We start from the raw sequence: 57,671 nt of genomic DNA on the forward strand, positions 1-57,671 counted from the left end.
TACGAAAGGGGTTGCCATACCGGATGAACCCAAAGTTATTGCTTCGCTCACCATTGTGGACAATGGCCCCGGGAAGCGGAATCAGGTTGCCGGCCCGGCGACCTTCACGAGTGTGATCGGTATTGAACAGCGGGGGGCGACCTCCCGTACGTTATTCCCTAAAAAACCGTATGGCTTTGAACTGCGCGATCCGACGGGCGTTAATTCTGTTAATGCGTCGATTCTGGGCATGCCGGCCGAAAGCGATTGGGTGATGAATGCTGTTTACAATGATAAAACGCTGCTGCGTGACGTGTTGACGTACCAGATTTTCCGGGAAAGCAGCCGGTATTATGCCTCACGCTACCGCTTCTGTGAAGTAATACTCAATGACCAGTATCAGGGCATTTATGTAATTATGGAGAAAGTTAAACGCGATAAAAACCGCGTTGACATTGCCAACCTGAAACCCGAAGATGTAAGCGGCGATCAATTGACAGGTGGTTATATTCTGAAAATCGACAAAACGGAAGGCTCCGCCTCCAAAAGCTGGCTGTCGTCGTACCGTTCGAGCAGCAACAAGGCGATAACCGTGCAGATTGACCGGCCTAAACTGGAAGATATTCAGGAGGCTCAGTTTCAGTATATCCGGAAGTATGTGACGGCATTTGAGGATGCGCTCAAGGATGCCTCCTTCAGTGACTCGCTGAATGGTTTCCGGAAATACGTTGATGAGCAGTCTTTTGTTGATTATCTGCTGCTGACCGAGGTCTGTAAAAATGTAGACGGTTACCGGCTGAGTACCTTTTTTTACAAGGATCGTGACAGCAAGGGCGGTAAACTCACCATGGGCCCGATCTGGGATTATAACCTGACTTATGGTAACGCTGATTACTGCGATGGTAACAGCTACATTGGCTGGGCGTTTAACTTTAACCGCACCTGCCAGACAGATACATACAGCATTCCGTTCTGGTGGGACAGGCTGCTGCAGGACCGGAAGTTTGCCCTTAAGGTCAGAACGCGGTATCAGGAACTGCGGAAAACCGTACTGACGGTGAATCACCTCCATGCCTACGTTGATTCTATGGCGACAATGCTGACCGAGGCCCGGGCCCGTAACTTTCAGAAATGGCCCGTACTGGGTGTATATGTCTGGCCAAACGGGTATGTCGGCCGCACGTATGCCGATGAAATCACCTACCTGAAAGACTGGATCCGCTGGCGGCTGGATTGGCTTGATACGGCCATTAAGCCCTTTGGGGAGGATATTCTGGCCGTTGAACCGGCTACTGATGAATCGCTGGAATTAGTGGCCGGCCCTAATCCGATGGCGGAGTCTCTGCTGGTCCGGTATAAGCTCACACAGCGTACGGATGTCCAGCTACGGTTTACTAATTCGGAAGGGCGTATCGTACAGGCATTTACATGGCCTGCACAGGCAGCCGGAGCCTATGAGCAGCGATTTGAAAAGGATCAGTTACCGTCCCAATCCGGTATTTACTTTCTGACGTTAACTACTGGTCAGGGGCGGCAGACAACCCGGAAAATTATTCGGTATTAGTACGTGTAAGCAGACTGGCAGATGTCAATTGGCCGGCATGGCTGTAGAAATCTACAGACTGTATCTGAAACTGGTACCGTCAAGTAGGTAGTGAAATTGATGATGCAGCCATGAGTAGTTAGTCGAATGGCTGTGAGGGATAAATGACTAACTACTCATAGACGCATTCGTTACCATAGGGCAACAGGAGTCGCTGACGTTTGCAACTCAACGGTTGTTTCCTTCGATTGAGCGGCTACTTTATTGAGCGCAATATAGATCACTTTAACGGCCTCCTCAATGCGTTTCCAGCCTTCTTCGCTGCGCAGATCGATACCGATCATAGTACGATTGTTCTGAGCCAGTAAGGTCATGTGTGACATGGCGCTCAGCATAATTGCCGAGATGGCATGTACATCGGCTCCTTTTACGAAAGAAAGCTGATCTACCAGACGAACAAGTTCTTCGTCCTGGGCTTTGCTGATGATGTCGGCTGTTACATCGCCTTCAATCACAGTCGCTTTCAACATTTCGCGGCCAGCTTTAAATGTCCGGAACGTGCGGTATGTCTGAGTGACCTGACGATACCAGATGCGGGCCAGGTCAGATTGGTTCAGCGGACGGATTTGTTCCAGTACGGCAGGAGTAAATGTAGGATAAAGCTTACCCATTTTTACGTAATATTCCAGTAACCCATCAAGACCTCCAAAGTATCTGTAAATGAGTACTTTGCTTACGCCTGCTTTTTCTGCAACCCGATTAACGCCAACTCCTTCAAGACCTCTTTCTGTAATTACTTCTTCAAGAGCCTCGACAATACGCTGAATCGTTTTGGTTCGGTTTCTACGGATCTTTTCCATAGCTAAAATAATATAGTTTAGTGGGTGAGACTGCTGCTTTGCAGTAAATAGTACACTTATCGTATTGGCAATTAATAACTTATCGCATTGTTAGACAGGTTTTCCCTATTTTCAGACTAAGCAGATATTACATGAGACTAATGTTTTAGAAAAAGGTAACAAAAAAGTAAAAAAAAAGTGACGCTAAAGTAGTGATCAGTACTCGTTATCATAGATAAAGTGAAAAATGATAATAAGAATATAACTGGTATAAATAAAGGTATTTTTTTGTAATTAATTGAATTTTAGGGCTTTGTGTTTTTATTTTTATTCTGATAATAGGAATTTATGCATTTTGAAAAGAGACTAACAAAAAACAGCTATTTCCGGTAAAAATTCATATCGGAATCTTTATGTTCCGGTATCAATGCTTATGGTTAGTTACAGGCAGTACCTGAAATCAAGTAATTGATTATTTGCGTAATCGTCCGTCCGCAGTTATCTGTGTAGTTGACCTTTGCCTGATGCTCCCTGGATCGGTAATGTTCGGTCTGTTAATAGAGAAATTAGTCAGCCTGCGATAAACACCACTGTATACATAGTCATTGGGGCCTGTAACTGTATAACCATTGCCGTTGAGACTCACTGAACAATTATTCGGGCCTAAAACACCGGAAGGCGGCGGCTGTGGTAACTCCCTGGCATCCGTTGGCGTTCGCTGTCATAGTAACTGTGGTCGGCGCAGTCGGACTAAAGGTGATGGATGATGCGGTCGAGCCATTGCTCCAGCGGAGCGGCGATACCGGAAGCCGTTAAAGTGATGGGTGAGTCTGACAAGACTGTAAGCGAAGGACTTGCCAAGATGGTGACGGCAGTCGCTGTGCCGTTTTCCGCAATCCAGTTAGATGTGCTGCCGGTAAGTCCGAAATTGATTAACGTTCGATCTCTTTAGTGTCAATCAGTTTTTTGAAAGCGGAATTATTGCTATCCGCAGCCTCCTGGTTAAATTTATAGTAAGCCGTAAGTCCTTGTTTCCATTGTTCGAAAGCACTTTGCGGCACGAACAGCCAGCCTGGTACCAATGCAGATAACTGCCGGTACCAAGGCCCGGAAAAGGAACTTGTTAAATCACGATATTAATATGACATAGCGTATGGTTTTAGATTAAGTACATCATTCTGGGAGGTTATGGAGAAAATTGGAGAAGAATCATCCTGGAAAGATCTGAAAACGGGCATACGGCTTGCGTGCACACCTGTAAACGATCGCTGTAGTGCCCTCGTAATAGAATAATATAATCAGATGACCTATTTGTTTGCTTTCTTGAGAATAAAGTAAACACTTATTGGTAAAATCGGAAATTAAAGGCCCAAAAATGGACATACATTATTGTTTTGTATGCTGTTTTGTACTTAATGGCAACTATTGAGCGGAACTGGCAAGATGTAGGTAGTAGGAAAGGTATATGGGCCGTAATGTTTGTGGAGGCATTGCGTTACGGTGTAGCGTGATTTAATACCCCTGAAATGTAAGAAGCCTGCAAGCGTTAGCTTGCAGGCTTCTTAGCTGGGTTGGTTGCCCGAGAAGGATTCGAACCTCCACAAACAGAACCAAAATCTGTCGTCCTACCCTTAGACGATCGGGCAATCCTGAATTGCGAGTGCAAAGATAATGTACTTTTTTATGAATTGTCAAGAATCCGGCTGAAAAAAAAGTGTTTTCAACCGGATTGCTGAGCTTAACAAATTGATAACAAAAGCCTTATTGGCCGAAAAAAATTAAATTCCGGCGGTTTCAGCTGCCGGCGAAATTTTCTTTACCAGACCCTGCAACACTTTACCAGGACCGCATTCGATGAACTGTGTTGCGCCATCGGCTACCATGGCTTCTACAGATTGTGTCCAGCGTACAGGAGCTGTCAGCTGGGCAATCAGGTTGGCTTTGATCGTTTCTACATCTGTCGATGGCTGCGCGTTTACGTTCTGGTAAATCGGGCATTCAGGCCGGCTGAAGGTTGTTCCGGCAATAGCCTGGGCCAGTTCTTCGCGGGCTGGCTCCATCAGTGGTGAGTGAAAAGCACCGCCTACCTGTAACGGCAATACGCGTTTTGCGCCGGCCTCCTTCAGTTTCTCGCCCGCAATCCGGACACCTTCCAGATTACCCGAAATAACGACCTGTCCGGGGCAGTTGAAGTTTGCCGGAACCACTACCTCACCTGTGGCAGCAACCTCTGCACAGATCGCTTCAATTTTGTCGTCAGCCAGACCCAGCACGGCAGCCATAGTCGAGGGCTGAAGCTCACAGGCTTTCTGCATGGCCGCTGCCCGCTGCGCTACCAGTTTCAGGCCGTCTTCAAACGAGAGCGCACCCGCGGCTACCAGCGCCGAAAATTCGCCCAGTGAATGACCCGCAACCATCTGCGCATCGAAGGAATCTGTCGTCAGTGCCAGGGCAACTGAATGAAGAAAGATCGCCGGTTGGGTCACGTTCGTTTGTTTCAGTTCTTCGTCTGTGCCCTCAAACATGACTTTCGTGAGGCTGAAACCAAGGATCTCGTCAGCCTGATCGAACAGTTGACGGGCTTTTTCGGAATTCTGATATAAGTCCTGGCCCATTCCCTTAAACTGAGAACCCTGACCCGGAAAAACGTATGCTTTCATACTTGGATTGAGGTAAAATGCATGCATCCATGCCATGAATCAGCAGCATGTAATGCAAAGAGATAGTACAAAATAAGAGGGATTCAAAAACTAATCCAAAAGCAGTGGCGATTCACTATAAATAGTAACCAATCCTGTGTTTTGTGTAACTAGTTTTTGGTGTATAACGTTAAACAGTTAGCGCTGCCGGTGAAATTTGTTTAAGATTTTTGGTTGATTGTTAAACAAAAAAAATGAACGCACGGTTAGCCGTTTAGTTTCCGGCAACTGTTTGTACCAATTTCAAATAAGTGCTCATAATTGCTAAAATAAGCATAGAAAGTTGGATGCATCGGGTTTGTGCTTTAGTTTTGGCACGCCTGTATAGGTAGTCAACCTGAAGGAGTTGCCTGAAGGATTAATTACAAACTTTTTCCGTATAAACTGTGCTTTACGCCGTATGTCTTGGGTAACACAAACGCTTTCAAGCTCCCTTGGTCGCAAGGTTATTATGTCGCTGACGGGGTTATTTTTATGTTCGTTCCTGGTCGTTCACATGGCAGGTAACCTCCAGTTGTTTAAGGGTGATGGCGGTCGCGCGTTCAATGAATATACGTATTTCATGACGCACAATCCGCTGATCATTACCGTTTCGTATCTGTTGTACACCTCTATCATTGTTCATGCTTCGATGGCGCTGATTCTGACGCGCCATAACCAGGACTCCCGTCCGGTGAAGTATGCCTACGCGAAGCCGGAAGCGAACAGTCCGTGGTCGTCGCGTAACATGGGTGTACTGGGTACTGTGCTGCTGATTTTTATCGTGCTGCACATGCGTACGTTCTGGTTCGAAATGCACTTTGGCAGTGTACCGATGGCCGAGTATGATGGTAAGGAATACAAGGACCTGTACACGGTTGTCGTAGCCGCGTTTTCGCAGCTGTGGTACGTGGCGGTTTACGTTGTGTGCATGATTGCATTGGGTTATCACCTGGTGCATGGTTTCAAAAGCGGTTTCCAGACACTGGGTGTCCGCCACAAGAAATACACACCGCTGATTGAATTCCTGGGCACATTCGTGTTCGCTATTGTGATTCCGGCCTTGTTTGCCGTGATGCCAATTTACATGTATTTAAAAGTTAACGGGATTATTTAATGCAGGAATGATTGAGTGTATCACTCAATCGCTAATTCACTCATTAGCTTTATGAAACTGGAGTCAAAAATTCCTGAAGGGCCGCTCGCCGAAAAATGGGCACGGCACAAGTTCGGTCTGAAGCTGGTTAACCCGGCTAACAAACGTAAATATGAAATCATTGTAGTCGGTACGGGTCTGGCAGGTGCCTCTGCGGCAGCCTCTCTGGCCGAGCTTGGCTACAATGTAAAAGCATTCTGCTTCCAGGATAGTCCGCGCCGGGCGCACTCTATCGCCGCGCAGGGTGGTATCAATGCCGCTAAAAACTATCAGAATGATGGTGACAGCGTTTACCGGTTATTTTATGACACCGTTAAAGGTGGCGACTACCGGGCGCGTGAGGCCAACGTTCACCGGCTGGCTGAGGTCAGCGTAAATATTATTGACCAGTGTGTGGCGCAGGGTGTTCCGTTTGCACGGGAGTACGGCGGACTGCTGTCGAACCGTTCATTCGGTGGCGCGCAGGTATCGCGTACGTTCTATGCCCGTGGTCAGACCGGACAGCAGCTGCTGCTGGGTGCTTACTCGGCGCTGAGCCGTCAGGTGGCAACCGGTAAGGTGAAACTGTACACCCGTTCTGAAATGCTTGACCTGGTGGTTGAGGGCGGTAAGGCACGGGGTATCATTACACGGAACCTCGTAACGGGTAAAATTGAATCGCACTCGGGCCACGCCGTGTTGCTGTGTACAGGTGGCTACGGTAACGTATTCTATCTGTCGACCAACGCGATGGGTTCGAACGTAACGGCGGCATGGCGCGCACACAAAAAAGGTGCGTTGTTCGGCAATCCTTGCTTCACGCAGATTCACCCGACCTGTATTCCGGTGAAAGGGAATTACCAGTCGAAGCTGACGCTGATGTCGGAGTCGCTGCGTAATGACGGCCGCGTATGGGTGCCGAAAACGGTAGAAATGGCCGAGAAAGTACGTAAAGGCCAGTTGAAGCCAAGTGCGATTAAAGAAGAAGACCGTGACTACTTCCTGGAGCGCCGTTATCCGTCATTCGGTAACCTGGTGCCTCGCGATGTGGCTTCCCGGAATGCAAAATACGTATGTGACGAAAACCGCGGGGTTGCTTCAACCGGTCTGGCCGTATTCCTTGATTTCGCTGACGCGATCAAGCGTGACGGTAAAAAAACGATTGAAGCCAAATACGGTAACCTCTTCGAAATGTACGAAAAGATCACCGACGACAATCCGTATGAAACCCCGATGATGATTTATCCGGCGGTTCACTATACAATGGGTGGTCTGTGGGTTGATTATAACCTGATGACGACTGTACCGGGTTGCTACGCCCTGGGCGAAGCGAATTTCTCGGATCACGGTGCCAACCGCCTCGGTGCTTCGGCGCTGATGCAGGGGCTAGCCGACGGGTACTTCGTAATCCCTTACACAATCGGTGATTACCTGGCAACAATCGGCCCGTCTGATAAACTGCCGGCCGACCACCCTGCCTTTAAGCAGGCTGAAGCTGCGGTTAACGATCAGATTAAACACCTGATGTCGCTGAAAGGCAAGAAAACGGCTGAAGAAATTCACCGCGAACTGGGCCTGATCATGTGGGATTACTGCGGTATGTCGCGGAACGCCGAAGGGCTGAAAAAAGCGAAAGGGCTGATTCAGGAGCTGCGCAAAGAGTTCTGGTCAAATATCCGGATTACGGGTGATGCCGACGAACTGAACCAGGCGCTTGAGCTGGCCGGCCGCGTTGCCGACTTCATCGAACTGGGTGCACTGATGGTTGATGATGCCCTGAACCGGGAAGAATCATGCGGTGGCCACTTCCGTGAAGAATTCCAGACCGAAGATGGTGAAGCACAGCGCGACGACGCCAACTTTGCCTATGTTGCTGCCTGGGAATACAAAGGCGAGAACCAGCCGGAAGTATTGCACAAGGAAGAACTGGTGTTTGAAAACGTAAAACTGACTCAGCGTAGCTACAAATAAGTTATCGGCTGCCGGATCAGAAACGGCAGCCATCTGTTAATCGCAGAAGCCATGAAAATTAACTTACAAGTCTGGAGACAGAAAAATAGCAATACAGCGGGGAAAATGGTTGAGTACAAACTCGACAATATTTCACCGGATATGTCATTCCTCGAAATGTTTGACGTCCTGAACGTTGAACTGATGCACAAAGGCGAAGAGCCCGTTGCCTTCGACCACGACTGCCGCGAGGGTATTTGCGGGATGTGCTCGATGTACATTAATGGCCGTCCGCACGGTCCGCAGACCGGCGCTACGACCTGCCAGCTGCATATGCGTTCATTCAGCGATGGGGATACCATCGTGGTGGAACCGTGGCGCGCGCGGGCTTTCCCGGTCATCAAAGATCTGGTCGTTGACCGGACTGCGTTTGACCGCGTTGTACAGGCCGGTGGTTATGTATCGGTAAACACCGGTTCTGCACCGGATGCCAACGAAATCGCCATTTCACGCGAAATCGCGGAAGAGGCTATGGATGCGGCTCAGTGTATCGGTTGCGGAGCCTGCGTAGCGGCTTGTAAGAACGCATCAGCCATGCTGTTTGTAGCAGCTAAGGTTTCGCACCTGGCGGTACTGCCGCAGGGTAAACCGGAACATCTGGCGCGTGCGGAGAAGATGGTCGCTCAGATGGATGAAGAAGGCTTTGGCGCCTGCTCATTTACGGGTGCCTGCTCAGTAGAGTGTCCTAAGTCAATTTCACTGGATCACATCGCGCGTCTGAACCGCGAGTATCTGGGTGCAAAACTGACGTCGACGAACGTGTAAACGCTCAATATGCAGTCATAAAAAAGGCGGGGAAAGTCATTTCCCCGCCTTTTCTTTTTACTATTCAGACGCTATTCCTCTGCCAGTGTCCGTGAGATATTCATGCGGTATACACCGATGGCGGGCAAGGCTGCGGCTACCAGACCAATCAGGATGGCGGCTACCAGAATAAACCATTCTTCGCGTAATACGCCGAATGCGGCCAGATTATAATGATACTGGCCTGCTACCGACGCCGACAGGCCCCAAAGGCCCAGACGACTGAATAACAGCCCCAGCACAAAACCGATCAGGGCCAGCACTAAGCCTTCCAGTAGCAGCATACCGAACAACTGGGTACGGGTGGCGCCCATCGAGAGCATCAGCGCCATTTCGTATTTGCGTTCTTTCAGGGAGTTGTATAATGACACAAACACGCTGATGCCGGCAATGATGATGATGGCCAGCGCCAGGTATTGCAGGGTGTCTACCCCGACGCCCAGGAGCTCAAACAACCGGTTGATTTCAATATTGGGCAGAGCCGCCTGAAGCTTCGAATTACTGTTGATGCCCCGTGCCAGCATCATGCCCAGCGGGTTGCGGAACTGAATCAGCATGCTGGTGATTTCCCGGTGTTCTTCGTGCTCATGATCTTCTTCTGCGGTTGCCTCATGGTCATGATCGTGGTCTTCCCCTTCTGCGTGCGCTTCTTCGCCTTCATGTTCGTCATGGCCGTGGTCATGAATAGCCCAGATACTGGATACATTTGTCAGAATCAGCTGATCGGCCACGGTGTTGCTCGGGTTCAGAATGCCGGTGACCTTGTATTTTTTATCGGCATGTTCTTCGCCTTCGGCATCCAGGCCGTGCGACCCGGCAAAGGTATCGCCGATTTTAAGCCCTGTTGCTTCGGCAACGCGGATCCCGATCACGCACTCCATATCTTCACGGAAAAGCTGCCCCTGCCCGACCGTGGCCTCAAAATGGTCAAGGTACTTCTTGTTGGTGCCTACGATCCGGAACGAACGGTAATTATCACCCATCGATAACGGAATGGCCGTTTTGATCATCGGGTTGCGGGTGAGCCGTTCGGCCTCATCCAGCGGAATATTGCCTACCGGTGCGTCGATCTGGTAAATACTTGACAGAATCAGCTGAAGCGGGCTGCCTTTAGCCCCCAGCACCATGTCGATGCCTTTGATATTTTTCTTGAACTGATCGTCCAGCTGCTTATTCAGCAACAGCAGTAACGAAATAATGGTAATCCCCAGTGTCATCAGCAGGCCGCTTAGAAAGCTGCTGAGGGGTTTGTCTTTCAGGTTACTCCAACTGATTCGAAAAAGGTTCATACCGCCGTGTGTACGTAAAAGATAGATTGTTGAGAAAGATGGCTTACCGCTACAAATCTAACCGAAAATGATGGCTGACAATATTAAATCGCTTCTTAAGGTATAGCCGGTGCGCATCATAGCGTGCGGGTGCGTGGCCGGAATCGAGCGTCACACAGGTGCAGCCCAAGGCCTTTGCTTCGTCAATGACAAAATCAAGCAGGGCGTTGGCATAGCCTTTACCGCGGCCTTCGGGCAGCGTCGACAGGTCATCGATATAAAGCGTTTTCCCGCTGTAAAGCAGATGCATGATACGGTAGCCGATCGCGGCCGGTACTGTCCCAGCGTTATCAACAAACGCCAGATGAAAACCTTCCTGTTGCTGTAGCTGCACCTGTGGTACAATCTGGTCGGGGGACAGGTGAGGACGCAGGGCCAGAATAGCCGGTATACAGCGTTCGATGTCGGCAGGGGTAAGCGCTTTGCGGATCATAGCCGTTCGCGGATCGTTTTAAGCATGTCGTCACCTCCTTTGGTCAGCAGACTTTCGGCCAGCTGTTGCCCCAGTTGCTCCGCTTCGGTGGGTTGGGCGCTGAACGTTTCGCGCAATACCTGCTGACCGTCCAGGCTGATGATGCCACCAGTGAGTTCAATAAGGTCGCCGCTCCATTGCGCCAGCCCGAATACCGGAATGCTGCAGCCACCTTCCAGGCGGCGCAGAAAGGCGCGTTCGGCCTTCAGGCAGGCTTCGGTTGGCTCATGATTGGTCAGCTGCCGGATAAGCTGTTGTTTATCCGGAGAGAGTGTATCCGCAATTTCAATGGCTACGCTGCCCTGTCCGACCGCCGTAGTGAACTCATGCAGGGGCAAGTGCTCCGCAATCAGGTCATCGTATTCCATCCGGTGAACGCCCGCGTAGGCAAGCAGGAGGGCATCACACTGGCCTTCATCGAGTTTCCGGAGCCGCGTCTGCAGATTACCGCGCATGTCGACCACCTTAATGTGCGGACAGAAATGCTTCAGCATCGCGACCCGGCGCGTAGATGAGGTTCCGATTACGAAAGCCTGACCACTGGTCAGCGACAGGCTCTTATTGCGGCTTACCAGAACATCATTCACCTGTTCCCGTTCTGTAAAGGCCAGAATGTGTAAATCGGCCGGCAGTGATGACTGCAGGTCTTTGGCGCTGTGAACGGCAATATCGATGCTGCCGTCGCGCAGCTGGTCTTCGAGTTCCTGGGTAAAAACGCCTTTACTGCCGATTTTCGACAACGAACGGTCGAGAATCTGATCACCTTTGGTTTCGATCAGGACAAGTTCTGATGTCAGGCCGCCCTGTTGTAAAAGTGACTGAATATGTTCGGCTTGCCAGAGGGCCAGACGGCTGCCCCTTGTTCCAATTTTAATATGCATGGTTTGTTGTTTTTTCAGGTTATTAAGCTACCTTGTAGTTACAAAAGTTTGCCCCACCTGACTTTACGCTTAAACGCAGACAATGAGTCAGTTCCGCGAATATCAATTCGGTTAATGTCAAACGGATGACGGATTGGTAACGGGTTAATCCGGTTACCGATGCGAAAGCCGAGTTGTATGCCGGCCGCCCCCATGGCATCGTACATCTGCTGACGAACCACAGGCTTTTTGGGCCGGCCTCCATAGGGATAGGCGAATGCACTAACCATCGGTAATGCCATCTCCTGAGCCGTTTGCTTATTCTCTTTTAAATCATCACGGATCCCTGCCGGATCAGTATGTTTATAATTAATGTGCCGGTGGGAATGATAAGCCAGGGAAATTAACGAAGGGCTTAAACCTTTCAGTTGTTCTGCCGTCAAAAGGTTGTCGGCAATAAACGATGGCGTACCGCTGTCCCACGCATTAATATCGCCGATATAGGCGGTCGGGACAAAAATGGTTGCCGGCGTCTGGTGTTCTTTGAGGATTGGCAGTGCGTAGGTAAGGTTGTTTTCATACGCGTCATCAAACGTAACCAGTACAGGCCGTTTGGGAAGCGATGGGCGCTGACCCTGCACATAGGCCAGTAAATCGGGCATGGTAATGACTGAATAGCCGCCGGTACGCAGGTATTGTACCTGCTGTCGCAGCTGTTCTGGTGTTACGGTAAGCATGTCCGAACGCACGGGGTCCACTTTGTGGTACATCAGCACCCGTAGTCCTTTTTGTTGTCTGTGGAGGATTAGCCCCACTATCACCACAAAAAGCAACACGGCGAGCAACAGTATCCACATGGACATTTTGGACGTTTTTTTTCGGTAAATGGCAAAAATACGCCAAAACGTCGCATTTAGCCATTTTTTTGATGAATTTTCCTGACAGCCTGACTGTTAGGAAAGGTACGACGCCAATCGGCACGACATTTGAATAATCATAAACAGAACAGTAAACGACAGATACCATGAAAGCCATCGAAAATGTATTCAGCGGAACAGGTGGGCAGATCGATTTGCTTAATACGCTTTACGGCGGCTCAAGCATGACGACAATGGATGTTCAGCGCGAGGAAGATCGCCTGGTCATCACCCTGTCGGCTCCCAGCGTGAAAGCCACTGCTTTTAACGTCCTGGTTGAAGGAAATAAACTGGTTATATACACGCTGCTGGTCAGTAATTCTCATTTTCAGGAGGATGACAACGACGCAGAGGATGCTATCCCGCAGCGCCTGGCCGTTCCGATGTTTCTCCGGGTTCTGGATATTCCGGACTTCGTGAACGCCGACCAGATCGAAGCCTTGTACGAAGAAGGCAAGGTAATGGTGCACCTTCCGTTTAAGAACGAAGAACAGCTGCACCGTCGGATTAATATCAAGGATTTATTCTAAATGGAGTGCTCCGAAACGGTTGGCATCGGATTTTGATACTCAACTGAAAATCATGCGTGAACCTTCGGAATTTATCTTCCCGTATTCGGGGCACACAGCCCTGTAGATATATAAAAAAAGGCCGTTTCTCCGGAAACGGCCTTTTGTTTTATCAGGCGTCGTAGCTCAGCACGGGAGCCAGCCAGCGTTCCACATCGCCGATGCTCATCTGCTTGCGGTGAGCGTAGTCAATCACCTGATCCTTCGTGATTTTACCCACGGCAAAATACTTCGATTCAGGATGGCTGAAGTAGAACCCGCTTACCGATGAGGCCGGATACATGGCAAAGCTCTCGGTGAGTTCGATCCCGATCTGGTTGGCATCGAGGAGGTCAAACAGGGTTGCCTTTTCGGTGTGATCCGGACAGGCCGGATAGCCGGGCGCTGGCCGTATCCCCTGATAGTTTTCCTTAATCAGCTCGTCATTCGAGAATTGCTCTTGTGGTGTATAGCCCCAGAATTCTTTCCGTACCCGCTCGTGCATCAGTTCGGCAAAGGCTTCGGCCAGACGATCGGCCAGGGCCTTCACCATGATACTGTTGTAATCGTCGTGGTCGCGGTCATATTTTTCGAGCAGCGCTTCTATACCAATGCCCGCCGTTACGGCAAAACCGCCGATGTAGTCCTCGCGGCCGCTGTCGAGCGGTGCAATGTAGTCGGCCAGGCTGATGTTGGGCAGACCCAGTGCCTTCTGGTTTTGCTGACGCAGGAAATGGAGGACGGCTTTGGTATCGTAAACCAGCTCTCCGGCTTCTTTCGGCGTTACGGCCGGTTGTCCGCTCAGCTTATATTCGATATGCCGGTGTGAACCGTGGCGTTCGCAACGGGTTTCGTGTACAACTTCTTCAAACTCATGCAGCAGCACGTCGTCCTCGGTCGCATTGGCGGGGAAGAACCCAACCACCGCCTTAGCGGTCAGTAATTTCTTGCTGATGATTTCATTCAGCAGCGCGTTGGCATCATCGAACAGTTTCCGCGCTTCCGTTCCTACGGTTGCGTCATCGAAAATTTTCGGGTACTTGCCGTGTAGCTGCCAGGTCTGGAAAAACGGCGTCCAGTCGATGTATTTAGCGATTTCAGCCAGTGAATAATCGTGGAAGTACTGATTGCCCAGAAACGCAGGTTTTACCGGCTCAAAGGTTGACCAGTCGATTTGGGTACGGTTCGCACGGGCCTTGTCAATCGACAGCGAGTTCTTTTCTTTCTGGCGCTTGGCGTGATCCTCGCGGATACGGACGTACTCCGCCTTGATCTCTTTGAAAATGTCCTCGCGCGTGGCCATATCCTGACTTGTCAGGCGGCCGGCGACCGGTACACTCCGGCTGGCATCCAGTACATGGATAACCGGCCCTGAGTAGTGTGGGTCGATTTTTACGGCCGTGTGAATGCGCGAGGTCGTGGCCCCGCCGATCAGCAACGGAATCGTAAAGCCCTGCCGTTCCATTTCTTTGGCAACGCCCACCATCTCGTCCAGCGACGGCGTAATCAGTCCGCTCAGGCCAATGATATCGGCGTTCTGTTTACGGGCTTCGTCCAGAATTTTCTGGGTCGCCACCATCACGCCAAGGTCAATAATTTCGTAGTTATTACACCCTAATACAACACCAACAATGTTTTTGCCGATGTCGTGTACGTCACCTTTTACGGTGGCTAACAGGACTTTACCGGCTGCTGCTGCGCCGCCTTCTTTTTCTTCTTCGATAAACGGAGTCAGGTAGGCAACGGCTTTTTTCATCACCCGCGCCGACTTAACGACCTGTGGGAGGAACATTTTTCCTTCGCCGAAGAGATCACCGACTACGTTCATGCCGTCCATCAGCGGACCCTCGATCACATCCAGCGGGCGGCTTACCTGCTGCCGGATTTCTTCCACGTCTTCGTCGATGAAATCGGTAATGCCTTTTACCAGCGCATGCTTCAGCCGGTCGCGGACCGGTTCATTGCGCCATGCATTGTCCTGAACAATTTCCTTACCTTTAGCCTTAACCGTTTCCGCAAACGTAACCAGCCGCTCGGTTGCATCGTCGCGGCGGTTCAGGATCACATCTTCCACACGCTCCAGCAGATCGGCCGGAATCGTGTCGTAAACTGCCAGCTGCCCGGCGTTGACAATCCCCATGTCCATGCCTGCCTTGATGGCGTAGTACAGGAAAACCGAGTGCATGGCTTCGCGAACCACCTCATTGCCACGGAACGAGAACGAAATATTGGACACCCCGCCCGACACTTTGGCCAGCGGCAGGTTTTCCTTAATCCAGCGGGTCGCGTTGATAAAGTCGACGGCATAGTTATTATGCTCTTCAATGCCCGTGGCTACGGTCAGGATGTTGGGGTCGAAAATGATGTCCTGCGGCAGGAAATGCACCTTATCGACCAGAATGCGGTAGGCGCGTTCGCAGATTTCAATCCGGCGCTCGTAGTTATCGGCCTGACCGGCTTCGTCAAACGCCATCACAATCACGGCCGCTCCATAGCGTTTCACCAGATTGGCCCGCTCGATAAACATGTCTTCGCCTTCTTTCAGCGAGATCGAGTTTACGATGGCTTTACCCTGCACGCATTTCAGACCGGCTTCGATGACTTCCCACTTCGAGGAGTCGATCATGATCGGAACACGGGCAATATCCGGCTCGGCAGCAATCAGGTTCAGGAAGGTGGTCATCGCTTCGATGGAGTCGAGCATGCCCTCATCCATGTTTACATCGATCACCTGCGCCCCGTTTTCCACCTGCTGACGGGCTACGGACAAGGCTGCGTCGTAGTCACCCGATTTAATGAGGCGGGCAAAAGCCTTTGACCCGGTTACGTTCGTCCGTTCGCCGATATTGACGAAGTTGGTGTTTTCCGTAATCTTTAACGGTTCAAGACCGCTGAGTTTCTGGTAGGGCTCCGGCTGCGGGAACGGCCGTGGCTGGTAACGCGCCGCAACCTGTGCAATGGCCGCAATGTGGTCTGGCGTTGATCCGCAGCAACCACCGACAATGTTTATAAAGCCGGACTTGATAAAATCTTCGACCTGCGACGCCATACTGGCCGGTGTTTCGTCGTATTCGCCGAATTCGTTCGGCAGGCCGGCGTTCGGATAGGCCGAGACAAAAAACGGGGCTTCTTTGGCGAGTGTCTGAATATACGGGCGCATCAGTTCGGCACCGAGCGCACAGTTCAGCCCCACGCTTAGCAGCGGCAGGTGTGAGACCGAGTACAGGAATGCTTCGGTTGTCTGACCGGAAAGGGTTCGGCCCGAGGCATCCGTAATCGTTCCGGATACCATGATTGGCAACGGTTCCTGCCCTTTATCAGCAAAGTATTTGTCAATGGCGAACAGAGCCGCCTTGGCGTTCAGGGTGTCAAAAATAGTTTCGACCAGCAGAATATCCGATCCGCCTTCGACCAGCCCGGCTACCTGTTCGTAATAGGCATCGACCAGCTGATCGAACGTTACGGCGCGGTAACCCGGGTTATTAACGTCGGGCGACAGGCTGGCCGTGCGGTTGGTTGGCCCCATCGCACCGGCGACAAACCGTGGTCTGTCCGGATCCTGTTGGGTATAGGCAACTGTCACTTCTTTGGCAATGCGCGCCGATTCGTAGTTCAGCTCGTAGGCCAGTGACTCCATGTGGTAGTCGGCCATGGCGATGGTCGTACCACTGAAGGTATTGGTTTCGATAATGTCGGATCCGGCATCCAGATATTGCCGGTGGATTTCCTGAATAATCGCCGGTTGTGTCAGCGACAGGAGATCATTGTTGCCTTTCAGATCGTGAGCCCAATCTGAAAAACGTTCGCCCCGATAGTCGGCTTCTGTCAGGTTGTACCGTTGAATCATCGTACCCATGGCGCCATCGAGTACGAGAATACGGTTTTGCAGGAGTTCGTTAATCTTCTTCAAAACGGCATTTGTCATTAACCCGTCTGCTAAAGGCAGCGGGTTTGGTGAAGCTAGCATTTCAGGCTTAACAGAAAGGGCGAGAGCGTAACGCAACTTATCTGTCCCCATTCGTTGGGGTGGAACGTAGCACCGTTTTTTTTAGTAAAAAGACAACCGGACAATAATCAATTATCAGGGCTTATTGGTTATTGTTCAGGTATGTTATACTAAAAAAGGGTTGCTAAGACTTCGTTGGGTCCGGTCCCTCGGTCTTTCTTGATAAGCAATTCCGCAAAAGTACACAGTGTAAGCGTCATAGCCAAAAATAGACTACTTTTGGGGCTTCGTAAAAGGTTGATGCCTTTATCACTTCACGATTTATGAAAATTGCAGCCATTGATATAGGGTCTAACGCGGCCCGTCTCCAGATTTCAAACGTTCTGCACAACGGCGATGTCACTAGCTTTAAAAAAGTCGAGTACGTCCGGTTTCCGTTACGGTTAGGCCACGATGTGTTCTCGTTCGGCGCGTTGACAGAAGAGAGCGAAGCGCGTACGACCAAACTCATGCAGGTCTATAAGCTGTTGATGGAGCTGCATGAGGTAGAAGCTTACATGGCCTGTGCAACATCGGCCATGCGGGAGTCGGAAAACGGCCCTGAGGTGGCAGACCGGATTTTAGCATCGACCGGCATCAAAATTCATATTATTGACGGCAAGCGGGAAGCCGAGCTGATTAACAATGTGGTCGTACAGGCGCTGGATAACCGTCAGTTTCTGCACATCGACGTCGGGGGCGGCAGTACCGAGCTGAACCTCTATCAGGATCGGGAGAAAATAAATTCACGTTCGTTTAAAATTGGTTCGGTGCGGTTGCTGGAAGGCAAAGAATCAAAAGGGGCCTGGCGGTCGATGCATGAGTGGATTGAGGAGAACGTTGACCGGTCGCAGGAGGTCATTGCGGTAGGGACGGGCGGCAACATCAGCAAGCTGTTTAATCTGGCCTCGAAACAGTCTGAGCTATCGACAACCATCGCCGAAATTGAGCGGATCAAGGAATACATTGCCCAATACAGTCTGGAAGACCGGATTAATAAACTACGGCTGAATCCCGACCGGGCCGATGTCATTCTGCCGGCCGCCGAGATTTATCTGTCGGCGATGAGGTGGGCCGATGCTACCGAAATTATTGTTCCGGATCTGGGCTTAAAAGACGGACTTATTCAGCTGGCATACCAGCAGTTATGCAAAAAAAAGAAGTAGTATGCTTTGGCATGACACTTGCTTGATACAACAAAGAACCCCGGCGATAGCATCACCGGGGTTTCTTCCGACATATTCTCTCTATTTACACTTTCTTTAGGCTTACCAGAATAAGCGCCTGATCATTAGACGAGGGCTTACCGGCAGGGTAACAATATCAACCATATTATCTATTTTATACACAATTTGCGGTTTTTATTACTAATGTAAGTAAACCGGGTTGTTGTTGTTGTGTTTGCTGATCATGAGATAGTTACATGGTTAGTTCTTATGTTATCCAATATTACGAAAATGACTCTTCCCAAGTGTTAACTTCATTTGGGGCATCTGGTTTTTTGTATAATGACGATCGGCACCTGCGGACACAGGGAAACCAGGCATTTCATCATTTTTGTATCATAGACCAGCAGACCGGGCAACCGGTTGCACGTTGTACATTCTTTCAGCAATCGTCCCGCTGGTACAGCCCGTTTTCGGCTCCGTTCGGGTCGCTTGAAAGTACTATTTTATTGCCGGCTAGCATACTGGATAGTTTAATTGAGCGTATCGAATCGGTAATGCGTTCGCTGGCAATTGAATCGGTGTTGATTAAACAGCCTCCCAATTGTTATGCGCCGGAACAAACGGCATATTTTATGGAACGGTTGTTAAAAAAAGACTTCCGGATCATCGCAGATCCTGTAGCACACTATATACCGGTTACGGATGAAAATCTCAGCTGCCGCATGGCAGCCCAGGAAATGCAGCGGTTACGGAAAGCCGAACGGGCGGGGTTTACCTTCCGGCAACTGACCGAACCGCAACCCGGCCTGATAATTGCCTACTGGCAGCAGCGGCGGGCCGGGCAGCAATACCCGCTGACCATTGCGCCGGAACAATTGCGCCGGCTACTGACCGGAATGCCTGACCGTTTTCCGGTGTTTGTGGTTGAGGCGGGTGGTGAGTGGGCGGCTATGAGCGTCTGCGTACGGGTCAGTGATACGATTCTGTATCATTTTCTGCCGGTCGACAGCGCACAGTATCGCCGGTTCAGCCCGATGGTTATGCTGATTCACGGGCTATATCACTATTGCTGCGAACAGGGAATCCGGTTGCTGGATCTTGGCGTTTCGCTGGATGAGGAGCAACTGCCCAAACCCGGCCTGATGCGGTTTAAACGCAATATGGGTGGGATACCCTCACCTAAGCTGACTGTTGAAAAACGGCTATGAACCCTGAACTATGCCCGTTTCCTGAATTTTCGCTTATTTTGTCCTGTTAATCCAAACTGGCAGGGCAGCACGCTTGCATGATAGAGGTAATTTATAAGTCACTGAGTACCTGGTTAACCGATCTGGCTAACTCACTGATTTCGCTGTTAAAAATTCTGGTTCAATCATCGTTTCGGTTTCGTCTTCCTGCCCGGCAAAAAGCCGTATGCTCGGTTCTCGGTAATGGTCCTTCCCTGAATACATCCCTGGAAAAAGACCTCCATTTTATACTACAGACCGAAATTGTCTGTGTCAATAACTTTGCGCATTCGCCGTATTTTCTGCAGCTGAAGCCGCAGGACTATGTGATTGCCGATCCGAATTACTTTGTCTTTACCGAGCAGACAACCGACCGCGAGGATATCAGGCAGACGCTTGGTGTGTTTCTGGCCTCAGTCGACTGGCCGATGCACCTGTATGTACCCCGCTTTGCGAAGGGTTCCTACATCATGAACACGATTGAGGCGCGCAATCCAAACATTAAACCGGTGTATTTTAACTACAGCGTCATCAAGGGGTTCCGCTGGTTCAGATTCCGCTTATATAAGGCCGGGCTTGGTATCGGGCAGTCGCAGACGGTGATTGTATCCGCCCTGTTTCTGATGCTGAGCCGGCAATTCGATGCGGTTTATCTGTTCGGCGCCGACCAGTCGTGGCATGAGCAAATCCGAATCGATGAGCAGAATCAGCTGCTGATGCAGCAGATGCATTTTTACGATAAGCCGAAAGATGTGGCCTATGTGCCGGTTTACGCCGATAAACACCGGACGAAAACCCATTCGATGGCGGATCAGTTTTTATCGCTCCATAAAGCCTTCCGGGGCTATGAGGTCTTGCGGGAATACGCAGACTACCTCGGCGTTCGTTTGTTGAATGCCAGCAGCAAGAGTTATATCGACGCCCTGGAACGGGTGCAGTTAAAAAAGTCTAACGCAGCATCATAATCTATGCTTGATTTAAATAATAAGTCGATCCTGATTACCGGTGGCACCGGCTCATTCGGTAAGAAGTTCGTGGAAATGGTTTACAAGCGCTATCCGGACGTACGGCGGGTGGTTATTTATTCGCGGGATGAGCTGAAACAGTTCGAAATGTCGCAGCACTACCCGACATCGGTTTACAAGTCGATTCGCTTTTTCATCGGCGATGTGCGCGATGGTGAGCGGCTGAAACGGGCCTGCGAAGGCATCGACATCATTGTACATGCGGCGGCGCTCAAGCAGGTACCAGCGGCGGAATACAATCCGATGGAGTGCATTAAAACCAACGTATTCGGTGCTGAAAACGTGATCAATGCGGCGCTGGACAACGGTGTTAAGCGGGTAGTGGCCTTGTCGACCGATAAGGCGGCGGCACCAATCAACCTGTATGGCGCCACAAAACTGTGCTCGGATAAACTGTTCGTAGCCGCTAATAACATGAAAGGCAGCCGCGATCTGCGGTTCTCGGTGGTCCGGTATGGCAACGTAATCGGTTCGCGGGGGTCGGTGGTGCCGTTCTTCCTTGAAAAGCGGAAAGAAGGTGTTTTACCGATTACGCACAACGACATGACCCGCTTCAATATCTCGCTGGAAGAAGGCGTAGAAATGGTGCTTTATGCGCTGGAGCAGGCGTGGGGCGGCGAAATCTTTGTCCCGAAAATCCCTTCGTACCGCATCACAGATGTCGCCACGGCGATTGGCCCGGATTGCGAACAGAAGCTGGTCGGTGTGCGGCCGGGCGAAAAGCTGCACGAAGAGATGATCACCGAAACCGACTCGCTGAATACCATCGAAACGGACCGCTATTATGTGATCACGCCATCGACACCGATCTGGGAAGTAGAAGATTACCTGAAGGCGTTCAACGCGACGCGGGTGCCAATGGGCTTCAAGTACAATTCCGGTACCAATACCGAGTGGCTGACGGTCGGACAACTGCGCGATCAGGTTCGTCAGCACGTAGATCCTGACTTTGTTGTTTAAGCGGTATGCAACCTATTCCATACGGTCGGCAACATATTACCGACGACGATATTCTGGCGGTTAATGACGTCCTGCGGTCGCCTTTTCTGACGCAGGGGCCCAATATTGCGGCTTTTGAGACGGCTTTTGCAGCGTACATCGGCGCAAAGTATGCCGTCGCCATTGCCAACGGGACAGCAGCACTGCACCTGTGTGCAATGGCGCTGGGTGTCGGGCCAGGTACCAAAGTGATTACAACACCGATTACATTTTCGGCATCGGCCAACTGTGTGCGGTATTGCGGCGGCGAGGTATTTTTTGCGGACATTGACCCGGAAACAGCTTTGCTCGACCCGAAAGCGGTCCGGGCGCTGCTGGAAGCCCATCCCAAAGGCACGTTTTCGGGCATCATTCCCGTTGATTTTGCCGGCTACCCCGTTGACCTGCCCGCGTTCCGGGAACTGGCCGACGAGTTTGGGCTGTGGCTGATCGAAGATGCCTGCCATGCGCCGGGTGCCTCCCTGACGACCGCTGACGGGGAAACCTACCGTTGCGGCGATGGCTCACTGGCCGATCTGGCTATTTTCAGTTTTCACCCCGTAAAACACATTGCGAGCGGAGAAGGGGGAATGATCACGACCAACGACGAAAAACTGTATAAACACCTGCTCCGGTTACGGACGCATGGCATTACCAATAAGCCGGAGGAGTGGACGGAGTTGCAGCCGGGTGAACCGGAACGGGGTGGCTGGTACATGCAGATGCAGGAGCTGGGCTATAATTACCGCCTGACTGACATGCAGGCGGCCTTGGGCCTCAGTCAGTTATCGCGGGCTGACCAGATGCTGACCCGCCGCCGGGAGATTGCTGCCCGTTACGACGAGGCCTTTGCCGGTACGGCCGTGAAAACCATTGTGCCGGCTGCATCGGCGGGGCATGCCTATCATTTGTATGTTATTCAGGTAGAGGACCGGAAGGGGCTGTATGATTTCCTGCGGACGAAGCAGATTTTTGCCCAGGTGCACTATATTCCGGTGCATACAATGCCGTATTACCGGCAATCCGGCTGGAATTGGGGTGATTTTCCGTATGCGGAGCAGTATTATGCCCGCTGCCTGAGCCTGCCCATGTACCCGACCCTTACCGACGAGGAGCAGCAGTACGTCATCGAGACTGTGATTACTATGATTAAATGAAGACTATGATTAAATGATTGAGTGATTAAGTGATTGGGTGATTTTTGTAGATAGCAATAACAGAGCGGAACCAATACGGCCTGAAAAAAGGACAGGATTACATGATTAACAGGATTTCTTTCGGTAATCCTGTTAATCATGTAATCCTGTCCCCAAAAAAATCACTTAATCATCCAATCACACCAACCATAATCCGTGGAAAGAAATCACTTAATCATTCAATCGCACCAATCATAGTCCGTGGAAAGAAATCACTTAATCATTCAATCACACCAATCATAGTCTACAGGTGGATCGCTTCGTCGTAGGCGGCTTCGGTGGCGTCTTTGATCGCTTCCGACATGGTTGGGTGGGGGTGAACCGCTTTCAGAATTTCATGGCCGGTTGTTTCCAGACGACGGGCTGCCACTACTTCGGCAATCATCTCCGTTACGTTGTATCCGATCATGTGAGCACCTAACCACTCACCGTATTTCGCGTCGAAAATCACTTTTACGAAGCCTTCCGGCGCACCTGATGCCTTTGCCTTGCCTGATGCTGAGAATGGGAATTTACCCACTTTGATCTCATAACCGGCTTCGCGGGCGGCTTTCTCCGTATAACCAACTGAGGCAATTTCAGGCGTACAGTACGTACAGCCCGGGATGTTATTGTAGTTCAACGGCTCTACGTGTGGCAGCCCGGCGATTTTTTCGATACAGATGATAGCTTCTGCCGATGCCACGTGTGCCAGTGCCTGACCTTTCGTACAGTCGCCGATGGCGTAGTAGCCGTCAACGTTGGTACGATAGTAGTCGTCCGTAACGATTTTGCCGCGGTCGGTGCTGATGCCGGTTTCTTCGAGGCCGATGTTTTCGATGTTGGCGATCACACCCGCTGCCGACAAGACTACATCGACATCAAATGTTTTCTCTCCGTCCGGCGTTTTTACGAATACTTTGCAACCATTGCCGCTGGTATCCACCTTCGTTACTTCCGATTTCGTGTGGATCTCAACACCCAGCTTTTTATATTGCTTGGCCAGTTCTTTCGAGATGTCCTCGTCTTCAACCGGAACAATATTCGGCATAAACTCGATGATGGTCACCTTTGTGCCCATGCTGGCGTATACATACGCAAACTCAACGCCGATCGCACCTGAACCAATGACCAGCATAGAATCCGGGCGTTTTTCGAGCGACATGGCTTTGCGGTACTCAATCACTTTCTGGCCATCAATCGGGACAGCCGGCAACTGACGGGCGCGGCCACCGGTGGCAATAATGATGTGTTTGGCATCGTAGGTAGTGGCTTTGCCGTCTTTATCGGTCACCTCTACTTTTTTGCCGGGCTTTACTTTGCCCGTGCCATTGATCACATCAATTTTATTTTTCCGCATCAGGAACTGTACGCCTTTGCTCATGCTGTCGGCGACTCCCCGGCTACGTTTAATTACGGCACTAAAATCAGCATTGGCGTCGCCTACGGTGATTCCGTAATCCTTAGAATGTTTGATGTACTCAAACACCTGTGCGCTTTTAAGCAGGGCTTTTGTGGGAATACAGCCCCAGTTCAGACAGATACCGCCTAAGTTTTCACGCTCGATGACGGCTGTTTTCAATCCTAACTGCGAGGCCCGAATGGCGGCTACATAACCACCAGGTCCGCTACCGACGACAATTACATCGTATTGTGAAGCCATTTTTAGCTAATGTATTGTGAAGAATGTAAAATGGACAATGCTATACTTGAGCAACACAAAGGTAACGGTAAAAGTTGATTTCGCCCGAAACAACTACCGCCCTCTCTTTTGTTCTATCTTTGCAGGGCCTTTGGCGGGCAGTATCCGCTCACGGGCTCATTCACAATTCATTAATTGACAAGTTCATGACAACTGAGCAGTTGAAAGACTTGAGGGCCAGAGTAGAGGCCCTGAGGGGGTATCTTTGACTACGATAACAAGAAAGAACACCTGAAAGAGCTGGAACAGCAGACGTTTCAGCCTGAATTCTGGACCGACGCCGAGCGGGCCGAAAATACCATGAAACAAGTCCGCTCCCTGAAAGGATGGGTAGGCGGATATGACAAGATAGATGCCCGGTTGGGTGACCTCGAAACGCTGTTTGAGTTTTACGAGGCAGGGGATGTTACCGAAGAGGAAGTCGACGCAGATGCCCGTAGTTTCGTCGTAGCCCTCGAAGAACTGGAGCTGAAAAAAATGCTCAGCAATGAAGAGGATCAGCTGGGCGCCGTACTCGAAATTAACTCGGGCGCGGGCGGAACCGAAAGCCAGGACTGGGCCGATATGCTTTACCGGATGTACCTGCGCTGGGCCGAAAAACACGGTTATACGGTGAAGCAGGTCGATTACCAGGACGGTGATACAGCCGGAATTAAGTCGGCGACGATTGAAGTAGACGGTCCGCTGGCCTATGGCTACCTGAAGTCCGAAAACGGGGTTCACCGGCTTGTGCGCGTGTCGCCGTTCGACTCGAATGCGCGCCGCCATACGTCGTTTGCCTCGGTGTTTGCCTATCCGCTGGTCGATGATTCGATCGAGATTGAGGTAAATCTGGCCGATATCGACTGGGATACGTTCCGGTCGGGTGGTGCCGGCGGGCAGAACGTAAACAAGGTTGAAACGGCTGTGCGGCTGCGCCATAAACCATCCGGTATTATTATCGAATGCCAGCAGGAACGGAGCCAGTTACAAAATAAGGAAGTGGCGATCCGCCTCCTGAAATCGAAACTGTATCAGATTGAGGTGGAGAAGCGGAACGCGGCCCGTGCCGAAGTGGAAGCCGGTAAGAAGAAAATCGAATGGGGGTCGCAGATCCGCAGCTACGTACTTGACGACCGCCGTGTGAAAGACCACCGCACCGGTTTCCAGACCTCGAATACCGACGCGGTGCTGGACGGCGATATCGACGGTTTTATTAAGGCCTATTTGCTCGAACAAGGGTAATCGCCCCGAAAAGTTAGCATACAGCATGAGAAACGCTCCTTTCGGGAGCGTTTTTTTGTTGTCGACACAGCCGGAAAAAACGTAGCTGAATAACGAACCTTTCACCTGATCTGTGCTGCTAATCAGGGTAGGAGCCAGTTTATTTGTCTGATTACGTAAGGTTAAAGTGTCGTTTTTCATATAATTTCCACGTTTCGTATTAATTTCCGATCTCATAAGCGTATTAATAGAATGACTATTGAAGTTTGTGCTTTTTCGCTTTCGGCCTGCCTGACTGCTCAGGAAGCGGGCGCCGGGCGCATTGAATTGTGTGGTGGGTTCAGCGAGGGCGGCACAACCCCGAGTGCAGGGCTGATTCAGCAAGCCCGGCAACAGCTTCGGATTCCGATCTATGTGATGATTCGTCCGCGCGGGGGCGATTTTTTGTATTCAGCCACCGAAATTGAGGTAATGAAAGCCGACATTGACGTGGCAAAGCAACTGGGTGCCGATGGGATTGTACTGGGCCTACTCAATCCCGACGGAACTGTCGATGAAGAAAACACACGTATATTGGTCGACCAGGCGAAACCATTGGGCGTCACCTTTCACCGCGCTTTTGACATGGCTGTTGAGCCGTTCGAAGCGCTGGAAGCCGTGATCCGCACCGGCGCCGAACGCATTCTGACCTCCGGCCAGCAATCGTCGGTCAAAACCGGTCTGCCGTTGCTGGAACAGTTGGCCAGCCGCGCCGCCGGCCGTATTGAAATTATGGCCGGTGCAGGGGTAAACGCCCAAAATGCGACTCTGTTAAAAGAGGCCGGTGTCCATGCGTTACACCTGAGCGGAAAACGCATTGACGAAAGCCCGATGACATTCCGGCAGCCAAACGTATCGATGGCCTCCGCTTCCCTCGGAGAGTATGAACGCGTAGAAGCCGACGCACCGGCTATTAACGCGGTGGTCAGCCAGGTCAACCCTTAAGCAGCATTACCTTGATGAAACATAAACCTGTATCACTTTAACCCTTTGTTTTTCATGCATATTGACCTTGGACTTCTTGACTATCTGATCATCCTCATCTACTTCGTGTTCGTGCTGGGGATTGGCTTTCTGATTAAACGTACCGTAAAAACGAGTAACGATTTCCTGATGAGCGACCGCTCGATTCCGCTCTGGATCACGTCGCTGGCTTTTGTCTCGGCCAACCTGGGGGCCCAGGAACTGATCGGGATGGGCGCTTCGGGTGCTAAATACGGCATCATGACCAGCCATTTCTACTGGGTAGGGGCTATTCCGGCCATGGTGTTTCTGGGCGTTTTTATGATGCCGTTCTACTACGGCAGCCGTGCGCGGTCGGTGCCTGAATACCTTGCCCTGCGCTTCGATGAAAAAACACGCGGGCTGAATGCCATCAGTTTTGCGGCCATGACCATTTTTTCGTCGGGGATTTCGTTATACGCCCTGGCCCTGCTGCTGGAATCGATTCTGGGCTGGGATTTCAACGCGTCGATCTTTCTGGCGGCGGCCATTGTGATGGTGTATACCCTGCTCGGCGGGCTGACGAGTGCGGTGTATAACGAAGTATTACAGTTTTTCCTGATTGTGCTGGGCATTGCGCCGGTCGTGTTTATCGGGCTCGATAAAATTGGCGGCTGGGAAGGCGTTGTGCAGAACCTGAGCCCTAAAATGACCAGTACGTGGCGGTATATGGGCTCGCCGGAAGAAAACCCGATGGGGGTAGACCTTGGCAGTATGCTGTTTGGGCTGGGCTTTGTATTATCATTTGGCTACTGGTGTACGGACTTCCTTGTCGTACAGCGGGCCATGATTGCTAAAAATATGTCGGAGGCGCAGCGTACCCCGTTGATTGCCGCCATTCCGAAAATGTTTATCCCGTTTGTGGTTATCCTGCCGGGGGTAATCGCTATTGCCCTGCAAACCATGGGCGGCGACTACCAGATTCCGATGAAGCCCGATGGCAGCTCGCTGAACTATGACCTTGTGATTCCGTCGATGCTGTCGAGCTTCTATCCGACCGGTTTGCTGGGTGTTGGTCTGACGGCCCTGATTGCGTCGTTTATGTCGGGAATGGCCGGCAACGTAACGGCTTTCAACACCGTCTGGACGTTTGATATTTATCAGGCCTACATCAATAAAAATGCCAGCGATGAACACTACCTGCGGATGGGCAAAATGGCGACCATTTTCGGGATTGTGGCATCGATCGGAGCGGCCTATCTGGCCACGGCTTTTAACAACATCATGGACTACCTGCAGCTGGTTTTCGGCTTCGTAAATGCTCCGTTGTTTGCCACGTTTGCTTTAGGTATGTTCTGGCGCAAAACAACCGCTAACGGTGCTTTCTGGGGTCTGTTGCTGGGTACACTGGCTGCCGCTGCCACCCACGGCCTGACACTGGCTGAAGGAAAAGGTGCGTGGATGGGTAACCTGCACGAGTTTTCTTCGTCTATGAGTCAGAACTTTATGATTGCCAGCCTCGCCTGGATCGTTTGCTTCGTTGCAACGTATGTCATTAGTCTGTTCACCGAGAAGAAGGATGAAAAAGAACTGGTCGGGCTGGTCTATAGCCTGACGCCGAAGCCGGATGCGAATTATAAGACGATACTCCAGAACCCGATGTTCCTGGCAGCCATCGTTATCGCCCTGACACTGGCGCTGAACCTGATCTTTTTATAACCGACAATTGTCTCATTCAAAATTAATTACGACATGAAACCGAGTTTATTCGACCTTCGCTTTGTTATCGGGTTGTTCTTCCTGATCGTTGGACTGATTGTAGTAGTGGCTTCGTTTGGCGAAAGTAAAATAGCCGATGGCAGCAAAATCAACCTGTATACCGGCATCGTTTTTCTGGTGTTTGCGGGGGGGATGCTGCTGAGCTTCCGGGCGAGTCAGAAATCTGATTCGTAACCCTATACACACAAGCCCTCTCTGTGCCTGACCGGTATGGAGAGGGCTTTTTCTTTTTTATGGCTGAACACAACAACACGGGCCGCGAAGGTGAGACCCTTGCCGCCAGCTACCTCGAACGGCAGGATTACCTGATTCTGGAGCGAAATTACCGGCATCACCATGCCGAGATTGATCTGATCGCCCGCAAGGGGAAGATGCTTATTTTTGCGGAGGTAAAGACCCGGACAAACCTCAGCTACGGCCTGCCGGAAGAGTTTGTCTCCTACACCAAGGCTAAACTCATTATGCGGGTAGCCGAACACTACATTTTCGCCAAAAACTGGCAATACGATGTCCGGTTCGACATTATTGCCGTCACAATCAACGGCAACAATGTCGAAGTTAAACATATCGAGGATGCGTTTTGCTGATTGTCAGGCGGTGACCGGTGCCGGTTCCAGCACACTTTGCGGGAGCTGAATGCGGGCAAGCAGCTGTTCTTCCAGCAGGTTGGCCCACTCATTCATATACAGCACCACATCGTCGCGGAGATTATGCTTCAGATAGCGCCGGTCGGCCGGCAGCCGCTTCAGAATATCCCGGTCCGAGAGCTTTTCCAGATGTTTTAAGTCTTCCAGCATAAGGCCGGCTCCCAGCATTTCGCTGATGACCAGGTCAATCGGCATCTGGCTGGTGGTGCAGTAGTCATCCACCTGCTCGTTCCAGTCGCCGTAACGCTGCATAGCATAAGCATGAATCTGATCTTTATTTAGCCGGGTGAGTTCCTGGGCCAGATTGCCGCAGTTGCAGCCGCCCATATGCCCCCACTGATAGGGAGCGCCCTCTTTCAGCTTACGGGCCGTACGGCGGAGGGCGTCAATTAACTGAAGGTTTGGTCGTGCCATACAAGTTGGTTTTTCGGGTGAGAACCGTGTGTGCAAGCGTTTTGTTTACCCTAATATACACAAAAATCCCGGTCCTGACAGGCCGGGATTTTTGTCTTGTACGGATACGGTTCAGTATTAACGAACCAGTTCCATCAGGTCTTTATCGTTTACCTGCTTACGGACATCAGCCATGTCGAGGAAACGCTTGTAGATGCCATCGAGGGTTGGCTTGTCATACCGGAAGCCCAGGAGCTCAAGGCGGTGTTTCAGCGCGTGGCGGCCGCTGCGGGCGGTCAGTACGATGGATGATTCAGGAACGCCGACATCATGCGGGTTCATGATTTCGTAGTTTTCAGCGTGTTTCAGGAAGCCATCCTGGTGAATGCCCGATGAGTGAGCAAAGGCATTCCGGCCGACGATGGCTTTATTTGCCTGTACCGGCATCCGCATCATTTGTGACACCAGATTGCTGACAGGGAAGAGGCGCGTGGTATCAATACCTGTTTCGAGCCCTAAATCCTTGTGTACTTTCAGCGCCATAACCACCTCTTCGAGCGACGTATTACCGGCACGTTCCCCGATTCCGTTGATCGTTACTTCGACCTGGCGGGCGCCGTTGGTGATACCGGCCAGCGAGTTGGCTGTCGCCAGACCAAGATCGTTGTGGCAGTGAATGGAGATAATAGCCTTATCAATGTTCGGTACATTGTTGAACAGGTACTGGATCTTCGCACCGTATTGTTCCGGCAGGCAATAGCCGGTTGTATCCGGAATATTTACCACGGTAGCACCGGCCGCAATAACGGCTTCCGTCAGGCGGGCCAGGAACTCCAGATCCGCACGGCCGGCATCTTCGGCGTAGAACTCCACATCGTCGATCAGGTTCCGGGCGTATTTAACGGCAGCAACGCCCTGCTCCAGAACTTTATCGCGGGTGCTGTTGAATTTGTTCCGGATGTGAATGTCTGATGAACCAATTCCGGTATGAATACGGCCTAGTTTGGCACTTTTCAGGGCCTCTGCTGCGGCATCAATATCACCCTGAACGGCGCGGGATAAGGCACAAACCCGTGGATTGGTTACTGCCTTTGAAATCTCGACCACCGACCGGAAATCACCGGGGCTCGAAATCGGGAAACCGGCCTCGATAATATCAACGCCCAGCCTTTCCAGTTCTTTAGCGACTACAACTTTTTCTTCGGTTGTTAACTGGCAGCCCGGCACTTGTTCGCCGTCTCGCAGGGTTGTGTCGAAAATGTAAACTCGCTGGCTCATGTTGCCTGATTAATTAGGTTTGATTGGTTTGACGATGGCACAAAAAAAGCCCTTCTTCAGGAGAAAGGGCCTCTGGTTTTATACAGATACATCCCTTCTCTCAACGTTGCTGACTACAACGTAGTAGTGTACTCTTGAGCGGCTGGGATTGCGTAGTGTCCATTGCGAAATTTCGCTGATTGCGTAATTACACCACAAAAATATTAAAAAATAGAAATCCGTCAAGTCTGGCCGGGTAAAAAAGTTAACAACTTCTTAATAGCGGTTATCTTGCTGATTGGTAACGATTTGGCGTATAGATGAAAAGATATTATGATTTATTTTAGTATGGGAGATGCTCCAAATAAATTGATCCTAGATAGGAAAAAGTCAATATTTTGATTGGCTGTATAAAACAGGATTATTTTTATTGTTATGCTAACTGTTTTATAATCAGCCGGAAAAGGAGGCTGAAAAATGGTTTTGCCGGATATAAAAAAGCCCCTGAAACGTTTCGTCGCAGGGGCTTTGAGGCGGTTTAGAGAGCGGCTAATACCTGCTCGCCCATCCCGGCCGTATTCAGAATTTTGTCGGCCGGTGTTGAGGCATCTGCAATATCCCGTGTCCGGTAACCGGCTTTCAGTACTTTATCAACGGCATTGACAACCGCGTCGGCTTCTTCTTTCATACCGAACGAAATGTCCAGCATCAGCGCTGCCGACAGGATTGAGGCCAGCGGGTTAGCCACGCCCATACCCGTAATATCGTGAGCCGAACCGTGGATTGGCTCATACAGGCCGGTTGTGTCACCAACCGACGCCGATGCCAGCATACCCATCGAACCAGCAATCTGCGACGCTTCGTCGGTCAGGATGTCGCCGAAGATGTTGCCCGTCACGACAACGTCGAAACGTTTCGGATCTTTGATCAGCAGCATGGCCGCCGCGTCGATGAACTGATGTTCTACTTCTACTTCCGGATAACGCTTTGCTACTTCCTGGATCACTTCCCGCCACAGCCGTGACGATTCCAGTACGTTTGCCTTATCGACCGAGCACAGCTTTTTCCGGCGTGTCATGGCGGCGTCGAACGCTTTGACGGCGATCCGCTCCACTTCGTAGCGGCTGTAGATCATGGTATCGTAGGCCGTGTCGCCGTCGTCTTTACGGCCGCGTTCCCCGAAGTATACGTCGCCGGTCAGTTCGCGGAAAAACAGGATGTCAGCACCTTTCAGGATTTCCGGTTTGATGCTTGATGCGCTCAGGAGTTCATCAAACAGTTTAATTGGCCGCAGGTTCGCATACAGACCCAGGGCTTTGCGGATGCCTAAGAGGCCTTGTTCCGGGCGGACCTTGGCGGTCGGGTCGTTATCGTATTTCGGGTGACCAACGGCGCCAAACAGGATGGCGTCAGAGGCCAGCGATTTCGTAATGGTTTCTTCGGGCAGGGGAGAGCCGGTTGCCTCGATGGCAGCGTGGCCGATCAGGGCCTCGTCGTAGGTGAACTCGTGGCCGTATTGGGCGGCGATTTTATCGAGTACTTGTTTACCAACGGCCGTTACTTCCTGGCCAATGCCGTCGCCGGCGATAACTACTATGTGTTTTTTCATTTTGTTAAATATTTGCCACAAAGCCGCAAAGACAATAAGGGGCACTAAGTATTATGGTAGCTCTGAAAAAGAAACGTTAACCTGCATTACTGCTAAAGCACAAACCGTTTAATTCCTTGCTTTATGAGCGGTACGTTAAAGTTTATCAAAAAGCCTAACCGCTTATCGGATAATCTGAGGTGACTCAGGATTTGAGCATCCCAGACCGCATTAACTTGTTCTACCGCTTTCAGCTCGCATATAACCAGGTTATTTACCAAAACGTCCAGACGTAGCGCTTCTTCAAATATTAAATTATCGTAAAAGATCGGAACAGTGACCTGTCGTTCACACCGAAAGCCATGTTTAGTCAGTTCATGTACAAAACAGAGTTCATATACTCGCTCAAGCAAGCCTGGTCCTAATCGTTTATGCACTTCAAAGGCAGCATTGACAATACCTTTTGCAATTTGTTCCTCATGGTCGGTTAGTGATCGAAAAGCCATTTCTACAAGACGTTAATGAATTTAGTCTCTTATTAGACTTTTCTTCTGAGAAAAGACACTCACTGATTAAGGCTTATGCAATCAGGTTTAAGAACGTTACATCTTTGTGCTTCTTCGCTTCTTGCCGTCTTTGTGGTTACCTAAAATCAAATCAGAAACTCAAACAGGTCAGGCTTGTCGTTCAGGTATTCGAAGGCAATGCGGGCGTCGCGCATGCGGGCAATAAGCGGCTCAAAATCGGCTTTCGCCTTTAATTCGATGCCGACCAGCGCCGGACCACGTTCCCGGTTTGTCTTCTTAGAGTATTCAAACAGCGAGATGTCATCAGTCGGGCCGAGTACGTCACTCAGAAATTCACGGAAAGCGCCGGAGCGCTGCGGAAACCGGATGATGAAATAGTGCTTCAGCCCTTCATAGAGCAGGGAACGCTCTTTGATCTCTTCCGTCCGCGTAATGTCGTTGTTGCCGCCACCGACCAGACACACCACATTTTTGCCTTTGATTTCGTCTTTCAGGAAATCCAGGGCCGCAATGCTCAGCGCACCGGCAGGCTCGGCCACAATTGCCTCTTCGTTATAAAGCTGCAGAATGGTCGTACAGACTTTGCCCTCGGGTACCAGCACGATCCGGTCCAGATTCCGGCGGCAGACCTCAAAGGTCATTTCGCCCGCCCGCTTGACGGCTGCTCCGTCGACAAACTTGTCGATTTCATCAAGGGTAATGACGTGACCTGCGTCCACAGAAGCCTTCATCGTCGGCGAACCCAGTGGCTCAACACCAATCAGTTTGGTTTTGGGGCTGAGCTGCTTAAACACCGTCGATACGCCCGAGGCCAGCCCGCCGCCGCCAATCGCCATCAGGATGTAGTCGATCCGGAAATTGGCATCCTTGAAGATTTCGAGCCCTACGGTGCCCTGCCCTTCCATGACCTGTAAGTCATCAAACGGGTGGACAAACGTGCTGTCGTGCGTATTGACATACTCAACCGCCGCGTGGTAGGCATCGTCATAGGTGTCGCCGGTCAGGACAATCTCGACAAACTCTTTCCCGAACATCCGCACCTGCTTTACCTTTTGGGCAGGCGTAGTGGTCGGCATAAAGATGATGCCCGTTACCGCCATTTTCCGGCAGGCATAGGCCAATCCCTGGGCGTGGTTACCGGCACTGGCGCAAACTACCCCCTTGGCAAGTGCTTCAGGCGATAAGCTGGCCATTTTGTTGTACGCGCCCCGTATTTTATAGGAGCGGACAACCTGTAAATCTTCCCGTTTCAGGAAGATATTAGCCTGGTAGTGGTCCGAAAGATTGATGTTTTCCTGAAGAGGCGTATGGGTGGCAACACCGCGCAACCGGTCGGCGGCCTGAAAGATATTGTCGAGGTCGGGAAAGGCGCTGAACGCGTCGACCGTGTCTGTTGAAGAGGCCATGGCAAAAGCAATTCGAAAGGACAGGGGCCTTATAGTGGTATGCCACAAAGACACAAGGCCAATAAGAGCCACAAAGAAACTTCGTGTACCTTATTGACTTCGTGGCTTTGTGGCAATTAAAACGTCGCCGGAAGTCCGGAATTAGTTACGCTCAGGACGCAGGCTACGTACGGTAGCACCTGAACGCCACATTTCTGAATCGCGCAGTTCTTTCAGTTCTTCTTCCAGTTTCTCACGGTAGTCCGGCTGCGAGTTACGTGTGATTGATACACGGGCCTGCTCGCCTGATTTAACCGAGTTATACAGTTGCTCGAATACCGGCTTCGTCGCATCGCGGAATGGCTTCCACCAGTCGAGTGCACCACGCTGAGCGGTTGTTGAGCAGTTGGCATACATCCAGTCCATACCGTTTTCGGCAACGAGTGGCATCAGCGACTGTGTCAGCTCTTCTACCGTTTCGTTGAACGCTTCTGACGGCGAGTGGCCGTTTGAACGCAGTACTTCGTACTGAGCGGCAAAGATACCCTGAATAGCACCCATCAGGGTACCACGCTCACCGGTAAGGTCAGACGTAACTTCTTTGTAGAAGTCTGTCTCGAACAGGTAACCTGAACCAACACCGATACCCATGGCGATTGCTTTTGTGCGGGCCTGGCCGGTAGCGTCCTGGTAGATGGCGAAGCTTGAGTTCAGGCCTTTTCCTTCTACGAACAGGCGGCGCAGCGATGTACCTGAACCTTTAGGGGCTACCAGGAACACGTCAACGTCGGCAGGAGGAATGATACCTGTCTGGTCTTTGTATGTTACGCCGAAACCGTGCGAGAAATACAGCGACTTGCCAGCCGTTAAGTATTTCTGTACCGTTGGCCAAAGTTCAATCTGAGCGGCATCCGACAGCAGGAAGCAGATGATTGTACCACGCTCCAGTGCTTCTTCGATTTCGAACAGCGTTTCGCCCGGTACCCAGCCATCCGCAACGGCTTTGTCGTAGGTTTTACCTTTACGCTGACCAACGATTACGTTGAAGCCGTTGTCGCGCATATTCAACGATTGGCCAGGGCCTTGTACGCCATAACCAATAACAGCGATTGTTTCGTTCTGGAGGACTTCTCTGGCTTTTTCAAGAGGAAATTCTTCGCGGGTTACTACTTCTTCTTCTAGACCGCCGAAGTTGAGCTTTGCCATGATTGGACTGGTTTTATGAAAAAATTATGGTAAAATGAACTGTAAAGGTAATGCTACAAATAGTATTCCCACTCAGCTTCAGGGAGATACTCGACCAGACCCTTTTCGGTCTTGCCGACAGCAACCCGCCCTGAACGCACGAACTCAAGAATTTCGTGCTGCCGGAGGTATTCGAAAAATTCGAAAATTTCTTTTTCCGTGCCCGTTTTTTCGATCACCACATAGTCCAGACCCCAGTAAACGACCCAGGATTTATACTGCTTGTTAATGGTCTCAATGTCGAGCGTTTTAGCGCCCAGCGGGGTTGAAATCTTGAAAAGTGCGATTTCGTTGAAAACGATTTCGTCGTTCAGGTAACCGAAAACCGCCATAACTTCAACGATTTTCCGGATCTGACGTACCAGCTTTTCCACATCTTCGCGGGAGTCATGCTTGATGACAATCGTGAAGCGGGATACACCTTTACGTTCGGTTTCTGAAACGGTCAGGCTTTCAATATTGATACGGCGACGGGTAAAAATGATCGTGATCCGGTTCAGTAATCCGATCGTGTTGCCGGTAAAGATACAGAGCGTGTAAGTTGTCATGATTACTCCAGGCGAATGTGTGATATTGGCGCTCCTGCCGGAACCATCGGGAATACGTTTTCTTCTTTTTCAACCACCACTTCGAGCAGATACGGGCCGTCGTGGGCCAGCATTTTCTCCAGCGAAGCATCCAGGTCTTCGCGCACGTTGCAGGTGTGACCGTCGACGCCGAACCCTTTGGCAATCGTAATGAAATCCGGATTCTGAAGCTCTACGAACGAATACCGGCGTTCGAAAAACAGCTGCTGCCACTGGCGTACCATGCCGAGGAAGTTGTTGTTCAGGATGATCGCTTTGACCGGTACTTTATTCTGGGCAATTGTCCCCAGTTCCTGTAAGGTCATCTGGAAACAACCGTCGCCGATGATGGCAACCACCTGACGATCCGGTGCACCTACCTGCGCCCCGAAAGCGGCCGGTAAGGCAAAGCCCATCGTGCCCAGACCACCCGAGGTAACCAGACTGTTTGGCCGCCGGAACTTATAGTAACGCGAGGCCATCATCTGGTGTTGACCTACGTCGGTTACCAGAATCGATTCGCCATTCGTTTTGATCGACAGAAGGTCCAGCACCTCACCCATTTTGATCTTTTCAGTCGAAGGGGCCAGTGACGGAACGGTGATTTTTTCGTGTTCGATCGCGTCAAATTTTTTGAATTCGTTCAGCCATACCGCGTGGTTATTGGGCTGAACAAGCGGCATCAGCGCATTCAGCGCTTCTTTGGCATCGCCCACCACCGGAGCATCGGCTTTGATAATCTTGTCGATTTCGGCAGGGTCGATTTCGATGTGTACCACTTTCGCCTGTTTAATAAAGGCGCTGACATCACCCGTTACACGGTCATCGAAACGCATACCGATGGCGATGACAAGATCACATTTGTCAGTCTGAACGTTAGCTCCGTAGTTGCCGTGCATGCCCAGCCAGCCCACATAATTCGGGTGGTCGGTTGAAATCGACGACTGACCCAGCAGGGTAGTTGCCACCGGAATACCGGTTTTTTCGACAAAAGCCTTCAGTTCTTCTTCTGCTTTTGAAATCAGAATACCGTGACCGGCGAAAATATAGGGACGCTGCGCGTTATTGATCAATTCGGCAGCCTTTTCAATCTGATCCTGTTTCGGGACAACCCGTGGGCGATAGCTGATGATCGACTGGCAGCGTTCATAAACAAACGGCTCCGACATCAGTTCGATCTGCGCATTTTTGGTAATGTCAATTACCACCGGCCCCGGACGGCCCGATTGTGCGATATAGAATGCCTTTGAAATAATCTCCGGAATTTCGTCGGCGCTGGTAATCTGGTAGTTCCACTTCGAAATCGGCATGGTAACACCAATCACGTCGGTTTCCTGGAACGCATCGGTCCCGAGCAGCTTGCGGCCCACCTGACCAATCAGACACACCATCGGCGTTGAATCGATCAGGGCATCGGCAATAGCCGTGACCAGGTTCGTTGCGCCCGGACCCGACGTAACGAGGCAGACCCCCGCACGACCGGTCACACGGGCATAGCCTTCGGCAGCATGGCCGGCCCCCTGCTCGTGGCGGACGAGAATATGGTTCAGGCGATCCTGGTAGTCGTACAGCGCGTCGTAGACGGGCATGATCGCACCACCGGGATAACCAAAAATTGTTTCGACACCTTCGGCAACGAGTGCTTTCATCAGGGCTTCTGCTCCCGAGATGATTCTGGCTGGCGCTGCCGCCGGCACCGTTGTAGGCCCATTCGGTTGTTGGGCTTCCGATTCGGATAATAAAACCGTTGCTTCCATGACGGTTATTGGTGTTTTAGTTGTTGTCTTTCGCTGTTACTGTCTATTATTCTTCGTCGGTAACGCAGCCTTCGTCGGCCGGTTTTACCGAGCGGATGAATTTGCCAAGCGCTCCTCTGGTAAACTTCGGCGCCGGTTTCACCCACTGACTGCGGCGGAGTTCCATTTCTTCGTCAGAAATGTGCAGCGTCATTTCGCGGCCCTCGGCATCCAGTGTAATGCGGTCGCCGTCTTTAACAAACGCAATCGGACCGCCTTCACAAGCCTCAGGTGTAATGTGGCCTACGACGAAGCCGTGTGTACCGCCTGAGAAACGGCCGTCTGTAATCAAGGCAACCTTGTCGCCCAGACCGGCACCCATGATTGCGGATGTCGGCTTCAGCATTTCGGCCATCCCCGGACCGCCTTTCGGACCTTCGTTCCGGATAACGATCACCTGTCCCGGCTTAATTTCGCCTTTGGCGAGGAAGTCGAGGATTTCGCCCTCGTGTTCACATACTTTGGCAATACCCTCAAACCGGAGGCCTTCTTTACCGGTAATTTTAGCGACCCCGCCCCGTGGTGCGAGGTTTCCGTATAATACCTGAATGTGACCGGTCGCTTTCAGTGGCTGCGACAGCGGGAACACAATCTTCTGTGATTCAAACTCAAGGTCCGGCGCTTCGGCAAGGTTCTCGGCAACGGTTTTGCCGGTAACGGTCATACAATTGCCGTGGATCATGCCCTGGCTGTGGAGGTACTTCATGATGGCTGGTACACCACCAATGGTCAGTACGTCTTCCATATAGTATTTACCGCTTGGCTTCAGATCCGCCAGTAACGGTGTGCGGTCGCTGATTGCCTGAATGTCGTTCAGGGTCATTGGCAGACCGGCTGCCCGTGAAATTGCGAGGTAGTGCAGCACCGCGTTGGTTGAGCCGCCCAGCGCCATTACGATGGTCAGTGCGTTTTCGAGCGATTCGCGGGTAATAATGTCTTTCGGCGTAACACCCAGCTCCAGCAGGCGCTTCATGGCAGCACCGATCTTGCGGCATTCGTCCTGCTTGCCTTCGTGGGTAGCCGGATAGCTGCTGCTGAACGGCAGGCTCAGGCCCATGGCTTCAATACTTGATGCCATGGTGTTGGCCGTATACATACCGCCGCAAGCCCCCGGACCCGGAATCGAGTTCTGGATAACGCCTTTGTAATCTTCGTCAGAAATGTTGCCGGCCAGTTTTTTGCCGTATGCCTCAAAAGCCGAAACGATGTCCAGCTTCTGGCCTTTATAGTGGCCGGAGCGGATGGTGCCGCCATAGACCATGATACCCGGCCGGTCGATGCGGGCCATCGCCATCACCGCACCCGGCATGTTTTTGTCACAGCCTACTACCGTAATGACGCCGTCATACCACTGGGCATTTACGACTGTCTCAATTGAGTCGGCAATCATGTCACGGCTGGGCAGCGAATACTTCATCCCTGCATTACCGTTGGTCATACCATCAGAAACGCCGATGGTATTAAAAATCAGGCCGACCATGTCATTTGCCTGTACCCCTTGTTTCACATACACTGACAGGCCGTTGAGGTGCATGTTGCACGGGTTACCTTCGTAGCCGGTGCTGGCAATCCCGATCTGTGGTTTTTCCAGATCGCTTTCGGTAAGGCCGATACCGTATAACATGGCCTGAGCAGCCGGGTTACTTACTTCCTGTGTCAGTGTGCTGCTGTAGCGGTTCAGTTTAGTTGTTTCGGTTTGTGACATGGTCTTATGTATCGATGGCTTTGGCAAGGGTTAGCAATAGCCAGGTTTTGTTGTCTTGGTATCTGATAGAAAAAAAGCCCCCTCTCGCGTGAGAAGGGGCTCAACCGTTATCGTAACGTCCCGATCTCACGCTGGTTTACCAGGTGACTAGCTCAATAATGACGATGACGGTTGATGAAAACATTTATTTTATACTGTTAGTGAAATTTCGCTGGTGGTGTAATCACGCTGTAAAGGAAATAATCCTTTTTTGATTGTGCAAGGGAAAGTGGTTTTTTTTAACGAAAAAAGCCAAAGGGTCAGTCCTTTGGCTTTGTATGCGTGTGTATTCGTTTTAATAATGCCATCTGCACTGAATAATAATCAGCGACTCATCTGTAACTTTATATACGAGCCTATGCTCATCGGTTATTCGTTTTGACCAGTAACCTTTAAGTTCATGTTTTAACGGTTCAGGTTTACCCAAACCACTAAAAGGGGGACGCTGCGTGTCTTCAATCAGTTCAATTACTTTTCTGAGAATCTTAAGGTCGGTTTTGGCCCAATAAAAAAGGTCCTCTTGCGCAGTCTGTTCAAAAATGGCTTTACGCATCAGGTAATAATGCTTTTAACTGCGTCAAATCAACCTCTGTCAGATGTTGTCCTTCATCAACCCGCTGAATAGCTTCCAATAAACGGGATCGGTTCGTTGCTGTACTCATCAGGTACGCTGTTGTATCGGTATCATCTGCCTCAATCGTTACCTTAATATCACGATTTTTGAATAAAGTTTTAACTGCCTGCAAAAACTGACTGTCTAACTCTGCTTCGTTTAAGTGGATTGTCGTTGTCATAGGAAGCGCTGTTTTACAAAAAAAGGGCTTCCATTCGGAAGCCCTTAAAATTAATCAAATTGCTGTTAATTCCGGAGGGGCTTGCCGCCTGACAGCAGGCTCTGAATCCGCTCGAGAGTTTTCTTCTCGCCGGTCAGCGACAGGAAGGCTTCACGCTCCAGATCAAGCAGGTATTGCTCGGTAACGGTCTGCGGGGCGCTGAGGTCGCCGCCGCAAATAACGTAAGCCAGCTTGTCGGCAATCTTCACGTCGTGGTCAGAGATATAACGGCCCATACGCATGGCCGCAACACCTGCCTTGAATAAGGCGATACCTGTTTTGCCCTGTACCTTAATATCATTCCGCTGCTTTGGCTGTACATAACCGTTTTCGGCCAGTTCAAGCGCGGCTTGTTTGGCTTCGGCTATGAGGCGGCTGCGGTTCAGCACAATCTGCGCCGACGGTAGCAGGTAGTTCATTTCGCGGGCTTCCTGCGCCGAGGTCGATACCTTCGCCGTGGCGATATTCATGAACGCGTTTTGCAGAATGTTCAGCTCGGGGTCGCCGGTTTGGTACAGATCGCTGGCGCGGGCGGCCATCTCCTTCGTACCACCACCAGCCGGAATCAGGCCAACGCCGACCTCAACCAGTCCCATGTAGGTTTCGGAATGAGCCACCACACGGTCTACGTGCAGGTTCAGTTCGCAGCCACCGCCGAGCGCCAGGGAGTGCGGCGCACCGACCACCGGAATCGACGAATAGCGGGCACGCATCATCGTCTGCTGGAACTGTGAAATCATGAGGTTGATCTCGTCGAATTCCTGCTCGATGGCAAACATGAACAGCATCGCCAGGTTGGCACCGGCTGAGAATGCCTCCGTCGATTCGTTGCCGATAACCAGACCACGGAAGTCTTTTTCGGCAATCGCAATCGACTTATTAATGCCTTCGATCACTTCCGCGCCGAAGGTATTCATTTTCGTATGGAATTCCAGGTTCAGAATGCCGTCGCCAAGGTCATACAGCGTTGAGCCGGCATTTTTCCAGACGACGTTGTTGCTCAGGTTCTCCAGAATAATGAACGACTCGGTGCCCGGAATGGTCTTGTAGCTCTTCGTCGGGATGTCGTAGTATTTACGGGCGCCGTTTTCTACCTTATAAAAGCTGTCGAAACCGGCGTCGAGCATGTCGTATACCCATTGCGCTGGTTTCTGGCCCTGTGCTTCAATCAGTTCAACACCTTTGCGGACGCCGATGGCATCCCAGGTTTCAAACAATCCCATTTGCCAGCCAAAGCCGGTTGTGATGGCGGCATCGATGCGATATAACTCATCCGAAATCTCCGGAATACGGTAGGTAGCGTACCGGAAGCCATCGGCAAAAGTGCGGCGGTAGAACTCACCGGCTTTATCTTTGCCGGCCAGCAATACCGGAAAACGCTTTTTCAGGCTGTCGATAGCCTTTGTGCTTTCCAGTGTTGCGAACTTTACCTTCTGCGAAGGCTGGTAGTCAAACGTTTTCAGGTCAAGCGCCAGAATGAGCGTTTTACCGGCTTCGTCTTTTGTCTTTTTATAGAAACCCTGACCGGTTTTGTCGCCCAGCCATTTGTTTTCCATTAATTTCTGGACGGAGCCCGGGAGCTGGAAGCTGTCGCGTGACTCATCATGCGGCATTTTTACCAGGTTATTGGCTACGTTCACCGTCGTGTCCAGACCAACCACATCCGATAACCGGAAGGTCCCCGATTTAGGCCGGCCAACTACCGGACCAGTCAGTTTATCGACCTCTTCAACCGTCAGCCCCATGTCTTCGGCAATCCGTATCGTCTGGATCAGGGCCTGAATGCCAAGGCGGTTGGCAATAAAGCCCGGCGTATCCTTGCAGAGAACGGTTGTTTTACCCAGATACAGGTCGCCGTATTTCATCAGGAAATCAATGACGGCCTGATCGGTGTCGGGGCCGGGAATAATTTCCAGCAGGCGCAGGTAGCGCGGCGGGTTAAAGAAGTGAGTACCGCAGAAATGCTTCCGGAAATCCTCCGAGCGTCCTTTTGCCAGTAGGTGCATCGGAATTCCCGACGTATTTGTTGTGATCAGGGTTCCCGGCTTGCGGAACTGTTCCACCCGCTCATAAACGGACCGCTTAATATCCAGCCGCTCTACGACGGCTTCGATTACCCAGTCGTAGGTGGCTATGTCCTTTAAATTATCGTCGAAGTTGCCCAGTTTCACCCGTTCAGCAAATTTAGCGCTGTAGAGCGAAGCCGGAGAGGCCTTTAACATCGCCTGCCAGGCATCATTCACAATACGGTTACGGACCGCCGGACTTTGGAGCGTTAACTTTTTAGCCTCTTCGGCTGTATTCAGCGCCGCAGGTACGATGTCGAGCAGGAGCACTTCAACACCAATGTTGGCAAAATGAGCCGCAATCCGCGATCCCATAATACCGGAACCCAAAACGGCTACACGCCGGATGGTACGGTTTTTAGTTTGTGTCTGTGGTTTTGAAAGGGTTGCCTCCATATGTCAGGAATTAGAAATCGGTATTTAGTCCAGGGGCAGCTCTTCGGCTTCGCTGGATTTTACTTTCTGATTTTCTTCTTCAACAATGCGGTTGATGTCTTTAATCACATCGAAGAAAATGACGAGTTTGTCGAGCGGAATACGCTCGCGGATCATATTATTAAACTGAATAACCCCCTGCCGGGCAATTTCCCGCTTTTCCTTACCGGTATCGGTGAGCAGGATGCGTACAAACCGCTTATCGTTTTCGTCGACCTCGCGCCGGATCCAGCCCCGTTCCTCAAGGCTTTTCAGCATCCGGACCAGGCTGCGTGGTTCCATGCCCAGCATCGGGCCGATCTTAGTCGCCGGTGTTCCGGTGTCCAGATCAATATTGAGCAGCACATAGCCGATGGCCATGGTCATATCATACCCCGCGGCATAGGCGTTGTACATTCTTGATATGGCATGCCACCCCCATTTTATGTGAAAATCAACGGTTTTCTCCTTCTTCATGCCTTTGTGTCCGTACATATTGCTGTCTGTACAAAACTACAAAAGTTTAATAATAGTATGCAAGCATAATAATTTAAAAAATACCAGCTTACATCAATATCAGTCAATAAAGATCAGGCACCCGTCTCCCAAACCGAACGCGGGTAATACCGCATAAACAGTCCGCTGGCTGCCAGCCATCCCGTCATGGCCAGCAGCCAGACGGGCAGTTGATACATAATCGTGAAGAAACCGCCGAGGAGCAGCCAGAACAGGGTCGGGAATAATTCGTCGGGCAGGCGGTGGCGCCGGAGCAACAGGCCGAACTGCACCATAACGAGGCTGTGCGTAAATGCCCAGACGCTCAGTATAGCCCATAAAGACTGATCCTGCGGCAGATAGCGGATGAGTAAAATTGCTTCGGGAAGCAGTAAAACTGCGGTCTGGATCATGTACCGGAACAGCCGCTGCGGGAGAGATACCGGCAGATTCCGGTACAGTACGAGCGATTCGTGTTCAAACTGATACAGGCGGTAGATGATGGTTATGTGTGCCAGCGCAACCAACAGCCCGCCCAGTCCGAACAGACGCAGATCATAGTCGTCGGTCGGGTAGAGGGCCATAAGGCCGAGCAGGACAAGCAGCGTACCGGTTTTAGTCAGAAAGAGCAGGACAGGCTGCCGGCTCAGTAAATACCGCAGGAAAAAGAGGAGGTAAGGCGTCGTAAACCGCTGGCTGAACCAGCTGCCGATGCTGCCCGACAGGCGTTCGGTGGCCGGATGGCGGAGAATATAGGTGTACCAGAGTAGCGGCCATGTTGCCAATAGTATCATTGTCAGTAGAATAGCCGTCAGGGACAGCCAGAGGCCGGCTTTGATTGCCAGTGTTGCAACAAAACCGGCATAGACCAGCACCGGAAGCAGTAACTGAAACTGAGTGAACACCAGGACTACCCATTGCATAGGGCGCGGAATCAGCCGCAGGTGGTGCAGGATGGTCTCGTCATTCAGAACGCGGGCAGCAAAGCGGGTGGTATGAAACCCGTACAGCGCCCAGATACCGGCATAAATAGCCAGAACAAAATGCGTCCGTATGGCCACCTCCGCCAGCGTAATGTGCTCAACGGCCCGTAAAAAACTACCTGCAATCAGAAAGACCACGGCCAGTAAACCGGCATTCTGCCGGTAAAAAGGCTTAACAATGGTTTTGGTCAGCACGTTGGTGAGGATCGCCATCATCGCGGCAGGCCGGTTAAGGGTTCCTGCGTCAGCGTTTGGTCCTGTACCCGCCAGACAGACTGAACCGGCAGGCTGCTCAGGTTAAAATCCTGATGCGACGAGAGCAGAAAACTGACACCCTGTTCGTGATAGCGGCGGATCAGCCGGCTGACCGTTTCCGTCGCCTGCTGATCGAGCGTAACGAGGGGTTCATCCAGCAAAATCAACACCGGATTGCCCAGAAACCCAAGCACCAGCGACGTTTTTTTGAGCATGCCGCTCGAATAGGTACCGACGGGCGTTTTCATGAACTCACGGATACCAAAGGCGTCGATCAGTTCGTCGCGTTGACTGGTGGATGCCTGTTTGGCGGTACCTACCCACTGGATAAGCTCCCATGCCGTCAGAAAATCAGGAAAGGTGGGTTCGGCTTCGCTGTAATTGACCCGGAGGCGGTACGGAACCGCCTGCTTTTCACAATCCCATTGCCCGTTGAGGACAATCTGCCCGTCGAACGGCAGCATACCGGCGATGGACCTGAACAAGGTAGTTTTTCCCGATCCGTTAATGCCTTTAACCCAGTGAATGCCGGCCGGCAGCTGCCAGTCGGGTACCTGAATAATCAGCCGGTTATGGTATGACTTCGCAAAGTTGGTGAGTGAGAGCATGGTAACAGCAGAATGTGCTGCGAATCTAGCCAAAGCCATGAAAAAAGCTCCGGTGTTCAGGACAACCGGAGCTTTGGGTCAATGAGTGGTAATCTTTTTTTGACAGGATTACGGGATTTTTCAGGATACCGGAGTGCTGAAGGCTAGCGCTTTGCGACCGTAGGTTTCGAACTTTTCACCCGCTGGAGAATCCAGTTGCCGATTTTTTCGCCTTGCGCAAGGCCCCGGTTCAGCGATGACATGTAGTGAATACCGCCATAAAAGCGGCTTACCGATGCTTCACGGGCTGCATCTTTAAACGACTTAAACGCCCGTACGCCGTGGCCATACTTGAATTCGGTTGAATCGACAAAGGCAATGTTATCGCCCACAAGGCCGGTCATTACCGTAGCGGCGGCCGATGAGATCACACTATGGCCGCTGGTATATTCAGGGAATGGCGGCGTTTGCAGGAATGGTGCCCATTTCGGATCAACGTATTTGTTGATAACCGTTTCGGGCCGTACCATTTTACTGCGGTATTTTTCGTCCCAGCATGAGATAAACCCATCGGCCAGGGCAAATGATGTCAGCGTGTAGAGCTCGACCGACTGCATCAGATTCAGTTTTTTCTTAGCTGCTGCCGTCGCTGCGATGTGCAGCCAGTGGCCGCCCGGTGTCATCTTTTTAGACGCATACATTACGTGGCCTGCCACGTTGATCACAAAGGCATTGTCGTCCCAGAAATAAGCGATGTCGTGTTGCTCTTTGGTCAGATTTTTTCCTGTTTCATACACCTCCATCACCTCTTTGAAGTAAGGGCTTGTTTTGGACACATTATAGGTAACCGGGCGCTCCGGCATGAACTGACTACAGGTATCCATAACCCAGCACCGGATTTTATTCCATTGTGGCTCAGCAGCATCCATATACGCAGGAGGTGTAGGAACCCAGGTGCCCTCTTCGTTGGTAACGGTATGTTTAAAACCCCGTGTCTGCTTATAATGGTCTTTCGAGGCAAAATCCAGGATATGCTTGGCCACTGTTTCACCGTAAGCGACAGACCGCTCATACACCTCTTCCGGTACGCCGTCTTTTTTGTATTGCCCGAAAAACGCCGGCTCGAATTCATCGTAGAAGTTTGCCGAGAACGTAAGCGCACGGGCAACCGTCAGAAAGGCTTTGGCACTGGCCAGCGGAAAGCAGTATTCCTGACCGGCATCGGGTTTCGGGGCGGGGCCTAAGGTTTTAACCTTTCCGGCCAGTGATTCGTAGTTGGCATCAAACGGCACCAGGGCTTCATAACCCGCCATGTTGGCATAGCCATAAATCCGGCTGGCGACCGGTGGCGAGAAAATATCATGCACAACAACCTGCGTCAGTTTATCCAGTGCCTGCGCATAGCGTGCCGGATTGGCAGCTTTCGCATTATATTCTTCGGGAGATGTTTTTTGCTGGCAACCGGCCAGGCCTGACAGAATAATCACAAGCCAGCCACAAAGGAATTGTTTTTTCATAATAAGAAAAGAAAGTTACAGCAGTATTTAACCGTATGTCTAGTGGACTAATGCGGTAACAAAAATAAGGCTTTCTATCGCATTTTTCGTAGAAAATTCAGGATTAAAGAAGTGATATTAATCAGTAAACTATAACTTAATGCATAGATAAATCTAATTTGCGGATAGTATCATCATCGTACGAAACCTTTTGTTTATGAAGCATAAATACAGTCTTATTTTCCTGGTTGTTACTTTATGGCTAACAGGGTGCCGGACCAGCCAGCCGGTTACCTTCCTGCATATCAATGACGTTTACGAAATTACCCCGCTCGATAACGGTGCCATTGGGGGTATGGCGCGGGTGGCAACGGTCAATCAGCAGCTGAAGAAGCAGAATCCGCAGACGTACTTTTTCCATGCAGGCGATTTCCTGAGTCCTTCGGTAATCGGGACACTCAAAGACAACGGCAAAACCATTCGGGGCAAGCAGATGGTGGAGGTTATGAATGTATCGGGTGTACAATACGCTACCTTCGGCAACCACGAGTTTGACCTTGACGATAACCAGCCGGCCAACCTTCAGGAGCGGATCAATGAGTCAGCGTTTCAGTGGCTGGTATCGAATGCCAAACAAAAACAGGGGGCTGACTATGTGCCGTTTCATAAAGACCATAACGGTAAGCAGGAGTTATTCCCAACCTCGATTATCCTGAATACACCGGCGGCAAGAATCGGTGTACTGGCCGTAACGATTCCGGTAAACAAGCCGTATGTGCAGATTACGGACCCGATTGAGGCTGCAAAACAGGAATACGCGCGTCTGAAACCGAACTGCGATTTTGTGGTAGCGCTGACGCACATCAACGCGGTAGACGATAAGCGGCTGGCCGAAGCGCTGCCGGAGCTGAAACTGATCATGGGCGGGCACGATCACGACAATATGCGGATTCCGGTAGGCAGTCTGACGGTCTGCAAAGCAGATGCCAATGCCAAAACGGCGTATATCCACCGGCTGATGATCAATAAGCGGACGAAAAAGGTAAAGGTCGTTTCGGAGCTGAAAACCATTGACCGCAGCATTCCCGACGAACCGGCAACGGCGCAGGTGGTGCAGAAATGGCAGCAGATTGCCGATAAGAGCTTCCGCGATATGGGCTTCAACCAGACCGAAGTAGTCACAGTGGCCACAGAACCGTGGGATGGCCGGGAGGCGTCAGTACGCAATCAGACAACGGTCTTAACCGATCTGATTGCCAAAGCCATACACGCGGCAGGTCCCGACGCCGATGTGGCGCTCTACAACGGCGGGTCGATCCGGGTAGACGATGTCCTGAAAGGCAATGTTACCCAGTATGACATTGTCCGGATTTTACCGTTTGGCGGTGAAATTCAGACTGTTTCAATGACCGGCGATCTGTTGAAGCAGGTCCTGACAACGGGCAGGCAGAACAAAGGCCGTGGCGGTTTCCTGCATTACGACGGCGCACAATACAACGAAACCAGCCAGACATGGACGGTAAAAGGGCAGCCGATTGACCCCGCTAAGATTTACAAAGTAGACATCAGCGATTTCCTGATGACCGGTAAAGAGTTCGGTATGAGCTTTCTGACACCGGAAAATCCGGGCGTGAAAGGCATAGAAAAAGCCGACAAAGCGAATCCGAACGACCTGCGCAACGACATCCGGAAAGCATTTATCGGCTATTTTAAAAAGTAGGTTAACGCAAAATGAATACCGTGTCACTGAAGCCCTGAGGCGCCGGTGGCACGGTTTGTTTTTTCCGGATCAACCACCAGCACGGTATCGTCGTTGCGGGCAATTACCAGTACCTGTTTGCCGTTCAGCTGTAGGGTAGCCATCCGCTTGATCTGCCCCGTCACCGGCAGTTTGCCGAGAGACGTTACCGCGAATTCGCCTTTCCCTTTGTTGATCAGGAGTTTACCATAATCGGCATCGTAGCGGCCCATCTGGATATTACAGCCATAGAAATTACCACCCATAACTACATCCGGCAGCTTATCGCCGTTGGCATCAATCAGTTGCGCTGTATAATACGGAGCAAGCTGTGCGCTATATGGCAGTGCTTTTACCGTAAAATTACCCTTTCCGTCGTTGAGCAGAACTGCATTTTCAAAGTAATTGGCTTCCAGTACGGTAGCTTTTGCCAGCACATCTTCGCCGATCAGGTCGCTCATACTTGCTTTGGCAAAGTCTTTGGCGTAAATGAATTTCTTCTTGATAAACGGAAACTGCTTTTCGGTTTCGGCCTTATTGGCAAAAACTACCTCCTCGTTATTGAGGTAATAACTGAGCAGCTGATCCATTTTCTGATTATTATCGAAATCACCGACATAGAGCCGGACCGGCTGTTCGGGTGAGGCTTTCAGACGGCTGTTCAGGCCAATATTACCGGCCAGTATGTCAATATCGCCGTCGTTGTCGAAGTCGGCCGGCAAGGTAAAGTTCCACCAGCCCTTGTTCGGAATCAGCATGCGTTTTTTGAACTGGCCGCCGTTGTTGTCGAATACGCAGATCCCGTCCCACTCGAGCGTGAGCAACAAATCCTGATCGTTATCCTTATCAAGGTCTACCCATTCAGCGTTCTTCACTAGCCCCACCGTTTTCAGTTCAGGGGCAAGCTGTGTGGTTACGTCGGTAAAGCGGCCGGTGCCGTCGTTCCGGAGCAGATACGATTCCGGCGATTTGCCATATTCAAACGGAATGGTGCGGCCACCGATAAAGAGATCCTGCTTGCCGTCCTGGTTAAGATCAACGGCCCGTACTGATGAGGCGGTCAGGTAAACGTTCGGGAATGCATCGGCTTTACGGCTGAAATTACCCTTGCCGTCGTTCAGGTACACGCGCGGTTGCCGGTATTCCGACGTGCCGGTGTATTCGTTTCCACCGCTGGCAATGACCAGATCAGGGTGTGTGTCCTGATTCACATCGACAAAAACCGCATCCACGTCCTCGTATACACTATCGGCCACCAGCGCCGGCTGGCGGCTCCGGCTGAAGGTGCCGTTGGCATTTTGCAGAAACAGGGCGTTGGCCTGATCGCGGGCGGCTCCCACAAACACATCCTGACGGCCATCGTGGTTGACATCGCCGACGGCCAGGGCAGGGCCTTCCATCGAGACCATGTTCGGAATCAGCGCTTCACGGTCGAACTCCGTATAGTTGTTCTCAATATGCCGGTAGCTGAGACCGCTTTTCTTCGTTATGTCGGTGAACGTCAGCGGGCTGTTTGTCGTTGGCCGGTGCGCGGCATAGTCGAATAGCGGTAGTGCAGCCTGATAGGAAACCGTTATGACCGGTTTGTCGAACGCAATTTTCTGATAGCGGCGGTCGGGCCAGATCAGCAGTATCGAATCAATATCAGCCTTGTTGCCCAGACCAACGCTCAGGGGCACTTCCATGCTTGACTGAAATCCACGGACCGGAAACTTCTCATAGACCAGTTGTTCATTCTTTTTATAGACCAGACATTTCGCGCCAATTGCATTCAGGTTCTTTGCGGGGCCTTTCAGCTGAATGGTAAGCGATGTCTGTTGAGGCGCGTAGGCATTTGCCAGATTCTCGTAAACGAACGCTTTGTCGTTGATGTTATTGGTCACCACATCAAGGTCGCCGTCGTTGTCGAGATCGGCATAAATGGCTCCGTTCGAGTAGGAGGGTTTATCGTTTTCGATGGCATCCTGCAAATCCTGAAAATGCAGGTCAGCCTGGTTGCGGAAGAATTTGTTCGGCAGCTTGATCTCCGGCAGCTTGTCAATCAACGACTCGTCATTTTCGTCCATTTCCTTGCGCTCAAGCCGTTGCTGAATGTCTTCGTTCGACACAAACTGAATGTAGTCGATGTCGTTCATCCGCTTCGGAATCCCGTTGGAAATGAAAATGTCCTTACGGCCGTCGTTATCAAAATCCATCAGCAGCGGCGACCACGACCAGTCGGTTGCGTGTACGCCGGCATACATCCCGATCTCCGAAAAGGTATTGTCGCCGTTGTTGAGCTGGAGGTTGTTACGGGCAAACTGGTAGTTATAGCCCTGCCGGATTTTGTACTTAAAAATATTGTACGAATCTTCACCCTCCGACCGTTTCAGGATCTCGCGGTCGGCGGGCAGCATGTCAAGGGAGATGATTTCGGGGTAGAGGTCGTTGTTAAGGTCTGCAATGTCGATACCCATCGAAAACTGGCTGGTGTGCGCCATTTCGTTCGTCAGATCTTCTTTAAACGTCCGGCCGCCGGCACCCGGCTGGTTAATATACAGGTAGTCGTTTTCGTGAAAATCGTTCCCGATGTACATGTCAGGGTAGCCGTCGAAATTTACATCGCCGACACCAACGCCGAGGCCATAGCCCAGTACATCGCTGATGATACCGGCCTGTGCGGTGATTTCGGTAAACTTACCGTTATCATTCCGGAAAAAGCGGTCGCCGGCCGTGGGGTGGGTTTTGCCCTGAAAGGCCTGACGGAATCCGAACGTACCGTTCTGATGTACCGAATGATTCAGCTGGAACATATCCAGATCCCCATCCAGATCATAGTCCAGAAAATCAGCCTGCGTACCCAGCCCGACCAGATCGAGGCCATAGGCCTTTGACTGTTCTTCGTAAACCGGTACCCCTTCTTTGGTGATTTCCTTACAGATAAACAGGAGGTTATGCCCTTTGAAATCCGCAAAACCACCAACCTGGCTGATGTATAAATCCAGCTTACCGTCCTGATTAATATCGACCACCGACACGCCGTTTGCCCATCCCTTACCCTGATTGATGTTTGTTTTCGGCGTTACATCGTCAAATTTCAGTTTCCCCCGGTTCAGGTATAGCCGGTTTTCCTGCAGGTTGGCCGTAAAAACCAGATCAACCAGCCCGTCGTTGTTAAAGTCACCTGCACCAACCCCGCTGCCATTATAAAAATACATGTAGCTGAAGATGTTAAGGTCTTTGGTTGGCTTCAGGTCGTTCGAAAAGGCCAGTCCGGTTTGTTCGGCATCAAGCCGCCGGAACATGGCCGTCGTATTTTTCGGTTGCTGACAGCTGAAGAGGCCGGCCAGCAGCAGTATGGATACCAGTAATTGGCTGATTCGTTGCATATTAGTTGGCCAGTTTAGACAGCTCCGGGGCTGCGTTGTTCACCAGCGTGATCAGGTATTTCTGTTTATTGATCGTAATGGGACTGATTTGCTTCACTTCGCCATTAGCCACATATCCGCTTCGCCGGTTCGGTACAACGGTAAATTTACCCCCGGGCTGACCCAGCAACACAAGGCCACGACAGGCATCAATCATACCTAACTGCGGCAGAAACTCCGAGAAGTTTCCGCCCATAATCAGATCCTTCCGGCCATCGGCATTGAGGTCTTCGCAGGCAATGGCGTTGATGCACGACAGCTGTACGGCATCAGGCAGCTCCTGTACCGTAAAATTACCCTTGCCGTCGTTAATAGCGATGACAGACTTTTTATAATTCACCGTTTTCACCTGACACGCATTCAGGACATCAGACGGGAAGAGGTCTTGCAGGGTCTTGGTGGCATAATCTGTATGCTTCAGAATTTTCGTTTTCAGGAACGGAAACTGCTCAGCCATTTCGCGTTTCAGGAACACCGGCACGTCTTTACCGTTAAGGGTTTTGGTCATCACTTTGTCGAGGGTTCCGTTCTTTTCGAAATCGTTGATCCACAGTTTTAACGGCGCATCGGGCGTGGCTTTCAGCGAGAAATTATCGCCGATATTACCCAGAACGAGGTCGAGGTCCTTATCGCCGTCAACATCCAGCACGCCGACACTGCCCCAGAAACCGTTCAGGTCGCCGAGTTTGCTGTCGGTTTTGGTGAGTTGACGGTTTTCGAAGCGATAGACCTGCGGCGCCATCCAGTCGCCTGCCACGACAAGTTCTTTTTTCCGGTCGCCGTTGAGGTCGGCCCAGGCAGCATCCCGCACCATCCCTGCTTCGAGCAGGGCAGGGGCCAGTTGCCGGGTTACATCGCGGAATTCACCGGTGCCGTTGTTTTCATACAGGAAACTCTGCGGGCTCAGGCCATACTGCCCCGGATAGCTCCGGCTGCCGACAAACAGGTCAAGGTCGCCGTCGTTGTCGAAATCATACGGACGCACAACCGAGGTATTCATCGTATTGGGCGGCAGGGCACGCGCGTTGATCGAGAAGTTGCCTTTGCCGTCGTTGGTGTACAGGCGGTCCATCAGCTCGCGGGAGCCCATCGCCGCCTCATTACCACCGCTGCCCACGTATAAATCCAGATCCCCGTCTTTATCGGCATCGAAAAACTCAGCGGCTGTATCTTCAAAACCGGTAAAGTTTTTGAATACCTCCTGATCCGTCGCGGTAAAGCCGGTGGCCGTCTGGATATACAGTTGCTTTGGCTGCATTTTAGCCCCGCAAATGTAAATATCGGGTCTGCCGTCGCCGTTAACGTCGCCGATTGCAGCCTTGGGGCCTTCGTTGGAGAGTTTCATCGGCACATTCCGCTCGTTGAAAAAGTCTTCATAACTGTTTTCAACATGGGGTGTAAACGGGCTGCTCACGGACAACAGCAGCGGGTTAGCTACCGGGGCAGCAGGAGGCCTGACACCGGTTTTGCCGTCGTTAACCGAAAGGGTAAGGGTACTGCCGGCTTTAGGCCGCTTTACAACGGTCACACGGCCGTCATACCACGTAACCCGTACCGAATCGAGCTGCTTTAAGGAGCCTAAGCCAACGGTCTGCATGTATTCGGTGCTTGACTGAAAGCCGCGTGCCGGGGCAATGTACCGGCTGAAAATCTGATTCGGGGCAAACAGCTCGATTTTAGAACCGATGGCATAGGTATTTTTTCCGTCACCTTTCAGGTTAACTTTGATATAGTGATTGTTTTCCGCGTTTCGTTCGGAATGGTTCTGGTACACAAAGCACGGCTGATTGACGTTGTTGACCACCAGATCCAGATCGCCGTCGTTGTCAAGGTCGGCATAGGCGGCACCGTTAGAAAACGACGGGTCGGCAAAACCAAACTGTTCCCCTTCTTCCGAGAACCGCAGGTTTTTGCCATTATGGAAAAAGTTGTTCGGAATCGGCCGTGACGGCATGTTTTTGACAATTTCGTCAAACTGCTTTTTTTCGCCAGACATAGCCATGGTCTGGGCAAGGTCATTGGCAAAAAAGTCGATAAAGTCCTGGTCGATAACGTCGTGGTAAATGCCGTTGCAGACATAAATATCATTGTAGCCGTCATTATCGGCGTCGAACATGAGCGCGCCCCAGCTCCAGTCACTGGCTGCCACATCGGCATAGTTGGCAATCTCGCTGAATGTTCCGTCCTGGTTGTTGAGCTGCAGGCAGTTTTGCTGCAACTGATTGTAAAAGCCCCGGTCGCGTTTGAGTTTGGCCAGGTAAAAGGTCTCAAATGAGGTGGTCGTTTTCAGCCGCTTTTCGTCGCGGGGCAGCATCTCGGTCGTAAATATTTCCTGATAGCCGTCGTTGTTGATGTCGGCCATGTCGGCGCCCATCGACGCGATGCTCAGGTGCTTCATCCGCTGCTCAATTTCTTCCTTAAATGTGCCGTCGCGCTGGTTTATGTAGAGGTAATCTTTCTCGAAAAAGTCGTTGGATACATAGATGTCGGGATACATATCGCCGTTGACATCGCCGACCGTAACGCCTAACCCAAAGCCAATGAGGCTGCTGTAAATACCGGCTTCCTTACTGACATCGTGGAAAACGCCGTTGTCGTTACGCATCAGCTTGTCGCCGCCGCCTTTCAGAAAGTCCTTGACCGGCCAGTCCTCGGCGCGCAGGTTACGGTTGTTGGCGAAGTCGAGGGTATTAACCGGGATAAAGCTGTTGTTAAGGATATAGCAATCCAGGTCGCCGTCGAGGTCGTAATCGAGGAAAGCTGCATGGGTGGTGTAGCCGCCTTCGTCGAGGCCGTATTTTTTTGCCGATTCAGTAAACGTCTGATTGCCGTTGTTGATGTACAGGTCATTTTCCTGCCCGACGCCTTTCTGATAGCCGGCATTACAGACATAAATGTCCAGCAGTTTATCGTTGTTGATGTCGACCATCACTACGCCGGTAGCCCACTTGCCTTTGCCGGTTAAGCCGGCTTTTTCGGTAATATCCTCGAACTGCCATTTTCCGTCGGTGCCGGCCCCTTTGTTGAGGTATAGTTTGTTGGACCCCATGTTGGAGGTAAAGAAAATGTCGGTCCAGCCATCGTTGTTGATGTCGCCTACGGCTACGCCACCGCCGTTGTAGAAGTTGCGGTAACTGAAAATATTGAAGTCTTCGTGGTTTTCGACTTTATTCTGAAACGTGACACCGATAGCCTCGTTGTCCATCCGCTCAAAGAGCGTGTCCGTTTTTCGTGTTGAGCAGGAAACACACAAGTACAGGGCAAAGGCGATAGCCAGACTTGCAATGGTAATTCGTTTCATAGGTTAGTTCGGTAGGCTAAAACAAGCTGTTTTAGTAATACAATGCCTTGTCAGGGATACCAACGTTGCTGATTTTAGGCTGGCGGTACACAATGAGGCCTTTCATGGTGTTCCAGTCTGAGCGCTGGTTCTGATTGCCGTAGCGCGCTATTTTACCCTCCAGCCGGATTACGGCACGGTCCTTATTGAAGGATTCTATATAAATCTGCCCGTCAGTCATCAGGTAACCTTCGCCGATTTTGTTGATGGGGTCAGTCAGCTTACCGATCAGGATACTGGCTGCTCCCTGATTGTCGATAGTGACCGGTACATGAGCCGGATGCGATTTGTACCAGTTTGTACTATTGAATGTGATAATAATGTTGCTTTGTTTCTCATCTGCCAGATTTGCCCGGAATCCGGTTGGATTGACCATGAAGCCACCGGTAAATGTGGTTTGCTCACTGTAAAACGGCTTGCCATCGATGCTTAACAAAATCTGAGCCTGATCCGGTTTTAGCGAAGCATAAATGGTGTCGATGTTGGGATCAGCTGTACAGCCTGCCAGCAGGAGCAGCAGGGAGAAAACAAGCGCCGGAAGCGTGAATCGGATAATAGTCATACAAAACAGAAACTTAAGTTAACAAAAATGCTCGACTAGTCGAGCATTTTTGTTAAACAAATAAAAGGAAGAAAACCGTATTAGTAGCCGGTATTCTGCTTTAAGTTCGGGTTAGACGCAATTGCATCAGACGGAACCGGATACAGTACAGTGTATGCATTTTTATTGTCAACGCCTGTACCGGTCGTGAATTTGCCAAAGCGGACTTCAACTGTACGCTTGCCACCTTCCCAGTATGTTTCGCGGCCGATTTCGTCGAATACATCATCTTCCTTAACCGCCGTCAGGGCAGACGCACCGCGTACTTTGCGGATTGCGTTCATCTGTGTCAGCGCACCGGCTGCATTACCGCCACGGAGCAGCGCTTCTGCTTTCATCAGGAAGGCATCGCCGTAACGGATCAGGATGTACTTGTTCGCATCAGCCGGGTGATACTTGATCGCACGGATACCTTTGTCGGTAGGGCAACCTGACAAGACCACGTCGCGGGTAAACTGCAGCGGCTTGTTCAGACGGCTGTCGGTGATCGGCGCTCCTTTGTCTGTGTACTGCTGACCGATCAGGAAACCACGGCCGATACCGGAAAACTCTGTACCGTCTTTTTTCGCAGGGACACCTTTACGGATATCGCTTGTCTCGAATTTATCGTAGAAATCTGCCAGGGTTGTGAAACCATTCCAGCCCGATGGGTTCTGGTCATAGTGCAGCGTCATGTACCAGCGGTTCTGCGGAGAACCCTGAGCACCGGTCAGGATAATTTCGCCGGTTGCTTTTTTCGTGAAGTTATCGAAATAGTTCGGGTTCAGGCTGAAGCCTGCGGCCGTGATCGCATCGACGTATTTCACAACGTTATCCATGTCAGCCTTGTCGAACGTGTAAGGACCTTCCGGCTTAGATGACTTGTAAACGGCTTTGTTCAGGTACATTTTCGCCAGCAGGTAGTTAGCCGCGGCTTTCGTCGCTGTCGGATTTTCTGACGTTGCCGTTTTCGCTTCTGACAGGTCAGGTAAAGCCTCTGTCAAATCTTTGATGATGTAATCAAAGGCTTCTGAACGGGACAGTACTTTCGGGTTGTCATTTACCCCCTGGTTTACCTCCCGTACCGGAACCTGACCCCAGTAGTCCATTACATGGAACATATTCCAGGCGCGCAGGAATTTTGCTTCCGCTACCTGTGCCTTTGTCGAACTGGTTGTGGCAATGATCTGCGTTGTTTTAAACACTTCAGAGTTCAGGTTATTCCATGAGGACAGAATCCCTGAGTGAGTGGCATCCCACGTATGCTGATCAAGCGTACGCCATACCCCGTTATCACCCCAGTCTACACCGCGGGTTGGCGGGATCATTTCGGCGGTTACGTGAACACCCAGTGAATAGATGTTAGCCTGATCAGAGAAGTTGTTGCCCAGGTTGTTGTAAGATGCCTGAAGGGCATCCGTAACATTCGGCAGGCCGGCAAATGTACCCGATGTTGACGCCGGTACAACGATTGAAGAAGTTTCCTTCACATTCAGGTCGGTACAAGCGGTTACAACTGCTGCCACCACCCCGACACTAAGTATTGCTAATGAGTTGCTCTTGCTCATATTGATTTTATTGAAAAAAGTCAATCAGGATCAGAAAGTAAAGCTTGCACCCAGAGTCCATGTACGTGCACGCGGATAGGCTGTATAATCAATGCCTAATGACGGAACGCCGTTCAGTGACTTATTCGTATTAACCTCCGGATCCTGGCCTGTATATTTCGTAATCACGAACAGGTTCTGGCCAGTCAGGTATACACGAAGATTCGACAGTGCTGAGTTACCGGTGTTAAACTTGTAGCCAATGTTCAGGTTCTGGAAGCGTACGAATGATCCGTTTTCGAGGAAGCGGGTCGATACGTCCGGTGCGTTGTAAGGGCCTTCTGCCAGACCCGGAACATTGCGGGTTACGTTACGGCCGTTGTTGTACGAACCTTTTGTAAAGTAAGCGTTAGCTGTGTTGTTGTAGATGTAGTTACCGGCAACCG

General features: G+C 51.1%; 45 protein-coding genes, 1 tRNA gene and 1 riboswitch (2 of these 47 running past the window's edge). Of the genes, 16 read left to right on the forward strand and 30 right to left on the reverse strand.

Annotated elements, in window-relative coordinates; translation table 11 throughout:
• Window positions 1-1,543, forward strand: partial view of a CotH kinase family protein gene (locus AC23NW_RS19010; RefSeq protein ID WP_487451284.1) — the 3' portion only. It extends 101 nt beyond the left edge of the window; the window shows 1,543 of its 1,644 coding nt (coding positions 102-1,644); its start codon lies beyond the left edge, outside the window; the stop codon is at window positions 1,541-1,543.
• Window positions 1,544-1,713: 170 nt separating this feature from the next.
• On the opposite strand, the gene AC23NW_RS19015 is transcribed toward AC23NW_RS19010, so the two are convergent.
• The 3 genes from AC23NW_RS19015 to fabD form a co-directional block, all read right to left on the reverse strand.
• Window positions 1,714-2,382 (reverse strand): TetR/AcrR family transcriptional regulator, encoded by a 669-nt coding sequence (locus AC23NW_RS19015; protein ID WP_487451286.1) that lies wholly within the window; start codon window positions 2,380-2,382, stop codon window positions 1,714-1,716.
• Window positions 2,383-3,933: 1,551 nt separating this feature from the next.
• A tRNA-Gln gene (locus AC23NW_RS19020) sits at window positions 3,934-4,007 on the reverse strand.
• Window positions 4,008-4,139: 132 nt separating this feature from the next.
• Complete coding sequence (gene fabD / locus AC23NW_RS19025; protein ID WP_487451287.1) at window positions 4,140-5,021, reverse strand: ACP S-malonyltransferase; 882 nt, start codon at window positions 5,019-5,021, stop codon at window positions 4,140-4,142.
• Window positions 5,022-5,460: 439 nt separating this feature from the next.
• On the opposite strand from fabD, the gene AC23NW_RS19030 reads away from it, so the two are divergent.
• The 3 genes from AC23NW_RS19030 to AC23NW_RS19040 are packed head-to-tail and all read left to right on the forward strand — an operon-like array spanning window position 5,461 to window position 8,949.
• A complete protein-coding gene (locus tag AC23NW_RS19030; protein WP_293832965.1) occupies window positions 5,461-6,156 on the forward strand; it encodes a succinate dehydrogenase cytochrome b subunit in 696 nt (231 codons plus the stop codon).
• A 51-nt stretch (window positions 6,157-6,207) separates the two neighbouring features.
• A complete protein-coding gene (locus AC23NW_RS19035; RefSeq protein ID WP_293832964.1) occupies window positions 6,208-8,145 on the forward strand; it encodes a fumarate reductase/succinate dehydrogenase flavoprotein subunit in 1,938 nt (645 codons plus the stop codon).
• A gap of 51 nt (window positions 8,146-8,196) precedes the next feature.
• The gene (locus AC23NW_RS19040) at window positions 8,197-8,949 is read left to right on the forward strand and encodes a succinate dehydrogenase/fumarate reductase iron-sulfur subunit (RefSeq protein ID WP_487451290.1); all 753 of its coding nucleotides are present in this window, start codon (window positions 8,197-8,199) and stop codon (window positions 8,947-8,949) included.
• Window positions 8,950-9,020: 71 nt separating this feature from the next.
• Here the strand turns inward: AC23NW_RS19040 and AC23NW_RS19045 are convergent, their stop codons facing one another.
• From AC23NW_RS19045 to AC23NW_RS19060, 4 genes are read right to left on the reverse strand one after another with little or no spacing between them, the layout of a single operon-like run.
• Window positions 9,021-10,277 (reverse strand): ABC transporter permease, encoded by a 1,257-nt coding sequence (locus tag AC23NW_RS19045; protein WP_487451292.1) that lies wholly within the window; start codon window positions 10,275-10,277, stop codon window positions 9,021-9,023.
• Window positions 10,278-10,326: 49 nt separating this feature from the next.
• Complete coding sequence (locus tag AC23NW_RS19050) at window positions 10,327-10,749, reverse strand: GNAT family N-acetyltransferase (RefSeq protein WP_487451294.1); 423 nt, start codon at window positions 10,747-10,749, stop codon at window positions 10,327-10,329.
• Entirely contained in the window at window positions 10,746-11,669 is a 924-nt protein-coding gene (hemC, locus tag AC23NW_RS19055) for a hydroxymethylbilane synthase (protein ID WP_487451296.1), read from the reverse strand. Before hemC ends, AC23NW_RS19050 begins: the two co-directional genes overlap by 4 nt.
• A gap of 38 nt (window positions 11,670-11,707) precedes the next feature.
• The gene (locus tag AC23NW_RS19060; RefSeq protein ID WP_487451298.1) at window positions 11,708-12,505 is read right to left on the reverse strand and encodes a polysaccharide deacetylase family protein; all 798 of its coding nucleotides are present in this window, start codon (window positions 12,503-12,505) and stop codon (window positions 11,708-11,710) included.
• 167 nt (window positions 12,506-12,672) lie between these two features.
• Between AC23NW_RS19060 and AC23NW_RS19065 the strand changes: the two genes are divergently transcribed.
• Window positions 12,673-13,095, forward strand: a complete 423-nt coding sequence (locus AC23NW_RS19065; protein WP_487451299.1) for an Hsp20/alpha crystallin family protein — start codon at window positions 12,673-12,675, stop codon at window positions 13,093-13,095.
• 151 nt (window positions 13,096-13,246) lie between these two features.
• Here AC23NW_RS19065 and metH read toward each other — a convergent pair whose 3' ends face one another.
• Window positions 13,247-17,023: a methionine synthase gene (gene metH / locus AC23NW_RS19070; protein WP_487451300.1), complete on the reverse strand. Its 3,777-nt coding sequence runs from the start codon at window positions 17,021-17,023 to the stop codon at window positions 13,247-13,249.
• A 91-nt stretch (window positions 17,024-17,114) separates the two neighbouring features.
• Window positions 17,115-17,288: riboswitch (SAM riboswitch) on the reverse strand.
• Between the two features lie 94 nt (window positions 17,289-17,382).
• Here metH and AC23NW_RS19075 point away from each other — a divergent pair.
• The 5 genes from AC23NW_RS19075 to pseC all read left to right on the forward strand — a co-directional run bounded on the left by AC23NW_RS19075 (window position 17,383) and on the right by pseC (window position 22,653).
• Window positions 17,383-18,264 carry a Ppx/GppA phosphatase family protein gene (locus AC23NW_RS19075; protein ID WP_487451302.1) on the forward strand — a complete coding sequence of 294 codons (882 nt, stop codon included), beginning with the start codon at window positions 17,383-17,385 and terminating at the stop codon, window positions 18,262-18,264.
• 635 nt (window positions 18,265-18,899) lie between these two features.
• Window positions 18,900-19,475, forward strand: coding sequence for a GNAT family N-acetyltransferase (locus AC23NW_RS19080; protein WP_487451303.1), 576 nt, complete (start codon window positions 18,900-18,902; stop codon window positions 19,473-19,475).
• A 77-nt stretch (window positions 19,476-19,552) separates the two neighbouring features.
• Window positions 19,553-20,458, forward strand: a complete 906-nt coding sequence (locus AC23NW_RS19085) for a hypothetical protein (RefSeq protein WP_293832947.1) — start codon at window positions 19,553-19,555, stop codon at window positions 20,456-20,458.
• A 3-nt stretch (window positions 20,459-20,461) separates the two neighbouring features.
• Window positions 20,462-21,478, forward strand: a complete 1,017-nt coding sequence (pseB, locus tag AC23NW_RS19090) for a UDP-N-acetylglucosamine 4,6-dehydratase (inverting) (RefSeq protein WP_487451305.1) — start codon at window positions 20,462-20,464, stop codon at window positions 21,476-21,478.
• A 5-nt stretch (window positions 21,479-21,483) separates the two neighbouring features.
• Entirely contained in the window at window positions 21,484-22,653 is a 1,170-nt protein-coding gene (gene pseC / locus AC23NW_RS19095; RefSeq protein ID WP_487451307.1) for a UDP-4-amino-4,6-dideoxy-N-acetyl-beta-L-altrosamine transaminase, read from the forward strand.
• Between the two features lie 283 nt (window positions 22,654-22,936).
• On the opposite strand, the gene lpdA is transcribed toward pseC, so the two are convergent.
• Window positions 22,937-24,334: a dihydrolipoyl dehydrogenase gene (lpdA, locus tag AC23NW_RS19100; RefSeq protein ID WP_487451308.1), complete on the reverse strand. Its 1,398-nt coding sequence runs from the start codon at window positions 24,332-24,334 to the stop codon at window positions 22,937-22,939.
• Between the two features lie 185 nt (window positions 24,335-24,519).
• Here lpdA and prfB point away from each other — a divergent pair.
• The 5 genes from prfB to AC23NW_RS19125 all read left to right on the forward strand — a co-directional run bounded on the left by prfB (window position 24,520) and on the right by AC23NW_RS19125 (window position 28,923).
• Window positions 24,520-25,597 (forward strand): peptide chain release factor 2 gene (gene prfB, locus AC23NW_RS19105; RefSeq protein WP_293832940.1). Its coding sequence is split into 2 segments (ribosomal slippage): window positions 24,520-24,579 and window positions 24,581-25,597, totalling 1,077 coding nucleotides; the frame shifts between segments, so codons are not numbered across the junction.
• 231 nt (window positions 25,598-25,828) lie between these two features.
• Entirely contained in the window at window positions 25,829-26,560 is a 732-nt protein-coding gene (locus tag AC23NW_RS19110; protein ID WP_487451309.1) for a copper homeostasis protein CutC, read from the forward strand.
• Between the two features lie 54 nt (window positions 26,561-26,614).
• On the forward strand, window positions 26,615-28,276 hold the full coding sequence (locus AC23NW_RS19115; protein ID WP_293832937.1) for a sodium:solute symporter family protein: 1,662 nt from the start codon (window positions 26,615-26,617) through the stop codon (window positions 28,274-28,276).
• A 33-nt stretch (window positions 28,277-28,309) separates the two neighbouring features.
• Window positions 28,310-28,510: a hypothetical protein gene (locus tag AC23NW_RS19120; protein ID WP_293832935.1), complete on the forward strand. Its 201-nt coding sequence runs from the start codon at window positions 28,310-28,312 to the stop codon at window positions 28,508-28,510.
• A 59-nt stretch (window positions 28,511-28,569) separates the two neighbouring features.
• Window positions 28,570-28,923 carry a YraN family protein gene (locus AC23NW_RS19125; protein ID WP_487451311.1) on the forward strand — a complete coding sequence of 118 codons (354 nt, stop codon included), beginning with the start codon at window positions 28,570-28,572 and terminating at the stop codon, window positions 28,921-28,923.
• Window positions 28,924-28,926: 3 nt separating this feature from the next.
• Here the strand turns inward: AC23NW_RS19125 and AC23NW_RS19130 are convergent, their stop codons facing one another.
• The 16 genes from AC23NW_RS19130 to AC23NW_RS19205 all read right to left on the reverse strand — a co-directional run bounded on the left by AC23NW_RS19130 (window position 28,927) and on the right by AC23NW_RS19205 (window position 46,634).
• The gene (locus AC23NW_RS19130) at window positions 28,927-29,397 is read right to left on the reverse strand and encodes a hypothetical protein (protein WP_293832931.1); all 471 of its coding nucleotides are present in this window, start codon (window positions 29,395-29,397) and stop codon (window positions 28,927-28,929) included.
• Window positions 29,398-29,514: 117 nt separating this feature from the next.
• Window positions 29,515-30,654: a 2-isopropylmalate synthase gene (locus AC23NW_RS19135; protein ID WP_293832929.1), complete on the reverse strand. Its 1,140-nt coding sequence runs from the start codon at window positions 30,652-30,654 to the stop codon at window positions 29,515-29,517.
• A gap of 517 nt (window positions 30,655-31,171) precedes the next feature.
• Entirely contained in the window at window positions 31,172-32,242 is a 1,071-nt protein-coding gene (gene leuB / locus AC23NW_RS19140) for a 3-isopropylmalate dehydrogenase (RefSeq protein ID WP_293832927.1), read from the reverse strand.
• A gap of 92 nt (window positions 32,243-32,334) precedes the next feature.
• The gene (locus AC23NW_RS19145) at window positions 32,335-32,727 is read right to left on the reverse strand and encodes a GxxExxY protein (RefSeq protein ID WP_487451314.1); all 393 of its coding nucleotides are present in this window, start codon (window positions 32,725-32,727) and stop codon (window positions 32,335-32,337) included.
• Between the two features lie 146 nt (window positions 32,728-32,873).
• Entirely contained in the window at window positions 32,874-34,154 is a 1,281-nt protein-coding gene (gene ilvA / locus AC23NW_RS19150) for a threonine ammonia-lyase (RefSeq protein ID WP_487451315.1), read from the reverse strand.
• A gap of 141 nt (window positions 34,155-34,295) precedes the next feature.
• Window positions 34,296-35,339: a ketol-acid reductoisomerase gene (ilvC, locus tag AC23NW_RS19155; RefSeq protein ID WP_487451316.1), complete on the reverse strand. Its 1,044-nt coding sequence runs from the start codon at window positions 35,337-35,339 to the stop codon at window positions 34,296-34,298.
• 53 nt (window positions 35,340-35,392) lie between these two features.
• Complete coding sequence (gene ilvN, locus AC23NW_RS19160) at window positions 35,393-35,926, reverse strand: acetolactate synthase small subunit (RefSeq protein ID WP_293832919.1); 534 nt, start codon at window positions 35,924-35,926, stop codon at window positions 35,393-35,395.
• A gap of 2 nt (window positions 35,927-35,928) precedes the next feature.
• On the reverse strand, window positions 35,929-37,701 hold the full coding sequence (ilvB, locus tag AC23NW_RS19165; protein WP_487451318.1) for a biosynthetic-type acetolactate synthase large subunit: 1,773 nt from the start codon (window positions 37,699-37,701) through the stop codon (window positions 35,929-35,931).
• Between the two features lie 46 nt (window positions 37,702-37,747).
• Window positions 37,748-39,445: a dihydroxy-acid dehydratase gene (gene ilvD, locus AC23NW_RS19170; RefSeq protein ID WP_293832915.1), complete on the reverse strand. Its 1,698-nt coding sequence runs from the start codon at window positions 39,443-39,445 to the stop codon at window positions 37,748-37,750.
• A gap of 334 nt (window positions 39,446-39,779) precedes the next feature.
• Window positions 39,780-40,037 (reverse strand): Txe/YoeB family addiction module toxin, encoded by a 258-nt coding sequence (locus AC23NW_RS19175; protein ID WP_487451321.1) that lies wholly within the window; start codon window positions 40,035-40,037, stop codon window positions 39,780-39,782.
• Window positions 40,030-40,278: a hypothetical protein gene (locus AC23NW_RS19180; RefSeq protein ID WP_487451323.1), complete on the reverse strand. Its 249-nt coding sequence runs from the start codon at window positions 40,276-40,278 to the stop codon at window positions 40,030-40,032. The genes AC23NW_RS19175 and AC23NW_RS19180 overlap by 8 nt, the downstream gene beginning before the upstream one ends.
• A 65-nt stretch (window positions 40,279-40,343) precedes the next feature.
• Window positions 40,344-42,779 carry a 3-hydroxyacyl-CoA dehydrogenase/enoyl-CoA hydratase family protein gene (locus AC23NW_RS19185; protein WP_487451325.1) on the reverse strand — a complete coding sequence of 812 codons (2,436 nt, stop codon included), beginning with the start codon at window positions 42,777-42,779 and terminating at the stop codon, window positions 40,344-40,346.
• A 24-nt stretch (window positions 42,780-42,803) separates the two neighbouring features.
• On the reverse strand, window positions 42,804-43,274 hold the full coding sequence (locus tag AC23NW_RS19190) for a MarR family winged helix-turn-helix transcriptional regulator (protein ID WP_293833042.1): 471 nt from the start codon (window positions 43,272-43,274) through the stop codon (window positions 42,804-42,806).
• A 113-nt stretch (window positions 43,275-43,387) separates the two neighbouring features.
• A complete protein-coding gene (locus tag AC23NW_RS19195; protein WP_487451327.1) occupies window positions 43,388-44,491 on the reverse strand; it encodes a hypothetical protein in 1,104 nt (367 codons plus the stop codon).
• Entirely contained in the window at window positions 44,488-45,138 is a 651-nt protein-coding gene (locus AC23NW_RS19200) for an ABC transporter ATP-binding protein (RefSeq protein WP_487451329.1), read from the reverse strand. Before AC23NW_RS19200 ends, AC23NW_RS19195 begins: the two co-directional genes overlap by 4 nt.
• A 143-nt stretch (window positions 45,139-45,281) precedes the next feature.
• Window positions 45,282-46,634, reverse strand: coding sequence for a vanadium-dependent haloperoxidase (locus AC23NW_RS19205; protein WP_487451331.1), 1,353 nt, complete (start codon window positions 46,632-46,634; stop codon window positions 45,282-45,284).
• Window positions 46,635-46,830: 196 nt separating this feature from the next.
• Between AC23NW_RS19205 and AC23NW_RS19210 the strand changes: the two genes are divergently transcribed.
• A complete protein-coding gene (locus AC23NW_RS19210) occupies window positions 46,831-48,333 on the forward strand; it encodes a bifunctional metallophosphatase/5'-nucleotidase (RefSeq protein ID WP_487451333.1) in 1,503 nt (500 codons plus the stop codon).
• A gap of 23 nt (window positions 48,334-48,356) precedes the next feature.
• On the opposite strand, the gene AC23NW_RS19215 is transcribed toward AC23NW_RS19210, so the two are convergent.
• The 5 genes from AC23NW_RS19215 to AC23NW_RS19235 form a co-directional block, all read right to left on the reverse strand.
• Window positions 48,357-51,719 (reverse strand): VCBS repeat-containing protein, encoded by a 3,363-nt coding sequence (locus AC23NW_RS19215; protein WP_487451335.1) that lies wholly within the window; start codon window positions 51,717-51,719, stop codon window positions 48,357-48,359.
• A 1-nt stretch (window position 51,720) separates the two neighbouring features.
• Window positions 51,721-55,059, reverse strand: coding sequence for a VCBS repeat-containing protein (locus AC23NW_RS19220; protein WP_487451336.1), 3,339 nt, complete (start codon window positions 55,057-55,059; stop codon window positions 51,721-51,723).
• A gap of 31 nt (window positions 55,060-55,090) precedes the next feature.
• Window positions 55,091-55,660, reverse strand: a complete 570-nt coding sequence (locus tag AC23NW_RS19225) for a hypothetical protein (protein WP_293842681.1) — start codon at window positions 55,658-55,660, stop codon at window positions 55,091-55,093.
• Between the two features lie 80 nt (window positions 55,661-55,740).
• Entirely contained in the window at window positions 55,741-57,246 is a 1,506-nt protein-coding gene (locus AC23NW_RS19230; RefSeq protein WP_487451338.1) for a RagB/SusD family nutrient uptake outer membrane protein, read from the reverse strand.
• Window positions 57,247-57,276: 30 nt separating this feature from the next.
• Window positions 57,277-57,671, reverse strand: partial view of a SusC/RagA family TonB-linked outer membrane protein gene (locus AC23NW_RS19235; protein ID WP_487451339.1) — the final stretch only. 2,623 nt of this gene lie beyond the right edge of the window; only the last 395 of its 3,018 coding nucleotides appear in the window; the start codon falls outside the window, past its right edge; its stop codon occupies window positions 57,277-57,279.

It is taken from the genome of Arsenicibacter sp. R0_47 (genome assembly GCF_057652235.1).

Excerpts from the sequence above, each read along its gene's own strand:
- AC23NW_RS19050 (WP_487451294.1), bottom strand. The coding sequence starts at position 10,749 with ATGATCCGCAAAGCGCTTACCCCTGCCGACATCGAACGCTGTATACCG.
- AC23NW_RS19120 (WP_293832935.1), top strand. The coding sequence starts at position 28,310 with ATGAAACCGAGTTTATTCGACCTTCGCTTTGTTATCGGGTTGTTCTTC.
- AC23NW_RS19220 (WP_487451336.1), bottom strand. The coding sequence starts at position 55,059 with ATGAAACGAATTACCATTGCAAGTCTGGCTATCGCCTTTGCCCTGTAC.
- AC23NW_RS19085 (WP_293832947.1), top strand. The coding sequence starts at position 19,553 with ATGATAGAGGTAATTTATAAGTCACTGAGTACCTGGTTAACCGATCTG.
- AC23NW_RS19215 (WP_487451335.1), bottom strand. The coding sequence starts at position 51,719 with ATGCAACGAATCAGCCAATTACTGGTATCCATACTGCTGCTGGCCGGC.
- AC23NW_RS19205 (WP_487451331.1), bottom strand. The coding sequence starts at position 46,634 with ATGAAAAAACAATTCCTTTGTGGCTGGCTTGTGATTATTCTGTCAGGC.
- AC23NW_RS19040 (WP_487451290.1), top strand. The coding sequence starts at position 8,197 with ATGAAAATTAACTTACAAGTCTGGAGACAGAAAAATAGCAATACAGCG.
- AC23NW_RS19145 (WP_487451314.1), bottom strand. The coding sequence starts at position 32,727 with ATGGCTTTTCGATCACTAACCGACCATGAGGAACAAATTGCAAAAGGT.
- pseC (WP_487451307.1), top strand. The coding sequence starts at position 21,484 with ATGCAACCTATTCCATACGGTCGGCAACATATTACCGACGACGATATT.
- AC23NW_RS19200 (WP_487451329.1), bottom strand. The coding sequence starts at position 45,138 with ATGCTCTCACTCACCAACTTTGCGAAGTCATACCATAACCGGCTGATT.
- AC23NW_RS19115 (WP_293832937.1), top strand. The coding sequence starts at position 26,615 with ATGCATATTGACCTTGGACTTCTTGACTATCTGATCATCCTCATCTAC.
- lpdA (WP_487451308.1), bottom strand. The coding sequence starts at position 24,334 with ATGGCTTCACAATACGATGTAATTGTCGTCGGTAGCGGACCTGGTGGT.
- ilvC (WP_487451316.1), bottom strand. The coding sequence starts at position 35,339 with ATGGCAAAGCTCAACTTCGGCGGTCTAGAAGAAGAAGTAGTAACCCGC.
- AC23NW_RS19185 (WP_487451325.1), bottom strand. The coding sequence starts at position 42,779 with ATGGAGGCAACCCTTTCAAAACCACAGACACAAACTAAAAACCGTACC.
- AC23NW_RS19035 (WP_293832964.1), top strand. The coding sequence starts at position 6,208 with ATGAAACTGGAGTCAAAAATTCCTGAAGGGCCGCTCGCCGAAAAATGG.
- ilvA (WP_487451315.1), bottom strand. The coding sequence starts at position 34,154 with ATGGCCTCTTCAACAGACACGGTCGACGCGTTCAGCGCCTTTCCCGAC.
- AC23NW_RS19015 (WP_487451286.1), bottom strand. The coding sequence starts at position 2,382 with ATGGAAAAGATCCGTAGAAACCGAACCAAAACGATTCAGCGTATTGTC.
- AC23NW_RS19080 (WP_487451303.1), top strand. The coding sequence starts at position 18,900 with ATGGAACGGTTGTTAAAAAAAGACTTCCGGATCATCGCAGATCCTGTA.
- hemC (WP_487451296.1), bottom strand. The coding sequence starts at position 11,669 with ATGCATATTAAAATTGGAACAAGGGGCAGCCGTCTGGCCCTCTGGCAA.
- AC23NW_RS19175 (WP_487451321.1), bottom strand. The coding sequence starts at position 40,037 with ATGCGTAAAGCCATTTTTGAACAGACTGCGCAAGAGGACCTTTTTTAT.
- AC23NW_RS19230 (WP_487451338.1), bottom strand. The coding sequence starts at position 57,246 with ATGAGCAAGAGCAACTCATTAGCAATACTTAGTGTCGGGGTGGTGGCA.
- AC23NW_RS19075 (WP_487451302.1), top strand. The coding sequence starts at position 17,383 with ATGAAAATTGCAGCCATTGATATAGGGTCTAACGCGGCCCGTCTCCAG.
- AC23NW_RS19195 (WP_487451327.1), bottom strand. The coding sequence starts at position 44,491 with ATGATGGCGATCCTCACCAACGTGCTGACCAAAACCATTGTTAAGCCT.
- AC23NW_RS19210 (WP_487451333.1), top strand. The coding sequence starts at position 46,831 with ATGAAGCATAAATACAGTCTTATTTTCCTGGTTGTTACTTTATGGCTA.
- AC23NW_RS19130 (WP_293832931.1), bottom strand. The coding sequence starts at position 29,397 with ATGGCACGACCAAACCTTCAGTTAATTGACGCCCTCCGCCGTACGGCC.
- ilvN (WP_293832919.1), bottom strand. The coding sequence starts at position 35,926 with ATGACAACTTACACGCTCTGTATCTTTACCGGCAACACGATCGGATTA.
- AC23NW_RS19180 (WP_487451323.1), bottom strand. The coding sequence starts at position 40,278 with ATGACAACGACAATCCACTTAAACGAAGCAGAGTTAGACAGTCAGTTT.
- AC23NW_RS19045 (WP_487451292.1), bottom strand. The coding sequence starts at position 10,277 with ATGAACCTTTTTCGAATCAGTTGGAGTAACCTGAAAGACAAACCCCTC.
- ilvD (WP_293832915.1), bottom strand. The coding sequence starts at position 39,445 with ATGTCACAAACCGAAACAACTAAACTGAACCGCTACAGCAGCACACTG.
- AC23NW_RS19030 (WP_293832965.1), top strand. The coding sequence starts at position 5,461 with ATGTCTTGGGTAACACAAACGCTTTCAAGCTCCCTTGGTCGCAAGGTT.
- AC23NW_RS19135 (WP_293832929.1), bottom strand. The coding sequence starts at position 30,654 with ATGAGCCAGCGAGTTTACATTTTCGACACAACCCTGCGAGACGGCGAA.
- pseB (WP_487451305.1), top strand. The coding sequence starts at position 20,462 with ATGCTTGATTTAAATAATAAGTCGATCCTGATTACCGGTGGCACCGGC.
- fabD (WP_487451287.1), bottom strand. The coding sequence starts at position 5,021 with ATGAAAGCATACGTTTTTCCGGGTCAGGGTTCTCAGTTTAAGGGAATG.
- AC23NW_RS19225 (WP_293842681.1), bottom strand. The coding sequence starts at position 55,660 with ATGACTATTATCCGATTCACGCTTCCGGCGCTTGTTTTCTCCCTGCTG.
- AC23NW_RS19125 (WP_487451311.1), top strand. The coding sequence starts at position 28,570 with ATGGCTGAACACAACAACACGGGCCGCGAAGGTGAGACCCTTGCCGCC.
- AC23NW_RS19060 (WP_487451298.1), bottom strand. The coding sequence starts at position 12,505 with ATGTGGATACTGTTGCTCGCCGTGTTGCTTTTTGTGGTGATAGTGGGG.
- ilvB (WP_487451318.1), bottom strand. The coding sequence starts at position 37,701 with ATGGAAGCAACGGTTTTATTATCCGAATCGGAAGCCCAACAACCGAAT.
- AC23NW_RS19065 (WP_487451299.1), top strand. The coding sequence starts at position 12,673 with ATGAAAGCCATCGAAAATGTATTCAGCGGAACAGGTGGGCAGATCGAT.
- AC23NW_RS19110 (WP_487451309.1), top strand. The coding sequence starts at position 25,829 with ATGACTATTGAAGTTTGTGCTTTTTCGCTTTCGGCCTGCCTGACTGCT.
- leuB (WP_293832927.1), bottom strand. The coding sequence starts at position 32,242 with ATGAAAAAACACATAGTAGTTATCGCCGGCGACGGCATTGGCCAGGAA.
- AC23NW_RS19190 (WP_293833042.1), bottom strand. The coding sequence starts at position 43,274 with ATGAAGAAGGAGAAAACCGTTGATTTTCACATAAAATGGGGGTGGCAT.